44 protein-coding genes, 8 tRNA genes and 2 pseudogenes (1 of these 54 running past the window's edge) are annotated in these 57,671 nt (G+C 71.5%); 31 read left to right on the top strand and 23 right to left on the bottom strand.

From position 1 onward, the window contains the following. Positions 1-17: 17 nt before the first annotated feature. Together KGS77_RS18295 and KGS77_RS18300 are read right to left on the bottom strand one after the other, a co-directional pair. Positions 18-506 carry a MarR family transcriptional regulator gene (locus KGS77_RS18295; RefSeq protein ID WP_242583198.1) on the bottom strand — a complete coding sequence of 163 codons (489 nt, stop codon included), beginning with the start codon at positions 504-506 and terminating at the stop codon, positions 18-20. Continuing rightward, positions 503-1,183, bottom strand: a complete 681-nt coding sequence (locus tag KGS77_RS18300) for a DJ-1/PfpI family protein (protein ID WP_242583200.1) — start codon at positions 1,181-1,183, stop codon at positions 503-505. The genes KGS77_RS18295 and KGS77_RS18300 overlap by 4 nt, the downstream gene beginning before the upstream one ends. 181 nt (positions 1,184-1,364) lie before the next feature. On the opposite strand from KGS77_RS18300, the gene KGS77_RS18305 reads away from it, so the two are divergent. The 5 genes from KGS77_RS18305 to KGS77_RS18325 all read left to right on the top strand — a co-directional run bounded on the left by KGS77_RS18305 (position 1,365) and on the right by KGS77_RS18325 (position 6,282). Continuing rightward, positions 1,365-2,210 carry a polyphosphate polymerase domain-containing protein gene (locus tag KGS77_RS18305; RefSeq protein WP_242587541.1) on the top strand — a complete coding sequence of 282 codons (846 nt, stop codon included), beginning with the start codon at positions 1,365-1,367 and terminating at the stop codon, positions 2,208-2,210. Positions 2,211-2,378: 168 nt separating this feature from the next. Further along, positions 2,379-3,737 carry an aspartate aminotransferase family protein gene (locus KGS77_RS18310; RefSeq protein ID WP_242583203.1) on the top strand — a complete coding sequence of 453 codons (1,359 nt, stop codon included), beginning with the start codon at positions 2,379-2,381 and terminating at the stop codon, positions 3,735-3,737. A gap of 236 nt (positions 3,738-3,973) precedes the next feature. Next, positions 3,974-4,528 (top strand): hypothetical protein, encoded by a 555-nt coding sequence (locus KGS77_RS18315; protein WP_242583206.1) that lies wholly within the window; start codon positions 3,974-3,976, stop codon positions 4,526-4,528. A 338-nt stretch (positions 4,529-4,866) separates the two neighbouring features. Further along, entirely contained in the window at positions 4,867-5,544 is a 678-nt protein-coding gene (locus tag KGS77_RS18320; protein WP_242583209.1) for a GntR family transcriptional regulator, read from the top strand. 87 nt (positions 5,545-5,631) lie between these two features. After that, positions 5,632-6,282: a hypothetical protein gene (locus KGS77_RS18325; protein ID WP_242583212.1), complete on the top strand. Its 651-nt coding sequence runs from the start codon at positions 5,632-5,634 to the stop codon at positions 6,280-6,282. Positions 6,283-6,355: 73 nt separating this feature from the next. On the opposite strand, the pseudogene KGS77_RS18330 reads toward KGS77_RS18325, so the two are convergent. Beyond that, positions 6,356-7,122, bottom strand: a pseudogene (locus KGS77_RS18330) (SLATT domain-containing protein). A 470-nt stretch (positions 7,123-7,592) separates the two neighbouring features. On the opposite strand from KGS77_RS18330, the gene purD reads away from it, so the two are divergent. The 3 genes from purD to KGS77_RS18345 all read left to right on the top strand — a co-directional run bounded on the left by purD (position 7,593) and on the right by KGS77_RS18345 (position 13,355). Beyond that, positions 7,593-8,903 (top strand): phosphoribosylamine--glycine ligase, encoded by a 1,311-nt coding sequence (purD, locus tag KGS77_RS18335; protein WP_242583215.1) that lies wholly within the window; start codon positions 7,593-7,595, stop codon positions 8,901-8,903. Positions 8,904-9,302: 399 nt separating this feature from the next. Further along, positions 9,303-11,573: a hypothetical protein gene (locus KGS77_RS18340; protein ID WP_242583219.1), complete on the top strand. Its 2,271-nt coding sequence runs from the start codon at positions 9,303-9,305 to the stop codon at positions 11,571-11,573. Between the two features lie 303 nt (positions 11,574-11,876). After that, positions 11,877-13,355 (top strand): N,N-dimethylformamidase beta subunit family domain-containing protein, encoded by a 1,479-nt coding sequence (locus KGS77_RS18345; protein ID WP_242583222.1) that lies wholly within the window; start codon positions 11,877-11,879, stop codon positions 13,353-13,355. Positions 13,356-13,459: 104 nt separating this feature from the next. On the opposite strand, the gene KGS77_RS18350 is transcribed toward KGS77_RS18345, so the two are convergent. Further along, entirely contained in the window at positions 13,460-14,380 is a 921-nt protein-coding gene (locus KGS77_RS18350) for a LysR family transcriptional regulator (RefSeq protein ID WP_242583225.1), read from the bottom strand. A 101-nt stretch (positions 14,381-14,481) separates the two neighbouring features. Here KGS77_RS18350 and KGS77_RS18355 point away from each other — a divergent pair, with 101 nt between their 5' ends. Both KGS77_RS18355 and KGS77_RS18360 read left to right on the top strand, forming a co-directional pair. After that, a complete protein-coding gene (locus tag KGS77_RS18355) occupies positions 14,482-15,828 on the top strand; it encodes an MFS transporter (protein ID WP_242583229.1) in 1,347 nt (448 codons plus the stop codon). Positions 15,829-15,930: 102 nt separating this feature from the next. Next, a complete protein-coding gene (locus KGS77_RS18360) occupies positions 15,931-16,830 on the top strand; it encodes a phosphoribosylaminoimidazolesuccinocarboxamide synthase (protein WP_242583232.1) in 900 nt (299 codons plus the stop codon). A gap of 76 nt (positions 16,831-16,906) precedes the next feature. Here KGS77_RS18360 and KGS77_RS18365 read toward each other — a convergent pair. From KGS77_RS18365 to KGS77_RS18405, 8 genes are all read right to left on the bottom strand, one after another. Further along, positions 16,907-16,979, bottom strand: a tRNA-Gly gene (locus tag KGS77_RS18365). Between the two features lie 55 nt (positions 16,980-17,034). Further along, entirely contained in the window at positions 17,035-17,652 is a 618-nt protein-coding gene (locus KGS77_RS18370; protein WP_242583235.1) for a response regulator transcription factor, read from the bottom strand. Then, positions 17,649-19,100, bottom strand: a complete 1,452-nt coding sequence (locus tag KGS77_RS34655; protein WP_277994238.1) for a histidine kinase — start codon at positions 19,098-19,100, stop codon at positions 17,649-17,651. Before KGS77_RS34655 ends, KGS77_RS18370 begins: the two co-directional genes overlap by 4 nt. Positions 19,101-19,246: 146 nt before the next feature. Beyond that, complete coding sequence (locus KGS77_RS18385; RefSeq protein WP_242583238.1) at positions 19,247-20,053, bottom strand: ABC transporter permease; 807 nt, start codon at positions 20,051-20,053, stop codon at positions 19,247-19,249. After that, complete coding sequence (locus tag KGS77_RS18390) at positions 20,050-21,069, bottom strand: ABC transporter ATP-binding protein (protein WP_242583240.1); 1,020 nt, start codon at positions 21,067-21,069, stop codon at positions 20,050-20,052. Before KGS77_RS18390 ends, KGS77_RS18385 begins: the two co-directional genes overlap by 4 nt. 204 nt (positions 21,070-21,273) lie before the next feature. After that, positions 21,274-21,346: transfer RNA gene (locus tag KGS77_RS18395), tRNA-Gly, on the bottom strand. A 74-nt stretch (positions 21,347-21,420) separates the two neighbouring features. After that, a tRNA-Gly gene (locus KGS77_RS18400) sits at positions 21,421-21,492 on the bottom strand. 194 nt (positions 21,493-21,686) lie between these two features. After that, positions 21,687-22,007, bottom strand: coding sequence for an Lsr2 family protein (locus tag KGS77_RS18405; RefSeq protein ID WP_242587542.1), 321 nt, complete (start codon positions 22,005-22,007; stop codon positions 21,687-21,689). 301 nt (positions 22,008-22,308) lie between these two features. Here KGS77_RS18405 and purS point away from each other — a divergent pair, with 301 nt between their 5' ends. The 8 genes and pseudogenes from purS (at position 22,309) to purM (ending at position 31,405) form a co-directional block, all read left to right on the top strand. After that, positions 22,309-22,554: a phosphoribosylformylglycinamidine synthase subunit PurS gene (purS, locus tag KGS77_RS18410; protein ID WP_242583243.1), complete on the top strand. Its 246-nt coding sequence runs from the start codon at positions 22,309-22,311 to the stop codon at positions 22,552-22,554. Further along, a complete protein-coding gene (purQ, locus tag KGS77_RS18415; protein ID WP_242583247.1) occupies positions 22,551-23,285 on the top strand; it encodes a phosphoribosylformylglycinamidine synthase subunit PurQ in 735 nt (244 codons plus the stop codon). The genes purS and purQ overlap by 4 nt, the downstream gene beginning before the upstream one ends. After that, positions 23,282-25,531: a phosphoribosylformylglycinamidine synthase subunit PurL gene (gene purL / locus KGS77_RS18420; RefSeq protein ID WP_242583250.1), complete on the top strand. Its 2,250-nt coding sequence runs from the start codon at positions 23,282-23,284 to the stop codon at positions 25,529-25,531. The genes purQ and purL overlap by 4 nt, the downstream gene beginning before the upstream one ends. Positions 25,532-25,673: 142 nt before the next feature. Then, entirely contained in the window at positions 25,674-26,195 is a 522-nt protein-coding gene (locus KGS77_RS18425) for a winged helix-turn-helix domain-containing protein (RefSeq protein ID WP_242583253.1), read from the top strand. Positions 26,196-26,218: 23 nt separating this feature from the next. Beyond that, positions 26,219-27,157, top strand: a pseudogene (locus KGS77_RS18430) (M23 family metallopeptidase); the annotation flags it as partial. A gap of 126 nt (positions 27,158-27,283) precedes the next feature. After that, positions 27,284-28,081 carry a maleylpyruvate isomerase family mycothiol-dependent enzyme gene (locus tag KGS77_RS18435; RefSeq protein WP_242587543.1) on the top strand — a complete coding sequence of 266 codons (798 nt, stop codon included), beginning with the start codon at positions 27,284-27,286 and terminating at the stop codon, positions 28,079-28,081. 614 nt (positions 28,082-28,695) lie between these two features. Next, complete coding sequence (purF, locus tag KGS77_RS18440; RefSeq protein WP_242583255.1) at positions 28,696-30,255, top strand: amidophosphoribosyltransferase; 1,560 nt, start codon at positions 28,696-28,698, stop codon at positions 30,253-30,255. A 34-nt stretch (positions 30,256-30,289) separates the two neighbouring features. Continuing rightward, complete coding sequence (gene purM / locus KGS77_RS18445) at positions 30,290-31,405, top strand: phosphoribosylformylglycinamidine cyclo-ligase (RefSeq protein ID WP_242583257.1); 1,116 nt, start codon at positions 30,290-30,292, stop codon at positions 31,403-31,405. 180 nt (positions 31,406-31,585) lie between these two features. Here purM and KGS77_RS18450 read toward each other — a convergent pair whose 3' ends face one another. Both KGS77_RS18450 and KGS77_RS18455 read right to left on the bottom strand, forming a co-directional pair. Beyond that, the gene (locus KGS77_RS18450) at positions 31,586-31,843 is read right to left on the bottom strand and encodes a DUF3073 domain-containing protein (RefSeq protein ID WP_242583260.1); all 258 of its coding nucleotides are present in this window, start codon (positions 31,841-31,843) and stop codon (positions 31,586-31,588) included. Positions 31,844-32,222: 379 nt separating this feature from the next. Continuing rightward, a complete protein-coding gene (locus tag KGS77_RS18455; RefSeq protein ID WP_242583263.1) occupies positions 32,223-33,353 on the bottom strand; it encodes a Glu/Leu/Phe/Val dehydrogenase dimerization domain-containing protein in 1,131 nt (376 codons plus the stop codon). Positions 33,354-33,580: 227 nt separating this feature from the next. Here KGS77_RS18455 and KGS77_RS18460 point away from each other — a divergent pair, with 227 nt between their 5' ends. Both KGS77_RS18460 and bldC read left to right on the top strand, forming a co-directional pair. After that, on the top strand, positions 33,581-34,417 hold the full coding sequence (locus tag KGS77_RS18460; protein ID WP_242583265.1) for a hypothetical protein: 837 nt from the start codon (positions 33,581-33,583) through the stop codon (positions 34,415-34,417). Positions 34,418-34,883: 466 nt separating this feature from the next. After that, the gene (gene bldC / locus KGS77_RS18465; RefSeq protein WP_003949541.1) at positions 34,884-35,090 is read left to right on the top strand and encodes a developmental transcriptional regulator BldC; all 207 of its coding nucleotides are present in this window, start codon (positions 34,884-34,886) and stop codon (positions 35,088-35,090) included. A gap of 560 nt (positions 35,091-35,650) precedes the next feature. Here the strand turns inward: bldC and KGS77_RS18470 are convergent. The 3 genes from KGS77_RS18470 to hrpA form a co-directional block, all read right to left on the bottom strand. Next, positions 35,651-35,890 carry a DUF6274 family protein gene (locus KGS77_RS18470; protein WP_347404504.1) on the bottom strand — a complete coding sequence of 80 codons (240 nt, stop codon included), beginning with the start codon at positions 35,888-35,890 and terminating at the stop codon, positions 35,651-35,653. Positions 35,891-36,037: 147 nt separating this feature from the next. Beyond that, a tRNA-Asp gene (locus KGS77_RS18475) sits at positions 36,038-36,112 on the bottom strand. 142 nt (positions 36,113-36,254) lie between these two features. Next, the gene (gene hrpA, locus KGS77_RS18480; RefSeq protein WP_242583270.1) at positions 36,255-40,277 is read right to left on the bottom strand and encodes an ATP-dependent RNA helicase HrpA; all 4,023 of its coding nucleotides are present in this window, start codon (positions 40,275-40,277) and stop codon (positions 36,255-36,257) included. 273 nt (positions 40,278-40,550) lie between these two features. On the opposite strand from hrpA, the gene KGS77_RS18485 reads away from it, so the two are divergent. Next, positions 40,551-41,624 carry an ABC transporter permease gene (locus tag KGS77_RS18485; RefSeq protein ID WP_242583273.1) on the top strand — a complete coding sequence of 358 codons (1,074 nt, stop codon included), beginning with the start codon at positions 40,551-40,553 and terminating at the stop codon, positions 41,622-41,624. A gap of 164 nt (positions 41,625-41,788) precedes the next feature. Further along, the gene (locus KGS77_RS18490) at positions 41,789-42,049 is read left to right on the top strand and encodes a hypothetical protein (protein ID WP_242583275.1); all 261 of its coding nucleotides are present in this window, start codon (positions 41,789-41,791) and stop codon (positions 42,047-42,049) included. Between the two features lie 52 nt (positions 42,050-42,101). Here KGS77_RS18490 and KGS77_RS18495 read toward each other — a convergent pair. From KGS77_RS18495 to KGS77_RS18510, 4 genes are all read right to left on the bottom strand, one after another. Further along, positions 42,102-42,175 (bottom strand) — tRNA-Phe (locus tag KGS77_RS18495). A 4-nt stretch (positions 42,176-42,179) separates the two neighbouring features. Then, a tRNA-Asp gene (locus KGS77_RS18500) sits at positions 42,180-42,254 on the bottom strand. A 49-nt stretch (positions 42,255-42,303) separates the two neighbouring features. Beyond that, positions 42,304-42,376: transfer RNA gene (locus tag KGS77_RS18505), tRNA-Glu, on the bottom strand. Between the two features lie 118 nt (positions 42,377-42,494). Further along, complete coding sequence (locus KGS77_RS18510) at positions 42,495-44,258, bottom strand: metallophosphoesterase (protein WP_242583278.1); 1,764 nt, start codon at positions 44,256-44,258, stop codon at positions 42,495-42,497. A 289-nt stretch (positions 44,259-44,547) separates the two neighbouring features. Between KGS77_RS18510 and KGS77_RS18515 the strand changes: the two genes are divergently transcribed. Then, complete coding sequence (locus tag KGS77_RS18515; protein WP_242587544.1) at positions 44,548-44,898, top strand: metallopeptidase family protein; 351 nt, start codon at positions 44,548-44,550, stop codon at positions 44,896-44,898. Here the strand turns inward: KGS77_RS18515 and KGS77_RS18520 are convergent. Beyond that, positions 44,889-45,734 carry a hypothetical protein gene (locus KGS77_RS18520; protein WP_242583281.1) on the bottom strand — a complete coding sequence of 282 codons (846 nt, stop codon included), beginning with the start codon at positions 45,732-45,734 and terminating at the stop codon, positions 44,889-44,891. The two genes, KGS77_RS18515 and KGS77_RS18520, sit on opposite strands and share 10 nt — an antisense overlap. Positions 45,735-46,040: 306 nt before the next feature. On the opposite strand from KGS77_RS18520, the gene KGS77_RS18525 reads away from it, so the two are divergent. From KGS77_RS18525 to KGS77_RS18545, 5 genes are all read left to right on the top strand, one after another. Beyond that, complete coding sequence (locus KGS77_RS18525) at positions 46,041-48,437, top strand: DEAD/DEAH box helicase (RefSeq protein WP_242583283.1); 2,397 nt, start codon at positions 46,041-46,043, stop codon at positions 48,435-48,437. 255 nt (positions 48,438-48,692) lie between these two features. Next, positions 48,693-48,765, top strand: a tRNA-Lys gene (locus KGS77_RS18530). Positions 48,766-49,208: 443 nt separating this feature from the next. Continuing rightward, positions 49,209-50,435, top strand: a complete 1,227-nt coding sequence (locus KGS77_RS18535; RefSeq protein WP_242587545.1) for a serine hydrolase domain-containing protein — start codon at positions 49,209-49,211, stop codon at positions 50,433-50,435. Positions 50,436-50,534: 99 nt separating this feature from the next. Then, positions 50,535-51,272, top strand: a complete 738-nt coding sequence (locus tag KGS77_RS18540) for a hypothetical protein (protein ID WP_242583285.1) — start codon at positions 50,535-50,537, stop codon at positions 51,270-51,272. Positions 51,273-51,573: 301 nt separating this feature from the next. Continuing rightward, the gene (locus KGS77_RS18545; protein WP_242587546.1) at positions 51,574-52,653 is read left to right on the top strand and encodes a PP2C family protein-serine/threonine phosphatase; all 1,080 of its coding nucleotides are present in this window, start codon (positions 51,574-51,576) and stop codon (positions 52,651-52,653) included. Positions 52,654-52,810: 157 nt separating this feature from the next. On the opposite strand, the gene KGS77_RS18550 is transcribed toward KGS77_RS18545, so the two are convergent. Continuing rightward, positions 52,811-53,935 (bottom strand): DUF2332 domain-containing protein, encoded by a 1,125-nt coding sequence (locus KGS77_RS18550; protein ID WP_242583287.1) that lies wholly within the window; start codon positions 53,933-53,935, stop codon positions 52,811-52,813. Positions 53,936-54,429: 494 nt separating this feature from the next. Here KGS77_RS18550 and KGS77_RS18555 point away from each other — a divergent pair, with 494 nt between their 5' ends. The 3 genes from KGS77_RS18555 to KGS77_RS18565 all read left to right on the top strand — a co-directional run. Next, a complete protein-coding gene (locus KGS77_RS18555) occupies positions 54,430-55,737 on the top strand; it encodes a M23 family metallopeptidase (RefSeq protein WP_242583289.1) in 1,308 nt (435 codons plus the stop codon). A gap of 362 nt (positions 55,738-56,099) precedes the next feature. Then, entirely contained in the window at positions 56,100-57,470 is a 1,371-nt protein-coding gene (locus KGS77_RS18560) for an MFS transporter (protein WP_242587547.1), read from the top strand. Positions 57,471-57,549: 79 nt separating this feature from the next. Beyond that, positions 57,550-57,671 carry the start of an aldo/keto reductase gene (locus KGS77_RS18565; RefSeq protein ID WP_242583291.1) on the top strand. It continues 826 nt past the right edge of the window, so the window shows 122 of its 948 coding nt (coding positions 1-122); the start codon lies at positions 57,550-57,552; its stop codon lies beyond the right edge, outside the window.

Genomic DNA, 57,671 nt, shown 5'->3' on the forward strand with positions numbered 1-57,671 from the left:
TACCTGTCGAGAGGCGTTCAGACCCTGTCCGTCGACATCGCATCCATCGCTTCGGAGAGGGTTTCCAGGGCCGTCATGACCTGGGCGAACCGCTCCGGGCCGCCGAGTTGTTCGCTCAGGCGGCGGGCGAGGTCGCTGTGGGCGGGGCGGATGCGCCGTACCGCCGCCAGGCCCTCGTCGGTCGCCGCGACCAGTTTCGCGCGGCGGTGCGCGGGGTTGGGGCGGTACTCGGCCAGGCCGCGTTCCACCAGCAGGTCCGCGATGCGCTGCACGCTCTGCCGGGTGATGCCCATCTCCCGCGCGATGCCGGACACCGGCAGCGGCGTGCGCAGTACGGCGCCCAGCACCTGCCACCAGGCGGCGGTCAGCCCGGCCGGGCGCGCCAACTGCTCGGAGACGGCGAGGAACTGACCGTTGAGGCGGAAGGCGGCCAGGGCGGTACGGCTGAGCAGGTCGGGGACAGGGGGAGCCGTATGCGCGCGGGGTGTTCGTGGAGTGCGGGTCATCGGGCGGTGGTCGCGTTCATCAGGACGGGGAACGCGGTCGCGTCCGAGTGGCGGTGCAGGCGGAACCAGGCGTCCAGTACGGGCGGTTCCATCACGTCCAGCTCCGCGAAGATCTCGCGGGCGAAGGCGACCGGTTCGGTCGGGCCGGCGGTAATCAGTCCGCGGTCGCGTACGGCGTCCGTATCGCGGTAGCGGTCGGCGCCCTGGTAGCCGGGCTGGGCGGCGAGGTAGTCCAGGACGGCGCTGGTGTGCGTACGGTCATCGAGCAGGCCCTCGCGAGCCAGGCCGGCCGTCGCACCGCAGATGGCCGCGACCGGCACGCCCGCCTCCAGGAACTCCCGGGCCTTGCGGGCGAAGGGGGCCAGTTCCTCGCCGCTGTCCCAGAGGGAGGCGCCGGGGAGGATCAGCAGCGCGCTGTCCTGGGGGCGCAGGGCGTCCAGGGCGAGGTCGGGGAGGACGCGTATGCCTCCCATCGTGGTCACGGGGGCGGATCCGGTGGTGGTGGCGGCGACGGTGGCGATGCGGAAGCCGTCGCCCGGGGTGGTGTGGAAGTACGTGCCCTGGCGCAGCACTGTGGCGGCGTGGCCGAACTCCCAGTCGGCGGCGGTGTCGTAAAGGGCGAGGTGTACGGCCTTGGGGGACGGCGTCGGTGCTGCTGCCGGTGTCGTGGAAGTCATGACAGCATGCTGTCGTAAAGGCAGTGTGCTGTCAATGCTTTGCGAATACTTGGAACTTCTCGGCCTGCCCGTGCGTACACATGTCAGCACGCTCTGTTCCCGCTGTTCCCGCTGTTCCCGCTGTTCCCGCCTCTCCGCTGTTCCTCCCGTCCCTCCGGCGCAAGGAGACCGAGTGACTCCCGTGATTCCCGCCGTACGGGCCATCGGGCGGGCCGCCATGGCCGCGCGTCCCGTCACCCTCGCCGAATTACAGGCGCGCGCCGAGCTGTTGACCCGCTTCGAACGCAGCTACCTCGTGCCGGTCGAGGTCTTCGCGGAGTTCGCGGCGCGGCTGACCGACCCGCGCCGGCCCGGCGGGCCGCTGCGCAGCCTGTGTGTCAACGGCCGCCGCTGGTTCGCGTACCAGTCCCTCTCCTACGACACCCCTGACCTGCGGTCCTTCTACGACGACCGGCAGCGGCGACGGTGCCGCTTCAAGATCCGCGAGCGGCTGTACGCGGACACCGGCGAGCGGCAGTTCGAGATCAAGCTCAGGGGGCGGCGGGGCGAGACGGTCAAGCGGCGGCAGCAACTCCTGCCGGAGGACGCGGCGCTGGGGCACGGCCCGCGCCGCTTCCTCGCCTCCGTACTGCATCGCGCGTACGGCATGGCGGCGCCCGAGGAGCTGGCGCCCTCCCTGTGCACGGAGTACCAGCGGGCCACGTTCGTGGGGAACGGGCAGCGGATCACCTGTGACGCGGGCCTGATCTGCCGGGACCTTGCGACCGGGCGCGCCATACGGGCCGACGGCGGGCTCGTCCTCGTACAGACCAAGCGAGGGGCCGGAGGGGTGGGGCGGACGGAGTCAGCCGCTCCGCCGGTCGACGCGGAGGCCGACGCCGATGTGGACCGGATGCTGCGGGAGTACGGGATATCCGCCTCGGGGTTCACCAAATACTGCGGCGCGCTGTCGGCGCTGCGGCCGGACCTGGTCTCGCCGTGCTGGCGGGCGACGGTGCGTACGGCCTTCCCGCGGGCGGCGGCGTAGCGGGCGCGCGCCTCGGCCGCCTGCCCGGGCTCGGTGCCGACAGTCTGTCCGGGGTCGTGGCGAGGGCCGTACAGACTGTCGGTACCGGCGGCCGGGGCGTGATCCCTAGGGTGGGGGCGTCCGCCATCCCTGAGCCCCGGCGGGCCCGAGCGATCCGAGGTAGTGACCGTGACCACGACGCAACCCGACCCGGCAGCCGGCGCGGCCGTACGCGCCGCCGACCGCGCGCACGTCTTCCACTCCTGGTCCGCCCAGGGCCTCATCGACCCGCTGGCCGTGGCGGGCGCCGAGGGCGCGTACTTCTGGGACTACGACGGCAACCGCTACCTGGACTTCTCCTCCCAACTGGTCAACACCAACATCGGGCACCAGCACCCGAAGGTCGTCGCCGCCATCCAGGAGCAGGCGGCCGAGCTGTGCACGCTCGCCCCGGGCTTCGCCGTGGACGTACGGTCCGAGGCGGCCCGGCTGATCGCCGGGCGTACCCCCGGCGACCTCGACAAGATCTTCTTCACCAACGGCGGCGCGGAGGCGGTGGAGAACGCCGTCCGGATGGCGCGGCTGCACACCGGCCGCCCCAAGGTGCTCTCCGCCTACCGCTCGTACCACGGCGCCACCGCCGCCGCGATCAACCTCACCGGAGACCCGCGCCGTTGGGCCTCGGACACCGCCTCCGCCGGGGTCGTCCACTTCTGGGGTCCGTTCCTGTACCGCTCGGCCTTCCATGCCGGGACCGAGGAGCAGGAGTGCTCCCGCGCGCTGCGGCACCTGGAGGACATCATCACCTTCGAGGGGCCGCAGACGATCGCCGCGATCATCCTGGAGACCGTCCCCGGCACGGCCGGGATCATGGTCCCGCCGCCCGGTTACCTGTCCGGCGTCCGCGAGATCTGCGACCGCTACGGCATCGTCTACATCCTGGACGAGGTCATGGCGGGATTCGGGCGTACGGGACGCTGGTTCGCCGCCGACCACTTCGGCGTCACCCCCGACCTGCTGACCTTCGCCAAGGGCGTCAACTCCGGCTACGTACCGATGGGCGGTGTCGCCATCAGCGCGGAGATCGCCGCCACCTTCGACCAGCGGCCCTACCCGGGCGGTCTGACGTACTCCGGTCACCCGCTGGCCTGCGCCTCCGCCGTCGCCACGATCAACGCGATGGCCGAGGAGCGGATCGTGGAGAACGCCGCCGAGATCGGCGAGAAGGTGCTCGGGCCGGGGCTGCGCGAGCTGGCCGAGCGGCACCCGAGTGTCGGCGAGGTCCGTGGCATGGGCGTCTTCTGGGCCCTGGAACTGGTCAGGAACAAGGAGACCCGCGAGCCGCTGGTGCCGTACAACGCGGCGGGCGCGGCGAACGCGCCGATGGCCGAGTTCGCGGCGGCCTGCAAGCGCGGCGGCCTGTGGCCCTTCGTCAACATGAACCGGACGCACGCCGTCCCGGCCTGCACGATCACCGAGGCGGAGGCGAAGGAGGGCCTGGCCGTCCTGGACGAGGCGCTGTCGGCGGCGGACGCGCACACGGTGTGAGACGTGCACACGGTGTGAGGCGCGCACACGGTGTGAGGGGTAGGCGCTCAGTCGGCTTCAGGCATCCCGTTTACCCGCTTATCGGCTCATATATGGAGTGGGTATCGGCCACCCACTCGCGTTGCCCGCTGTCACACACAGTCACTCGTTCGGGTTAGTCGTCAACGCTGCGTAAGTACGTCACTCACTCCCGGGCATGCCCATGGCGTTCTGTCCCCGCCAAAAGGATGTGCAGCATGAATCGCTCCACCCGACGCCGTCTCGCCGTCGCCGCCGTCGCGGCAACGGCCTTGGCCGTCCCGGCCGTTCCCGCCGTCGCGGCCCCCGCCGCGGCCACCGGCAGCTCCCAGGAAGTGCGCAGCGTCGAGCTCTACCGTGGCACCGAGCAGGAAGCCGCACAGATGCGCGTGGCGCTGTGCGTCAAGAGGACCGGCGCGCTGACGCTGACGGTGACCGCCCGGGCCCTGGCTCCGGGGCAGGACGCGCAGGGAGCGTGCATGACCGTCCAGCCGCCGCAGCCGCCCGGCTTCCCGAGCGACGACGCCCGTACGGTCCCCACCCGTACGGACGCCACTCGTGCGGCCGTCGCCCGGGTCGCTCCGTACGACTACAACGCCGGTGAGCAGGACATCCTGGTCGGCACCAGCGCCGCCGCCCTCGAAAGGGTGCAGATCCCCCTCTGCACCGTTCTGGGCTCCGACCCCAGCATCGTCTCGATCGTGGTAAGTCCCCTGTCTCCCGACAGCAACTGTGCCACCGCGCAGGGTTCGGACCTCTCCCGCCTCCTGTGAGCCCGGCGGCCTGCCGCGTGTGAGGCCGATGGTCCCCCGCGTGTGAGGCAGATGGTCCACCCTCTCTGAGAGCGGTGGCCGCGCGCCCCCGTCGAGTCCCGCGCCCGGGACCCGGCGGGGGCGCGTCGTGTTCCCCGCGCGTCTCTTCCGTACCGGTTCGCTACCGGTTCCGTACCGGATTCTGTCGCTTCCGTACCGATGCGTACAGATTTCCCGCAGTCCCGCCCGGCGCGTTACCTATGCGACGCACGGGCCGGAGCGGCCCTCGCCTATCGTGTGGCGAGGGCCGCTTCCCTGCCGTGCGGTCATGAGGACGGACGTCTAAGGAGACGGACACGATGCCCGCCGGCACAGTCAGCGGAGTCATACGTCGCAGCACGCTGCGCCAGCAGATCGCCGACGCGCTGCGCGACGAGGTCCTGGCCGGCCGGCTGCCGTCGGGCCACCAGTTCACGGTCAAGGAGATCGCCGAGCAGTACGGGGTCTCCGCGACCCCCGTACGCGAGGCGCTGCTCGACCTGTGTGCCCAGGGCCTCCTGGACGTCGAACAGCACCGCGGCTTCAGCGTCCACGCCTTCACGGCCGAGGACTTCCGGGCGATGGTCGACGCCCGCACACTCATCATCGAGGGGATCTTCCGCAGCAGCGCGGAGCGGGCGGTGCGGGCCCTGTCGGACGAGGCGCTGGCGTCCATCCGGCGCCGGGCGGAGGAGGCCGAGCGTGCCGCGCGCGCCGGTGACCTGGACGTACTGATCGGGTACGACCTGCGGTTCTGGCGCGAGCTGGGCAGCATCGTAGGGAACCCGTACATCTCGGACTTCCTGGACCGGGTCCGCGTACAGACGTGGATGTTCGCGGTGCCGCTGCTGCGGCGCCGGGCCGATCTGCGCGGACACCTGTGGCACGGCCACCGGGAGCTGGTCGCCGCCGTCGTCGGCCGCGATCTGGCCGAGGCGCAGCGGCTCGTGCGGGAGTACAACGAGCACTCCCTCACCCTCGTCGGGGACCTCGCCTAGCACTACGCTGTCCCGACCGTACCGACGCGTACACCGGCCCCACCCACCGCCCCGGAACGGGGCGTCCCCGACCGGAAGCGAGCACTCGTGGCCTGTGACCTGTGGCTGGTCCCCCTTGTCGACGTGCTGTGCCACAGCCCCGACAACCCCTTCTCCGAAGAGATCGCGGCCTACGACGCGGCCCTGACGGAAGCGGGCCTGCCGCCCGTACCGGTCTTCAGCTACATGCCCGGCCTGTCCGGAGACGTGGCGCCGGTCGCCGGCTTCGACTACGACGCGCTGCACTTCCTGCGCCGGGCCTACCTGCTCCAGATCTGCGGCCTGGAAGTGACGCCGGTGGACGAACTGGGCGGGGACTACGAACAGTTGCTGGAGATGTTCGAGACCACGGCCCAGCAGTCGCATCTGGTGTGGCACTACGACTACGCGGGGGCGTACGTCCCCGTCGACTTCCCCTTCCCGCTCGCCAACGACGAACTCCTGGAGCGCGGCGGGCCGTTGGGCTCCGCACACGGATTGCTGCGCGATCTGGGGCTGGTCGCGCCGGCCATCGGGATCGACCCGGCCAACCCGCCGGCCGCGCCCGCGCCGCCCGTACGGCCCACGTCCCTGGAGGAGCGGGCGAGCGTGGAGCCCGCCGAGGCCGGGCCGTTCGCGCGGGAACGGCATGTCTGGCTCGGACTGCACGCGGCGGCTACCCGCAGTCTCGGGCAGGGCTCGATGATCGTGTTCAGTTAGGTGGTGCGCGAGGGGCATCGGTGGTGCCGGGCTCCGGTGGCCGGGTTCAGCGCGGGGATTCCGGTGGTCGGGTTCAGCGCGGGGATTCCGGTGGCCGCTGGCGGGGCATGTTCGGGCGCGTCCCCGGGGGAGCGTGATGCGGCCCGGTGGCGGGCCGCCCTCCGGGCGCTGCCCCAAGGAGACCGTCGCCTGGGCGACCGACGGCATGGGTCCGGACCGGAACTGCGCCATCCAGTCGGCCGTTTCGGACCGTACGAGTTCCGCGACGTCCTCGTTGAAGCGCCGCAGCACGCCCAGGCAGCGCTCGGTGGCCTCGCTCGCCGTGCCCTCCGTCGGGCCGAGCATCTCGCGTACGCACTCGGACGCCCACTCGAACTGCAGCGCCTCCAGGCGGCGCTGCACCGCCTGGGCGGTGGCCATGTCCCGCATCCAGCCGGCCGTCACTCCGATGAACCGGTCGCAGCCGACGCAGACGGCGGCGGTCAGCAGCGCCAGATAACCCCACTTCGCGCCGCCGGCCACCGCTCCGGCCAGTTGGAGCAGCGGCATCGCGCCGCCCACGCCGACGCCCGCCACGGTCCCGATCCGCAGGGCGCGCGCGGCCCGCCGCTTGGCCACCCGGTCGGTCAGGTACCAGTCGGTGACGCGCAGCGCGCCCGCCTCGGCCCAGCGGTACAGCTCGTCCAGGCGCTCGGCCGGCTCGCCCCAGTCCCCGAGCGGGAAGACGCGGCCCGCCAGGTCGTCCTGGTCCCGGTGACGGCCACGGTCACGGTCGCGGCGCCGTGCCCACCCGCCCTCCTCCCGAGGGGGGCCCTCGGGCTGCATCTCCGGCTGACTCACCCGTGCGCTCCCTCATGCAGATACGTGCGATGCGCGCAGTACGTACGAGACGACGGGACGACGAGAGACGGCCGGGGCGACGAGATGGTCGAGACGGCCGAGACGGTCAATAGGGTCGTTTACGTACGAGACGGTCGATGTGCGCGCCACCTTCCTACCGCCGAACGGTGGGTGTCGCCCCCAAGATCGCTGGGATTCCGCCCGGAAGTGGGGACAGATCAGGTATAAGCCCGACACCTTTCTCACTCGAAAGAGTTGCCCGCGCCGTAAACGTCCCGCACATACTCCCGGATGACCGTGGCGTCGCGGGGCGCCGCGGGGCGTCGCGGTCATCCGGGGCGTTACGGCAGTGGCGTGAAGGCGTCGGCCGGCCGCGGGCGGCGGCCGGCGAGGGCAGAGGAGAGGCCGTACGGCGCGCAGGGGCGGCCCCGCGCCCGCGCCCGCCCGCGCCGGACGACTAGGCTGCACGCGTGAAGGTCCTCGTCATCGGCGGCGGCGCCCGCGAACACGCCCTGTGCCGCTCTCTGTCCCTCGACCCCGACGTCACCGCACTGCACTGCGCCCCCGGCAACGCCGGCATCGCCGAGGTGGCCGAACTGCACCGCGTCGACGTCCTCGACGGCGCGGCCGTGGCCGAGCTGGCCACCGGGCTCCAGGCGGACCTGGTCGTCGTCGGCCCCGAAGCGCCGCTGGTCGCCGGGGTGGCGGACGCGGTGCGCGAGCGCGGCGTCCCGGTCTTCGGCCCCTCCGCCGAAGCGGCGCGGCTGGAAGGCTCCAAGGCGTTCGCGAAGGACGTGATGGCCGCCGCCGGGGTGCCCACGGCCCGTTCGTACGTCTGCGCGACGCCCGCCGAGATCGACGCGGCCCTGGACGCCTTCGGGGCCCCGTACGTCGTCAAGGACGACGGGCTGGCGGCCGGCAAGGGCGTCGTGGTCACCGAGGACCTCGAAACCGCCCGCGCGCACGCGCTCGCCTGCGGCCAGGTCGTCATCGAGGAGTTCCTCGACGGCCCGGAGGTCTCGCTGTTCGCCGTCACCGACGGCCGTACGGTCCTGCCCCTCCAGCCCGCCCAGGACTTCAAGCGCGCCTACGACGGCGACGCGGGCCCCAACACCGGCGGCATGGGCGCGTACAGCCCGCTGCCGTGGGCCGATCCGAAGCTGGTCGACGAGGTCCACGAGACGGTTCTGCAGCCCACGGTGGACGAACTGCGCCGCCGCGGCACGCCCTTCTCCGGCCTCCTGTACGCGGGCCTGGCGATCACCTCGCGCGGCGTACGCGTCATCGAGTTCAACGCGCGCTTCGGCGACCCGGAGACGCAGGTCGTCCTCGCCCGCCTGAAGTCGCCGCTCTCCCGGCTGCTGCACGCCGCCGCGACCGGGACCCTGGCCGATCTCCAGCCGCTGCGCTGGAGCGAGGACGCGGCCGTCACGGTCGTCATCGCCTCGCACAACTACCCGGACAGCCCGCGCACCGGCGACCCCATCGGGGGCCTGGAGGAGGTCGCGGAGCAGGACGCGCCCGCGGCGTACGTCCTGCATGCGGGGACGAAGGCAGTTGAGAGGGATGGGAAGGGCGAGGGCGACGAAGGCGGCGCGGGCGCCGGGCGCGGGACCGTGGTCAGCGCGGGCGGGCGGGTGCTGTCCGTCACCGCCACGGGCGCCGACCTCACCACGGCGCGGGAGCGCGCCTACCGCGCGGTCGACCGGATCACCCTGGATGGTTCGCACCACCGCCGGGACATCGCGGAGCGGGCGGCCCGGGACGCCGATAAGAGCTGACGGCTAAGCGCTGACGGCCTGAGCGCTGACGGAAGAGCTGACGGGAGAGCTGTCGGCGCGCGTGGACCATGATCCGGCCGGGGCAGACGGTGTGCGCCCCGGCTGGGTTCCCGGCTTTGCCCAAAGCCATTCCATCGAGTGACCGCGCCCCTATCCGGCTGACGTGAGCCGTACCCCCCAACTAGGGTTCCCGGGAAGCGTCCTGCGGTGACGGCCGAGAAATCGGGGCCGTTCCCGCGGGGACGTGCGGCAAGTGGCTCACCGACATTGCGATGTCAGTGCCCGGTGCCACAGTGGTGGGGGAGCGAGCAACGCCGCCGACGGCCGTCCGCGTCCGCCGGCGTGGTGACCCGCTCTCCCGATTCGTGTTCTCAAGGGCAGCAGGGGGTGTGAAGGCCGGTGGCTGGACCGGAAGCAGGTGCCCTGGCGGCGCGCGCCCGCGCTCTGAAGGTGCTCCGGGTGCGCGGCGCGGCGCTGGCCGTCGCGCTGCTGCCCGCGGCGGTGGCCGTGGTGCTGCACGTCGGCGGCGCCACCGGCCGTCTCGGCGGGCCGGGCGGCGGCTGGGCCGTGGCGCGCTGGGCGGTGAGCGGCGTCGCCGTGATCGTGCTGCTGCTGGCGGCACTCGTGACGGCCGTGGTCGTACGGGCCCGGCCCGCGCTGAGCCCGTCCGTACCGGTCGCCGAGGAGTCCGCGCCCGATCTGTACCGTCTCGTCCGGGATCTCGCCGAGCGTTTGGATGTCCCGGCGCCGTCCGCGATAGCCCTGACCCCGGACTGCGACAGTTGGCTGGAGGACCGTACGCACCGCGCGCACGGGCCGCCGCCCGCCCGCACCGCGCCGTCCGCGGCCGGTAGGCGCAGAGGACGCGGGGCCGACGGGACCGACGGGGACCGCGCGGCCGGTGAAGGGCGCGGAGGCCGCGAGGGCCGTGATGGCTCGGCGGGTGCCGGAGGGGGCGAAGAGGGCCGGGGTTCGCGGGCGCCTGTTCTGGTCATCGGTTCGCCGTTCCTGTGGTGGATGCGCGTCGCCGAACTGCGGGCCCTGCTCGCCCCCGTGGTCGCCGGCACCGGCCCGTCCGCCAACCCCGACATAGCCGCCGCCCGCCGCTTCGTACGCGGCCTGGACGCCGCGGTGGCGGTCACCTCCCGGGCCCGCGGGCCACTGAGCCGCCTGGCACCGGCCTTCGTCGGCGGGACGGCGCGGCTGCTGCTGCGGGCCTGCCGGGACCACGCCATGGAGATGGAGCGCGGCGTCGCGGCAGCCGCCTCCGAGCGGGCCCAGGCCGTCGACTACGGCCTGCGGATCGTGGCCCAGGAACAGGTGGGACTGGCCTACGCCGGCTGGGACCGCCTGCTGACCCGGGTGGCGCTGCCCGCCTGGCGGATGGGGCGCTGGCCCTCCCGGCTGGACGCCGGGGTGGTCTCCGCCCTCACCGAGCTCTCCCGCCGCGACCGGCTCGCCGAGGGCTTCGCCTCCCGCCTGGGCGAGCGGCCCGCCTGCGACCTCCTGGAGGAGCCGGGCGCCATCGACCGTGCCGCGTCCCTCCTGGCCGCCCGTCTCTTCCACGGCGGGCCGGCCGAGCCGGGGCCGGACTGGTCGCCGGTCAACTGGCAGCAGTATCCGGAGGAGGTCGTGGACCGGAAGTGGCGTCTGGAGGCCGCCCGCCTCCACCGGGTGCTGGACGGGCTGCCCCCGGCCGAGGAACCCGCGCACACGACGGCGGCAACGGCGCCCGCCGCCCCGCTCGCGCCCCCGGTCACCACGGCCGAGTCCGCCACCGCTGCCGACGCCACCACGGTGGAGTCCGGGACCACGGCCGAGTCCGCCACCGCCGAGCCCGCCGCCACCGCGGTCGAGGTCGCGTCCGCGCCCGTGGCCCGTACGGAGCCGTCGCGCCCGGCGGACCCCATACCGGCGGGCGGGACAGCGGGTTCCCGTACGCACGGTGTGCCGGGAGCGCATGGCAAGCCCGAGGCGAACAGGATGTCTGAGGTGTCTGGGGCAAGCGGGATGTCTGAGGTATCTGGGGTGTCTGGAGTGAACGGTGCGCTCGGGGTGAACGGGTTGCCCGAGTCGAACGGGCTTCTCGGGGCACCGGCACCGGGGATGGCCGGGGCACCTGAGTCGGCCGGGACACCCGGGATACCCGGAACCTCTGCCTCCGACCCCGGTCCGCAGGACTGCGGGCCGACGCTGGGCCGGGTCATCGAGCGGCTGACCCGGGACGTCCGGGCCGCCGAGCTGGTCGCCGCGCGCCTCGGCGCCGAGCTGGAGCGCGAGGAGCGGGAGGAGGCGGCGCGGCGGGAGGCACGCCGGGCGGCGCGGCAGGAAGCACGCGGCCGGTCCGCGCGCGGTGGTCCCGGGGCCGACTGCGGCGACGGGCTGCCGGACGACGGCGTACCGCTCTTCCCGCTGCAACCGCCACGTACGGGACGGGAGTTGCTCGCTGACCACGTCACGGCCATGGTGTGCTGCGCGGCCATAGACACCGCGGGGGCGGCCCCCGGCCTGGACTGGCTGGACGGCCCCGCCCTGCTCGTCGGCGGCGAGCGCCGGGCGGACCTGGGCCGGCCGGTGCGCAGTCTCGTGGACGACGGCGACGCGGACCCGCTGCGCGGCTGGCTCAGTACGGTCGGGGTGCGCCCCGAAAAGCCGGTCCGGCTTGTCTGAAGGCACCGCGCGCGGCACCGTCCGCGGCGCCGTCGGACGCCGGACCCGGTTACCGCCCGTGTTCGAAGCCGGGGACGCGGCGGGCGGTCCGGGCCCGCCCGAACACCCCATGGGCAACCCGGAGCTGAATGTTTCCCTCCAGTTCGTGGCCTGCGGCAGACCGGTCCGTTAATTCACGACGAAGGGTGACGGAGCGAGTGCGCAATGTGATGTGCTGGGGTAGGTCACCGTTGTTCAACCGAACACAGAGATGAGTGGAGAAGCGGCCCACTCAGTCGTTGGGGACGCGGGAGGGGAGCGTAGATGGGGACGGAACAGATCCGGCGCTGGGAGTCGGGAGCACTGGCCCACGCCGTCTCGGACCCGTTCGGCCAAGGTCCGCTGCCCTGGCTGCGGGGAAGCGAGAACTACTTCGAGTCCGGGCGGGTCGTGCCCTGGTACGTCGATCCGTCGGTCACCCGCGGCGAGGTGCTCGTGCCGCCTCCGCGGTCCGCCGCGGGACCCCGTACAGCCGATGACGTACACCGTCAGGTCAAGGGCTTCGCGTCGACCGGTGCGGTTGCCCCGGGCGAGGCGATCGACTTCCGCGTATCCGTCGACCCGCCGCAGGCGTTCAGCATCGACATCTACCGCATCGGCCATTACGGCGGCACCGGCGCCTGCAAGATCACCACCAGTCCGCGGCTGGCCGGCATCGTCCAGCCGCCGCCGCTCACCGCCGGCCGCACGGTCTCCTGCCACCACTGGTGGCTGTCCTGGCGCCTCCAGGTCCCGGAGTACTGGCGCCTGGGCGCGTACGTCGCCGTGCTGACCACCGCCGACGGCTACCGCAGCCACATCCCCTTCACCGTCCGGGACGACCACCCCGCCGACCTCCTCCTGCTCCTGCCCGACATCACCTGGCAGGCGTACAACCTCTACCCGGAGGACGGGCACACGGGCGCCAGCCTCTACCACGCCTGGGACGACAAAGGCGCGCTGCTCGGCGAGCAGGACGCCGCCACCACCGTCTCCTTCGACCGCCCGTACGCGGGCGCCGGTCTGCCCCTGCACGTCGGCCACGCCTACGACTTCATCCGCTGGGCCGAGCGCTACGGCTACGACCTCGCGTACGCCGACGCCCGCGACCTGCACGCCGGCCGGGTCGACCCGTCCCGCTACCGGGGCCTGGTCTTCCCCGGGCACGACGAGTACTGGTCGGTGCCGATGCGCCGCACGATCGAGGACGCCCGCGACCGCGGTACCTCCCTGGTCTTCCTCTCCGCCAACACCATGTACTGGCAGGTCGAACTGCCCCGGTCGCCCTCGGGAGCCGCGTCCCTGCTGAACTGCCGCAAACGCCAGGGCCCCGGCCGGGCCGCGCTCTGGCGCGAACTGGGCGAGCCCGAGCAGCAGTTGCTCGGCATCCAGTACGCGGGCCGGGTGCCCGAACCGGCACCGCTGATCGTCCGCAACGGCGACCACTGGCTGTGGGACGCAACCGGCGCCCATGAGAACGACGAACTGCCGGGCCTGGTCGCGGGCGAGGCCGACCGGTACTTCCCGCGTACGAACCTGCCCGAGCACACCCACCGCATCCTGCTCGCCCACTCCCCGTACGAGGACAGCGAGGGCGCCCGCCGCCACCAGGAGACCTCGCTGTACCGGGCACCGAGCGGCGCCCTGGTTTTCTCCTCCGGGACCTTCGCCTGGTCACCGGCCCTGGACCGCCCCGGCCACGTCGACGAACGTGTCCAGCGCGCCACCGCCAACCTCCTGGACCGGATCTGCAAACGCGACTGAGGCCCGGCGTACTTGAAGCCGGCGTACTTGAAGTCGGCGTTGCGCAGGCCGGTGAGCAGGGGACCAGCGGTCCGGGCGCCAGTGATTCCGGGGACCCGCGCCGGTCAGCGTGCCACGGCCGGGCCCAACTCCCGGGCCAGCGCCACCGTCAGCGCCCGGAAGATCCGTACCTCCGGGTTGGGGTCCCCGGAGCGGGTGGCCAGCACGCTGTGCGCGTGGGGCGCGTCCAGGACCGGTACGTACACCGTGCCCGGCCAGGGGTAGTAGCGGGCGAAGGACTTCAGCCCCGATCCGGCGCCGCGGCCCGCCGAGACGCTGGTCAGCACGTCGTGCGGGTTCATCGCACAGTCCAGGCCGCGCCGTTCGCCCTCGCCGAAGTACAGGTACTCGCTGAAGGGCCGGGGCGTGTGCCGGGGGAGCCGCAGATAGGGCAGGTCGATGATGTCCGCGACGCGCAGCCCCTCCCGTGCCGCGTCCGCGAGCGGTGAGCGGGCCGAGACGGCCACGATGCGCTGCTCGGTGGTCAGGATGTCCACCTCGATGCCCTCCCGCTGGATCGCCGGCCGTACGAACGCCACGTCCACCCGGTCCTCGCGCAGTGCGCTGCAGTGTTCCGTGAAGTTCAACTCGACCAGGCGCAGCGGGACGTCGGGCCGGGCGCGGCGGAAGGCGTTGACGGCCGCCGGGGTCACCTCGGCCGAGCCGTGGCCCATCACGCCGACCCGCAGCCCGCGTGCCGCCGTGGCCGGTGCCGCCGACGCTTCCAGGGCGGCCTCCGCCACGTCCTGTGCGGCGGCGTTCGCGGCGGCCAGCAGCGTACGGGCGTGGGAGACCAGCCGCCGCCCGGCCGCGGTCGGCCGCACCGGCCCGTGACCACGGTCCAGCAGCCGCGCGCCCAGCTCACGTTCGAGTTGCTGTACGTGCTGGGTGACCGCGGCCGGTGACAGGAAGAGCCGGGTCGCGGCCCTGCCGAAATGTTCCTCCTCGACCACCGCCAGGAAGGAGGACAGCCGTCGCAGATCCATACGGTCCACGATAGGTGCAGGTCACGACGGTTCCGCCGGGTCGTTCACGTTTTGTGAACGGCTGCGGCGCCGGCGCCCGTACGGCTCGTACAACAGCCGTCATGAGTACGACGCCCGCGCCCTGCCCCTCCAGGACACCGAACCCCGCACCGGCCGCCCCGCCGCCGTCCTCGTCCCCGTCCGGAGCCCGGCCCCGTCCCGTAGCGCCGCCGTCCCAGGCCCCGTCCCCGGCGCCGCGTCGTCACTGGCTGCGCGCGGGCTGGCTGATGACGGCCTCCGGCTGGGGCGCCAACCAGTTCTCGGCCCTCCTGGGCGCCTACCGCACCGAACTGGGCCTGACCACCGCCACCACCACCGCCCTGTTCGCGGTCTACGTGCTCGGCCTGATCCCGGGCATCCTCATGGGCGGCCCGCTCGCCGACCGCCGGGGCCGCCGACCGGTCGTCTTCGCCGCCCTGGCCCTCTCCGTCCTGGCCACCTGCCTCCTGATGGCGGGAGCCGCCGCGGCCTGGCTGCTGTGGCCCGGCCGCTTCCTCACCGGCCTGGGCGCGGGCGCCCTGCTGACCGCGGGCAGCGCCTGGATCAAGGAGCTGTCCTGCGAGCCGTACGGTTCGGCGCGCACCCCCGGCGCCGCGGCCCGCCGCTCCGGCCTCTTCCTCTCCGCGGGCTTCGCCACCGGCGGCCTGGCCGCCGCGCTGATCGCCCGGTGGGCGCCGTACCCGATGATCACCGCGTACCTCCCGCACCTGGTCCTGACCGTGACGGCCGCCCTCGGCGCCGCCGGCGCCCCGGACACCTCCCCGAACCGGGACCGGGACCGGGTCCGGGTCCGGGACCGGGTCCGGGTCCGCGCCCGACCCCGGGCTTCCGGCTCCCCGGCCACCCCGGCCCCCTTCCGCCGTCTCGTCGTCCCCGTGGCTCCCTGGGTGTTCGCCGCCCCCACCATCGCCTTCGCCACCCTCCCCGGACTCGTCGGCGCCGGATTCCCCGGCGGGCAGACCGTGTACGCGGGCGTCGCCACCGCCGTCACCCCCGGCGCCGGCATCCTCGTGGCACCGCTCGCCCGCCGGCTCGCCGCCCGGCACCGTACGGCGGGCGCCGCCACCGGCCTGGCCGCCGTCGTCCTCGGACTGCTCCTGGCCGCCCTCGCCGTCGCCCGTGCCCAGCCCGCCGTCGGCCTGGCCGCGGGCGCCGTGCTCGGCGCCGGATACGGCCTGTGCGTCGCCTACGGCCTGACGGAGGTCGCCGCCCTGGCCGCGCCGCACCGCCTGGCCGGACTCACCGCCCGCTTCTGGAGCCTGTGCTACCTCGGCTTCTTCACCCCGTACGTCGTCAACGTGCTCACCACCACCCTGTCCCTCCCGCCGGTCACCGTCCTCCTCGGCGTCGCGGGCCTGGCCGTCCTGACCCTCGCCCTGGTGGTCCACAGGTCCCGCGCCGACCGATGAGGGCACCCGGTGAGGTGCGCCGCCGCGACCCTGCGGCGCCGTTCCCGGGGCAGGTGCGGGAGAATCGGGGCGGAGCCCTGGATCAACCTACGCGGAGGCAGCGTGTCCGGTTTCGTAGAAAAACCCGAACCTGTGGAGGTGCCGGGTCTCACTCACCTTCACACGGGCAAGGTGCGTGATCTCTACCAGAACGCCGACGGCGACCTGGTCATGGTCGCCAGCGACCGCATGTCCGCCTATGACTGGGTGCTGCCCACCGAGATCCCCGACAAGGGCCGGGTGCTGACCCAGCTCTCGCTGTGGTGGTTCGAGCAGCTCGCGGACCTGGTGTCCCACCACGTGCTGTCCACCGAGGTGCCGCCCGGTGCCCCGGCGGACTGGTCGGGGCGGACCACGGTCTGCCGGTCGCTGGCCATGGTCCCGGTGGAGTGTGTGGCCCGCGGGTACCTGACGGGCTCCGGCCTGGCGGAGTACCGGCAGTCCCGTACGGTCTGCGGGCTGGCGCTCCCCGAGGGCTTGGAGGACGGTTCCGAACTGCCCGCGCCGATCTTCACCCCGGCCACCAAGGCAGCGGTCGGCGAGCACGACGAGAACGTCCCCTACGAGGAGGTCGCCCGGAAGGTCGGCGCCGATGTCGCCGCCCAGCTCCGGCAGACCACCCTCGCGGTCTACAGCCGGGCCCGCGACATCGCCCGCGAGCGCGGCATCATCCTGGCGGACACCAAGTTCGAGTTCGGGCTGGCGGACGAGGCACTGGTGCTGGCCGACGAGGTGCTGACCCCGGACTCCTCGCGCTTCTGGCCGGCCGACACCTGGCAGCCGGGCCGGGCCCAGCCGTCGTACGACAAGCAGTACGTCCGCGACTGGCTGACCTCCGCGGAAGCCAACTGGGACCGCCACGGCGAGCAGCCGCCGCCCGCCCTGCCGCAGGAGGTCGTGGACCGGACGCGCGCCAAGTACATCGAGGCGTACGAGCGGCTGACGGGGCTGGCCTGGTCCTAGGGCCGGGCGCCTGTACGCGACAGCGAAGGAACATGAAGAAGGCCCCGGTCGCCAGGACCGGGGCCTTCTTTCACGGAGCGGACGACGAGGCTCGAACTCGCGACCTCAACCTTGGCAAGGTTGCGCTCTACCAACTGAGCTACGTCCGCATGCGCCGCATGTCACCCCCGCCGCTCGGGCTGCGGAGGCGCGGTGCGCAGTCCACTATAGCCAACCGCGAGCGCGTGCGATGCGGGCCGCCGCGTGACGGTTCTCCGCGCCGACCTTCGCGGCGGCCGACGAGAGGTAGTTGCGCACCGTCCCCGGCGACAGCGAGGCCCGCTCCGCGATCTCCGCTATCGGGGCCCCTTCCTCCGCGAGTTCCAGTACCTCCGCCTCCCGGGCGGTCAGCGGGGAGTCGCCGGAGCTGATCGCGTCGGCGGCCAACTCCGGGTCCACATAGCGGTTTCCGGCCCGTACCGTACGGATGATCTCGGCGAGCTGCCGTGCCGAGACCGTCTTGGGCAGGAAGCCGCGCACCCCGGCCTCCAGGGCCCGCTTGAGGTGTCCGGGGCGGGCGTGACTGGTGACGATCATCGTCCGGCACCCCGGCAGTTCGTGGCGCAGCGATGTGGCCACCGCCACACCGTCCGCTCCCGGCATCTGGAAGTCCAGCACCGCCACGTCCGGCTCGTGCGCCCGCGCCATCGCCAGCGCCTCGGGCCCGGACGCGGCCTCGGCGACGACCAGCAGGTCGTCCTCCAGGGACAGCAGCGCGGCCAGGGCGCCCCGGATCAGGTGCTCGTCGTCGGCGAGCAGTACGCGGATCGGTCCGTCAGTCACGCCGCGCCCGCTTCCGTGCCGCCGCTGTCATCACTGCTGCCGAGGCCACTTCTTCCGCCACCGTTCCTGTTTCCGTCGGTGCTCGCGCCACTGATGCTGTTCTTGTTGCTGCTGCTCTTGCTGTCGTGCGTGCTGCTGTTCTCGCTGTCGTACGTGGTGCCGTTCCCGTCACCGTGGACCGGAAGCTCGACGGTCAGGCGGTAGGACCCGCCGGGCCGCGACGACGGCTCCACGGTCCCGCCCAGGGGCAGCAGCCGCTCCCGCAGCCCCTTCAGGCCGCTGCCCGCACCGGCCGTCCGCACCCCACCGTTTCCGGACCGGTTCCCCGGGCCGCCGCTCGCTCCGCCCGCGCCGCCTGCGTCCGTACGCTCCCGTACGCCGTCGTTGTCCATGACCAGCACCACCCGGTCCGCCCCGATCCGGGTCCGTATCGCGCAGTGCCGGGCGTCCGTGGCGTGCCGCAGCACGTTCGTGGTGCCTTCCCGTACGGCCCAGCCCAGTGCCGACCGTACCGCCGCCGGCAGCTCCGTACCGTCGTCACCGGTGATCCGGCAGTCGATGCCCGCGGCCCGCAGTACGGACCGCGCGCCCGCCAGCTCCACCGTCAGGTCGGCCTCCCGGTACCCGCGCACCACGTCCCGCATCTCCCGCTGGGACTCCTGCGCGATCCGCTGGACCTCCACCACCTGCTCGACCGCCTCCGGCCGTCCGCGCCGGGCCAACTGCACCGCCAGCTCGCTCTTGAGAGCGATCACCGCGAGGTTGCGGCCCAGTACGTCGTGCAGGTCCCGCCCAAAACGCAGCCGCTCCTCGGCGACCGCCAGCCGGGCCTGCACCTCGCGGGCGCCGTCCAGCTCCCACATCACGGACAGGCTCCAGGCGGAGGGCCGCATCACGATCAGGTTGAAGCAGCCCGCGGCCACCATCGCCACCAGCACCCCGATCAGCGTGCCGTCGGTGAATCCGGCCACCGCGAACGCCGCGGTCACCGTCACCGTGAGCCCGGCGGAGAAGGCGGCGAAGGACCGCAGGGGCACCAGCAGGCAGTACGGTGCGCCGAACGGCATGCTGATGAACACCAGCGTCAGCGCCACCAGCGAGATCTCCAGGCCGTGCGTTGCCGCCAGGGCCGCGAGGGCGATGAACGAGGCGGCCATCAGTACGGCGGACGGCACGAGCTGCCGCCGCCGCATCCGCTCCTTGCCCAGGTAGTGGCTGATCGACTGCTGGATCGTCCGCATGGACAGCGCGCACTGCGCCACGGACAGCGCGATGACCACCGCGGCCAGGGTCAGCGGCACCGGCTTGTGGACGACGCCCGCCATCGGCATCGCGACCCAGCCCAGCATGAGGAACCAGGGCAGCACGTAGAGCATGCCGCGCGAGTACAGATCGACCTGCGCGATCCTGCTCCGGCCCCGCCACCTGCGTACCCGCCGCTTGATCACGCGCTTGCCCGCCGTCTTCCTTCGTCGTTCTCATCCGCGTCCACGTAAACGGAACCTCGTACGCGGGATCTCGTACGTCGACTGCCGTTCCCGGCCTACCGACGCGACACCTCCGCCGTACGCCCCGCGTGCCTGGCCCCGCGTACTTAGCGCCGCGGCTCCCAGCGGAACCGCCGCCTGACAGCCAACACCGTCAGACCGGTCCACACCAACCCGATGGCCAGTTGCTTCAGGACGTCGCCGGCGCCCGCGCCGCCGGTCCAGCCCTCCCGTACCAGGGCGATCACCGGCGACATCGGCAGCAGCTCCAGGACGCGCGCCACTTGGTCCGGCATGATGTCCAGCGGCACGATCATGCCGGAACCGCCGCAGGAGAGCATCATCAGCGGCATGACCGTGAGCTGTGCCGAGTCGGTGGTCTTGGCGAAGGAGGCGGACGCGGCGGCCAGCCCGACCGCCAGCACCATGCCGATGACCACGCCCGCCAGGAGCAGGTGCGGGGCGTGCGGCGGGTCCGCGTCCAGCAGCAGTCCGCCGCAGGCCGCCAGCAGTACGCACTGCGCCAGCCCGATGGCCACCGTGGGCAGCGCGGTTCCGGCCAGGATCTCCGGGTCGGTCAGTTCGCCGCAGCGCAGCCGCTTCAGTACGAGTTCCTCGCGCCGCGCCACGAACGTGCCGGTCAGGCCCGAGTAGACGCCGAAGATCAGCACGAAGCCGATGGTTGCGGGCAGCAGTACGGTGCCGACCGTCAGCCCGGTGTCCGTCAGGGGCATCTGGCGGACGGCCTGCCGCATCGCGAAGGCCATGCCGATGGGCATCGCCAGCGCCATGAACATCACGGTCTTGTTCCGGGCCAGCAGGGTCAACTCCGCGCGCCCCAGCGCGGCCAGCCGCGCCACCGCTCCGGTACGGGTACGGGTGCCGGCTTTGGCGTCCATCACCTCGGCGCTCATTCGCCGTCCTCCAGTCCCTTCGCGATCTGCAAGAACGCTTCTTCCAGTGACGCCGAGCGCACGTCCAGCCCGCGCAGCTCGATCCCCTTGTCCCGTGCCCACACCAGCAGCCCGGTCGCGGCCCGCTGGAGCTCCTGCGTACGCAGCCGTACGGTCCCCCCGGGGCCGCTCTCGTGGCCGGTGACGCCCAGCTCCGCCAGCGGCGGCAGGTCGCCCACCATGAAGCCCGGCGGCAGCTCGAAGGAGATCTGGGAGGGGTGGGCGGCCACGACGTCCGCGACCCGCCCCGACGTCGCGATCCGTCCCCGGTGCATGATCGCCAGCCGGTCCGCCAGCTCCTCGGCCTCTTCGAGGTAGTGGGTGGTCAGCACCACCGTCGTGCCGCCGTCACGCAGCTCGCGCACCAACTCCCAGGTGTCGCGGCGCGCTTCGGTGTCCAGGCCGGTCGTCGGCTCGTCGAGGAAGAGCACCTCGGGCCGGCCCAGCAGCGCCAGCGCCAGGTCCAGCCGCCGCCGTTCGCCGCCGGAGAGCTGCTTGACCCGTACGTCCCGGCGCCCGGCCAGTTTGACCAGGCCCAGCGCCTCGTCCACGGGGCGCGCTCCGCTCGTACAGCCGGCCCACATCTGTACGGTCTCCGCGACCGTCAGCTCCGAGGGGAAGCCGCCCTCCTGGAGCATCACGCCGATGCGGGAGCGGACCTTGGAGCGCTCGGCGTACGGGTCGTGGCCCAGCACACGGACCTGACCGCCGGTCGGCGCCGCCAGGCCCTCCAGGAGTTCCACGGTGGAGGTCTTGCCCGCACCGTTGGTGCCCAGCAGGGCGAACAACTCGCCGCGGACCACGGAGAAGTCGATGCCGCGTACGGCTTCAAAACCCTGCTTGGCCTGCTTACCCGCCCTGCCGCTCCGTTCGCCGGCCGGAATGCCTGGTTTGCTGGTCCTGCCGGCGGCCGGCCCGTAGCGCCTGCGCAGCCCGGTGACCTGAATCACACTGTCGCTGGAGTCCCCGAAGTTCATGTCTCAAGACTTCCGCCGGTCCGGGCGTGCGGGCAGTGCGCCCTGTCATGACCCCGAATGACAAATGTCAGAAGACCCGGAAGGCGAAGACATGGACCGGGGCCGTCCGCCGCCCGCCCCATTGCGTCGCGGCGACGGGTTCTGGCTGTTGTGGCCGAAAACGCGGAGAACCCCGGCCGAAACGACCGGGGTTCTCCATCCCTGAGCGGACGACGAGGCTCGAACTCGCGACCTCAACCTTGGCAAGGTTGCGCTCTACCAACTGAGCTACGTCCGCATGCATCCACCCGGCTTTCACCGAGCGGCGCGACAGCTACTCTACCTGATCCATTCGGTTCGGTGAGCAGTCAGAGCGGGTGACAGGGATCGCACACTGCGCCTCCCTCTTGGAAAGAGGGCGCTCTACTACTGAGCTACACCCGCGTGACTCCGTGAGGTCCGGCCTTTCGGCCTCGCCCCTCGGCGTGTTCCAGACTCTAGCTGATCAGTGGGGGTGCAGCGCAAGTCGCCGGTGGGCGGCGGCCCGACGGAGGCCGGCGGGGGCGCGAGGGCCCGCCGCCGGGGTCCGCTCCGGTGGTTCCCTCCGGCGATTCACTCCGGCGGTCCGCCGTCGTCCGCTAGTGGTTGGCGGCGTTGAACGCCTCGTAGACCTTCTTCGGGATCCGGCCGCGCGGCGGCACGTCCATCTGGTGGGAACGGGCCCAGGCCCGTACGGCGGCGGGGTCGGGGTTCACGGAGGTGTGGTGGTACGCCTTGCCGGACTTCGACCGCTTGCGGCCCGCCTCCACGAAGGGGGCGAGGACGCCGCGCAGTTTCTTCGCATTGGCGGGATTGAGGTCGATCTCGTACGAGTTCCCGTCCAATCCGAAGGTGACCGTCTCTGCGGCTTCTCCGCCGTCGATGTCGTCGGAGATCGTGACTACTACGCGCTGCGCCACGGATATCGGTCCTTTCATGCAGCAACCCCGTGTTGACGTGGGGAGATGCCGCAGATCCGGCTGATTGGAATCAATGCTTTTTCATTTGTACAGCGACGGGCATTGCATTGTGAAGCCCAGTTAATTTCTTCAGCGTGTCCTGCCGCAATCGGGACCCTAGATCTTTTCGAGGATTTTCCACAGCGCTTAGCGGTGGCCGGTACCGGAACGTGACCGGGCCCCCGGTATATCTACTCGCGTAGATTTTCGAACACGGTACTGTGAGGTCACCGCCTTACGCACCACACCACCGGGAGTGCCAGTGGCACGCGTCGTAGTCGACGTCATGCTCAAGCCGGAGATCCTCGACCCGCAGGGGCAGGCGGTGCAGCGCGCACTGCCACGCCTGGGATTCGAGGGGATCGCCGACGTCCGTCAGGGCAAGCGCTTCGAACTGGAAGTGGAGGGGCCGGTCGACGACGCCGCCCTCGCCCGCATCCGTGAGATGGCCCAGACGTTCCTCGCCAACACCGTCATCGAAGACTTCACCGTGCGGGTCGACTCATGACTGCCCACCCGTCACCCACCACCACCCGTCACGGAGGCCCTTTGGGCCGCAGCAATATCCGGATCGGGGTCATCACCTTCCCCGGCACCTTGGACGACCGTGACAGCCTGCGGGCCGTCCGGCTGGCCGGGGCCGAGGCGGTGCCGCTGTGGCACCGCGACAAGGACCTCAAGCAGGTCGACGCCGTGGTCCTGCCCGGCGGCTTCTCCTACGGCGACTACCTGCGGGCCGGTGCCATCTCCCGCTTCTCGCCGGTGATGGAGACCGTTATCGAGCAGGCCAGGGCCGGAATGCCGGTCCTGGGCATCTGCAACGGCTTCCAGGTGCTCACCGAGACCCACCTGCTGCCCGGCGCCATGCTGCGCAACAACCACCTCCACTTCGTCTGCCGCGACCAGAAGCTGCGGGTGGAGAACGCGGACACCGCCTGGACCAGCGACTACACGGCCGGCCAGGAGATCAGCGTCCCGCTGAAGAACATCGACGGCCGGTACGTCGCCGACGAGCGCACCCTGGACGAACTGGAGGCCGAGGGCCGCGTCGCCTTCCGCTACCTGGACGTCAACCCCAACGGGTCGCTGCGCGACATCGCCGGCATCACCAACGCGGCCGGCAACGTCGTCGGCCTGATGCCGCACCCCGAGCACGCCGTCGAGCCGCTGGTCGGCACGGGCCGCACCGACGGCCTGGGATTCTTCACCTCGATCCTGAAGAAGTTGGTCAACGCATGACGCTGGACACCGTCAAGCACGCCGCCGGGACCCCGGACACCGATCAGCCGTGGGCCGAACTGGGCCTCAAGGCGGACGAGTACGCCCGCATCCGGGAGATCCTGGGCCGCCGTCCCACCGGCGCCGAGCTGGCCATGTATTCGGTCATGTGGTCCGAGCACTGCTCGTACAAGAGCAGCAAGGTCCACCTGCGGCAGTTCGGCGAGAAGGCCCCGGCGAGCGACGCGCTGCTGGTGGGCATCGGCGAGAACGCCGGTGTGGTCGACGTCGGCCAGGGCTACGCGGTCACCTTCAAGGTCGAGTCGCACAACCACCCGTCCTACATCGAGCCCTATCAGGGCGCGGCCACCGGCGTGGGCGGCATCGTCCGCGACATCCTCGCCATGGGCGCCCGCCCCGTCGCCGTCATGGACCCGCTGCGCTTCGGCGCCGCCGATCACCCCGACACCAAGCGGGTGCTGCCCGGTGTCGTCGCGGGCATCGGCGGCTACGGCAACTGCCTGGGCCTGGCCAACATCGGCGGCGAGGTCGTCTTCGACCCCTGCTACCAGGGCAACCCGCTGGTCAACGCGCTGTGCGTGGGGGTGATGAAGCACCAGGACATCCACCTGGCCAAGGCGTCCGGCGCCGGCAACAAGGTCATCCTCTACGGCGCCCGCACCGGCGGCGACGGCATCGGCGGCGTGTCGGTGCTGGCCTCGGAGACCTTCGACGCCACCGGCCCCACCAAGCGCCCCGCCGTCCAGGTCGGCGACCCCTTCCAGGAGAAGCTGCTCATCGAGTGCACCCTGGAGATCTTCCGCGAGGACCTGGTCACGGGCATCCAGGACCTGGGCGGTGCCGGACTGTCCTGCGCCACCAGCGAACTGGCCTCGGCCGGCTCCGGCGGCATGCGGGTGGAGCTGGACACCGTGCCGCTGCGCGACTCCTCGCTCTCGCCGGAGGAGATCCTCATGAGCGAGTCGCAGGAGCGGATGTGCGCGATCGTCGAGCCGGGCAAGGTCGACCGGTTCCTGGAGATCTGCGAGAAGTGGGACGTGATCGCCACCGTCATCGGTGAGGTCACCGACGGCGAGCGGCTGGAGATCTTCTGGCACGGCGAGCAGATCGTGGACGTACCGCCGCGCACCGTCGCCCACGAAGGCCCGGTCTACGAGCGCCCTTACGCCCGCCCCGAGTGGCAGGACGCACTCCAGGCCGACGACGCGAACGCGCTGCCCCGGCCCGCCTCGGCCGACGAGCTGCGCGCGCAGGTCCTGAAGCTGGTCGCCTCGCCCAACCAGGCGTCCAAGTCCTGGATCACCGACCAGTACGACCGGTTCGTCCAGGGCAACACCGTCCTGGCGCAGCCGGAGGACTCCGGCATGGTCCGTATCGACGAGGAGACCGGCCTGGGGGTCGCGCTCGCCACGGACGGCAACGGCCGCTACGCCAAGCTGGACCCGTACGCCGGCGCGCAGCTCGCGCTCGCCGAGTCCTACCGCAACGTCGCCGCGACCGGCGCCACGCCGCTGGCCATCTCCAACTGCCTCAACTTCGGCTCCCCCGAGGACCCGGCGGTCATGTGGCAGTTCGCCGAGGCCACCCGTGGCCTGGCCGACGCCTGCCAGGAGCTGGGCACCCCGGTCACCGGCGGCAACGTCTCGCTCTACAACCAGACCGGCGAGGCCGCCATCCACCCCACTCCGGTGGTCGCGGTCCTCGGTGTCATCGACGACGTCAGCCGCCGTACGCCCCTGGCCTTCACGCAGGAAGGCCAGCTCCTCTACCTCCTGGGCGAGACCAAGGAGGAGCTGGGCGGCTCCGCCTGGTCCCAGGTGATCCACGACCACCTGGGCGGCCTGCCGCCGAAGGTGGACCTGGCCCGCGAGAGGCTGCTGGCCGAGATCCTGATCTCGGCCTCCCGCGACGGCATGGCCGACGCGGCGCACGACCTGTCCGACGGCGGTCTGATCCAGGCGCTGACCGAGTCCTGCCTGCGCGGTGGCAAGGGTGCCCGCATCGTGCTGCCCGACGGCGCGGACCCGTTCGTGTTCCTCTTCTCGGAGTCGGCCGGCCGCGCGGTCGTCGCCGTCCCCCGCAGCGAGGAACTGCGCTTCACCGACATGTGCGGCGCCCGTGGTCTCCCGGCCACCCGCATCGGCGTCATCGACGGCGATTCCCTGGAGGTCCAGGGCCAGTTCGCCATCCCGCTGGACGAACTGCGTACGGCGCACGAGGCCACGCTGCCGGACCTGTTCGCCTGACGCCGGACGCCGCCCGGCCCGGCCTGCGCGCCACCACACGGCGGCCCGTTCCCTCCCGGGGAGCGGGCCGCCGTCTTTTGCGCCGCCGCTCGATTCCCGCTCCGCTCTTGCCAGGAATTACGTAATTACGTAACTTCATATCGTGGATCTCGAAGAGCGGGTGGCCGAGCTGGAACGACGACTCGCGGCCCTGGAGGAACGGCGCGCGGACGGAGCGGGGGACAAGAGCCCCGCCCCGGGCCAGGAGGGCGACGAGCTATGGGCGCTTACCGGCCTGAAGGCCCAGTTCGCCCAGGCCGGCACCGCGGACGGCGGCGTTCTGTTCACCGGCTCCGTCCGCCTCCCGCAGGGGCAGCACTACGAATGGCAGTACGGCCTGACCACGCAGACGCTGCTCGGGCAGGACTGGACCCCGGCCGCCGACGCGTTCGCCGCCCTCGGCCAGCCCGTACGGCTCCGTCTGCTGCACGAGATCCTCGGCGGACGTGCCACGGCCGCCGAACTGTCCACGCTGGAAGAGGTCGGCACCACCGGCCAGATCTACCACCACCTGCGGCAACTGACCGCCGCCGGCTGGCTGCACACCGTTTCGAGGGGCCACTACGAGGTCCCGGCGAGCCGCGTGGTCCCACTGCTGGTGATGCTGACCGCCACCCGGCACTGACCACGCCGATACCTGGGGGAACGATGTCCTTGCGCGCCGTCTGCAGGCTCTCCGGCCGGTTACTCCTGGCCGTCTACCTGGCCATGGTCGTCTCATGGCACTTCCTCGACTTCCCCTTGTCGTGGTCATGGATCCCCCTCGCGCTCGCCCTCCTCCTGATGTACATGCCAGGCGCCTCCCGCGACACCGCCCCGCCCGCCGCAGCCGCGCCCACAGCCGCTACCGGCGCCGGCCCGTCCGCAGGCGGTGAACCGCCGGCCGCTCCCGCGTCCGCCGCCCCACGCCCGTACTTCCCGGGCGCCATCGAGGTCGGCCCGCCCGTCACCGGACGGTGGTCCGCCGCCAACAGCCCTGCCGACAAGGTCCCCAGCCACGGCACCCGCGCCTACGGCCAGACCTTCGCCATCGACATCGTGGCCGAACCCGACCACCCGTCCCCGGACCGTCCGGGCGCCGACGACCGTGCCCGTCAGCAGTCCGAGGACGGTGCGGGCCCCGCCACCCGGCCCGGCTTCGGGTGGTGGCCGGTGATGCGCCGCAACGAGGACTTCCCCGCCTTCGGCGCGCCGGTCCTGGCGGTCGCCGACGCCACGGTCGTACGCGCCCGGGACCGTCAGCGCGACCACCTCAGCCGCAACTCCTACCCAGCGCTCCTGTACATCCTCTTCGAGTCGATGCTCCGGGAGATCGGCGGACCGGGCCGGATCGTCGGCAACCACCTCGTCCTCGACCTCGGCGGCGGCACCTACGCCCTGTACGCCCATCTCCGCCGCGGCTCCCTGCTCGTCCGTGAGGGCGACCGGGTACGGGCGGGCCAACCGCTGGCCCGCTGCGGGAACTCCGGCAACTCCACCGAGCCCCACGTCCACTTCCAACTGATGGACTCCCCGGACCTGAACACCGCCCGCGGCCTCCCCTTCCTCTGGCGTGGCATCGGCGTCCCGCGCACCGGCGAGACCTTCACCGCCGACCCCATAGACCCCATCGACCCGATTGACTCCGCCGAGCCCGCCGCCGAGCCCGCCGTCGTGGCCCCCCCCGCGGTCCGGGCGGCCATGCGGCCCGGCCCGCGCAGTAACCTTCTTTCCATGCCTCCTGCCAGCCGGAAGCCGCGGGCCCGCAGCTACGACCCCGCCAGGACCCGCGCCGCCGTCACGGCGCAGCTCGCGCACGTACTGGACGCCGTACACGCCCTGGACCCCGGCCAGTTGAAGCTGCCCACCAGGCTGGGGGACTGGACGGTCGGCGACCTCGTCGCGCACTTCTCGATGGCCGTCGCGCATGTGAGCCGCACCCTTGAGCAGCCCGCGGCGCCCGCCCAGGACCTGACGCTCGTTCAGTGGCCGTTCGCCGCTGCGCCGCTGGCCGAGCAGGTCGACCAGACCGTACGGAGCATGGCTGCCGCCGCCGACCCCGTCGACCTCCTGGACCGTGCCGCCGCTCAGTACGCCGAAGTCGTCCCCGCGGCCCCCGACGACCGGATCGTGGCGACCCGTGTCGGCGCGATGCGGCTGGATGACCTTCTGGTCACCCGCTGCCTGGAACTGGTGGTCCACAGTGACGATCTGGCCGCCGCCACCGGCCAGGAGATCCCGTACGACCGGCAGGCGCTGGCCGCCACGGTCCGGCTCCTGGCCGACGCGCTCGCCGTCAAGGCCCCCGGCGGCTCGGTCGAGGTCCGCATCCCGCCCTTCGCGGTCGTCCAGTGCGTCGCCGGACCCAAGCACACCCGTGGCACCCCGCCCAACGTGGTCGAGACCGACCCGCTGACCTGGATCCGCCTGGCCACGGGCCGTACGACCTGGGCGGAGGCGCGGGAATCCGCGGCGGTCGGCGCCAGTGGCGAGCGCGCGGACCTCGGCCCGTACCTGCCGGTCCTGAGCTGACCTCACCCGGACCCGTCCCGCGACCACGACCGCCGGAACAAACGACCGACCGTGCAAGGTGGTGCATCTCACCCGGCGTACGCCGAGCGGCTCGCCGACCCGCCGCGGAAGGGTGCCCGGCACCCCGGGCCGGATCGCGCGGTATGCACGGAATTGACGGGAGTGCGCGGCCGGATTGACGGTGCCCGCGACGGCACACGCGCGGCGGCTCGCGCCATGGAAAGCGCGGCGGGGAGCGCGCGCCGGACGTGCCCCGCCCAGCGGCGTTCGGCATGGGCGCCCCCACTCCGGCCGACCTGGCGCCATCCCGCTGCAAGCCATCTGACCTGCGAAAACCGCGAGAAGTACGGGGTTTGGCACCGTCGGACCACGGACCCGGCCCCGTACGGTGCACCACCGGACACCCGCGCCGCACCCGCCCTCACGGGGCCGCGCGGCCCCCACTTCACCCCGGCGACACCCCGCCGACACCCCGGCCCCACCCCGGTCCGCGCCCCGGACCCGTTCCCGTACGCCAAGTGGATCAACTCCGGCCGGGCTTCCGGCCGTCGCGACACCCCCTGGGTTCGATCCCCGGTTCGGATGAATCCGCGACCTGCCCTAGACTCACTGATGTGCCTCGTGGTGACGGACGACTCAACCACGACCTGCTCCCCGGCGAGAAGGGCCCCCAGGACGCGTGCGGCGTCTTCGGTGTCTGGGCTCCGGGCGAAGAGGTCGCCAAACTCACCTATTTCGGGCTGTATGCGCTGCAGCACCGTGGACAGGAGTCCGCGGGCATCGCGGTGAGCAACGGCTCCCAGATACTCGTGTTCAAGGACATGGGACTGGTCTCCCAGGTCTTCGACGAAACCTCCCTCGGCTCCCTTCAGGGACACATCGCCGTGGGCCATGCCCGTTACTCCACCACCGGCGCGTCCGTGTGGGAGAACGCCCAGCCGACCTTCCGGGCCACCGCGAGCGGCTCGATAGCGCTGGGCCACAACGGCAACCTGGTCAACACCGCCGAGCTGGCCGAGCTGGTCGCGGCCCTGCCCCGCCAGAACGGCCGGGCCACCCAGGTCGCGGCCACCAACGACACCGACCTGGTCACGGCGCTGCTCGCCGGCCAGGTCGACGAGGACGGCGAGCCGCTGACCGTCGAAGAGGCCGCCTCGCGCGTCCTGCCGAAGGTCCGGGGCGCCTTCTCCCTGGTCTTCATGGACGAGCACACCCTGTATGCCGCCCGTGACCCCCAGGGCATCCGCCCGCTGGTCCTGGGCCGCCTGGAGCGCGGCTGGGTGGTGGCCTCCGAGACCGCCGCCCTGGACATTTGCGGTGCGAGCTTCATCCGGGAGATAGAGCCCGGTGAGCTGGTCGCCATAGACGAGAACGGGCTGCGCAGCTCGCGCTTCGCCGAGTCCAGGCCCAAGGGCTGCGTCTTCGAGTACGTCTACCTCGCCCGCCCCGACACCGACATCGCCGGCCGCAACGTGTACCTCTCCCGCGTGGAGATGGGCCGCAAGCTGGCCGCCGAGGCGCCCGCCGACGCGGACCTGGTCATACCGACCCCCGAGTCGGGCACCCCGGCCGCGGTCGGCTACGCCGAGGCGAGCGGCATCCCCTACGGCTCCGGCCTGGTCAAGAACTCCTACGTGGGCCGGACCTTCATCCAGCCCTCGCAGACCATCCGCCAGCTCGGCATCCGCCTCAAGCTCAACCCGCTCAAGGAAGTCATCCGCGGCAAGCGCCTGGTCGTCGTGGACGACTCGATAGTGCGCGGCAACACCCAGCGCGCCCTGGTGCGGATGCTGCGCGAGGCCGGCGCCGCCGAGGTGCACGTACGGATCTCCTCGCCGCCGATCAAGTGGCCGTGCTTCTTCGGCATCGACTTCGCCACCCGCGCCGAGCTGATCGCCAACGGTCTGAGCGTGGAGGAGATCGGCAAGTCGCTGGGCGCGGACTCGCTGGCGTACATCTCCATCGACGGCATGATCGAGGCGACCACCATCGCCAAGCCGAACCTGTGCCGCGCCTGTTTCGACGGCGAGTACCCGATGGAGCTGCCCGAGCCGGAGCTGCTGGGCAAGCACCTCCTGGAGGCGGAGGCCGCCGGTGAGACCAAGCCGGACCTGGACGGCGTGCAGACGCTGACGGCCGGGGTCGGCGGCGCCGACGCGCTGCGTCGCCCGTAGATCCCGTATTCACCCGAACGAAAGATCTCCACGCATGTCTGCTGAGTCCTCCGCGCGTGCCGCGCACGCGGCCACCGGCGCCGACCACGTGACCACCGGTGCCAGCTACGCGGCTGCGGGCGTCGACATCGAGGCCGGAGACCGCGCCGTCGAACTGATGAAGGAGTGGGTGAAGAAGGCCACCCGCCCCGAGGTCGTCGGCGGTCTCGGCGGCTTCGCCGGTCTCTTCGACGCCTCCGCCCTCAAGCGGTACGAGCGCCCGCTACTGGCCTCGGCCACCGACGGCGTCGGCACGAAGGTCGACATCGCGCGCCGTATGGGTGTGTACGACACCATCGGCCACGACCTCGTCGGCATGGTCGTGGACGACCTGGTCGTCTGCGGCGCCGAGCCGCTGTTCATGACCGACTACATCTGTGTCGGCAAGGTCGTCCCGGACCGGGTCGCCGCGATCGTCAAGGGCATCGCCGAGGGCTGTGTCCTGGCGGGCTGTGCGCTGGTCGGCGGGGAGACCGCCGAGCACCCCGGCCTGCTGGGGCCCGACGAGTTCGACGTGGCGGGCGCCGGCACCGGTGTCGTCGAGGCCGACCGGGTGCTGGGCGCCGATCGCATCCGTACGGGTGACGTGGTGATCGCCATGGCGTCGTCCGGACTTCACTCGAACGGGTACTCGCTGGTCCGTCATGTTCTGTTCGACCGGGCGGGGATGGCGCTGGACCGGGACGTGGCGGAGTTCGGCCGCACCCTCGGCGAGGAACTGCTGGAGCCGACCAGGATCTACTCGCTGGACTGCCTGGCCCTGACCCGGACGACCGAGGTGCACGCCTTCTCGCACATCACCGGCGGTGGGCTGGCCAACAACCTGGCCCGGGTCATCCCCGACGGGCTGCACGCCACCGTCGACCGCTCGACCTGGACCCCGGACCCGGTCTTCGAGCTGGTCGGCAAGACCGGCGCGGTGGAGCGGCCGGAGCTGGAGAAGACGCTGAACATGGGCGTCGGCATGATCGCCGTCGTTCCGCAGGAGTCGGTGGACGTGGCGCTGACCACGCTCGCGGACCGGGGCGTGGAGTCCTGGGTCGCCGGCGGGATCGTCGAGCGCGGCGACCACAGGGAAGCGGTGACGCTGACCGGTGACTACGGCGTCTGAGCCGGCCGCCGCCAGGGCAGCAGCCGTGAGGGCAGCAGCCGTCAAGGCAGCACAGAACCCGGTCCGAGGTCAGGGCCCCGGACCGGGTCGGTGGTCGTGCTGTGCACGCCGTGAACGCGTTGGAACTTTCCGGTTCGCGTGGGCGCCGCGGGTGGAGTCCGCGGAAGCGAAAGCGGTGCGTCAGGCGCGGCGACGGTGCTGGGACGAGTTGCCCTCGTCCTCGTCATCGTCGTCGTTGTTGTACAGGTCGGCGTACCGCGCGTACGGGTCGTCGTCCTCGTCCTCGAACGGCTCACCGTTCGGCGGCTGCTGCTGTGCCGGCTGTTGCGGCGTTGCACCCAGCTCTTCGGCCAGGCGTGAGAGATCAGTCCCACCGCTGTTGTACTTCAGCTGGCGGGCGACCTTCGTCTGCTTGGCCTTGGCCCGGCCGCGCCCCATGGCTCGACCCCCTCAACGACGGGGCTCGACGGCCCCAGAGTCTTGACACGCGTTCATGGTTCAGAGCGGACTCTCGATGGAGAGACCGGCCCGTAGGGCTTTAACGGTACCTGCTTCTGCGGCCATACGGTACGTCGCCCGCATCACCGACCGCTCGGCGCGACCCTCGGGACGCCCCGTCCCCGCTGGTCAGACTGCGATTTTAGCTTGTCCCGCACGGCGACCCGCCGACGGATGGCGAGGGATGTGTCCTTCGCCACCCGTCGGGCGGACACCGTCCGGATTGGAGCGGTAACGATCAGTTTGTGATTGGACGTCCTTCGGTCGATGACCGAGAGGTGTCCGGTTGTGCTCACTTGCTGAGGGCGCCCTTGTTTAACTATTCCCGGGCGCCCTTGTTCCGGGCGTCGGCCATGCGCTGCTCCGCCAGGCGGTCCGCCGCCGCGGCCGGCGGAATGCCGTCCTCCTTCGCACGAGCGAATATCGCCAGCGTGGTGTCGAAGATCTTGGCGGCCTTGGTCTTGCAGCGGTCGAAGTCGAAGCCGTGCAGCTCGTCGGCGACCTGGATGACACCGCCGGCGTTCACGACGTAGTCCGGCGCGTAGAGGATGCCGCGGTCGGCGAGATCCTTCTCCACACCCGGGTGCGCGAGCTGGTTGTTGGCCGCGCCGCACACCACCTTCGCCGTCAGCACCGGCACGCTGGCGTCGTTCAGGGCACCGCCCAGCGCACACGGCGCGTACACGTCCAGGCCCTCCGTACGGATCAGCGCGTCGGTGTCCGCGACGGCGGTGACCTGGGAGTGCTTGGCCAGGACACGGTCCACCGACTCGGCCCGTACGTCGGTGATCACGACCTCGGCGCCGTCCTGGAGGAGGTGCTCGACCAGGTGGTGACCCACCTTGCCCACGCCCGCGACACCGACCTTGCGGCCACGGAGCGTCGGGTCGCCCCACAGGTGCTGGGCCGAGGCGCGCATGCCCTGGAAGACGCCGTAGGCGGTCAGGACGGAGGAGTCGCCGGCGCCGCCGTTCTCGGGGGAGCGGCCGGTCGTCCACCGGTTCGTACGGGCGACGACGTCCATGTCGGCGACGTACGTGCCGACGTCGCACGCGGTCACGTAGCGGCCCCCGAGGGAAGCCACGAACCGGCCATATGCGAGCAGGAGTTCATCCGACTTGATCAGTTCGGGGTCACCGATGATCACGGCCTTGCCGCCGCCGTGGTCGAGACCGGCGAGGGCGTTCTTGTACGACATGCCGCGGGAGAGGTTCAGGGCGTCCAGCACCGCCTCCTCCTCGGAGGCGTACGCGTGGAAGCGGGTACCGCCCAGGGCGGGGCCCAGGGCGGTGCTGTGGATCGCGATCACGGCCTTGAGGCCGCTGGCGCGGTCCTGGCACAGGACGACCTGCTCATGGCCCCCCTGCTCCGACCGGAACAGGGTGTGCAGAACACTGCCGTCGGCGCTGACGGCAGAAGGACGTACGTCGGTCACGGTGGTGACTCCCATAGTCGCGGAGGACGCCCTCCCGACGTCCCCCGCTTGTGGCGGAGTGGGCCGGAGGGCCGGTCGGGAAGAGAGTATGACCTCTGGCGGCCACTGATCGGTCCAGTGCGGAGGATCACCCTCTCCCGGGGGACGGGCATGGGACGATTTGCCGTACCCCGGGCCGGGCGGGCGCAGGCAACTCCCGGTGGTGCTCTTCTCTTTGCGGACTCCCCACTGAAGGAGCGGGTGTGGCCTTGGCGTCGTCGGTGACGGTCCCGTATGCGGCGTATCTACGGGTCTACGAGCCGCTGGCAGCATTCCCCGAGCCGGAGCGCTCCTACTGGGCGCGCTACGCCAGACGCAAGGAGATCCCGACAGCACAGGACGAACTGCGGCGGTCGCTGGCCGACTTGCTGCCCACCCCGCCGGTGCCGGTGCCGGTCCACGAGAGCGGGGACGCCTTCGTGGCCGTCCTGGACGGCGTCACGTGCGTGTGCCCCTGGCGGACGCGGCTGCGCGGCTGGCAGGCCCTTGAGGAGCTCTCCGAGGTGCTTCCCGCGCCCGTCCTGGACGCGGCGCTGCCGCCGGTGGTGCGCCGCCAGGCCGCCGCGGACTACGCGGACTGGCTGGAGCGCAACCCGGACGCCCGGCCCTGGATCCGCAGCGCGACCTGGCACGTACCCGTGCGCTGGTTCGTCCTCTTCGGTGACTCCGAGCGGGAGTACACCAAGAGTGAGCACGGATGGGTGCTGCGTTACCGGACGCCCATGGTGCAGGCGCGGCGCCGGGTGGCGCGGGGGCTGCGGACGCTGCGCGACGCCCTGGAGGAGGGGCCGCTGATCGACGGCCTGGTGGACGTGGGGCGCTGGCTGGAGGAGTTCCACCCGCGCGCGCTGGTGGAGCTGGACTACGGGGGGCTGGTGCACGCCGTACCGGAGGGGCAGCTCGCCGACGACCATTCGGCGGCGGAGGTGGCGCGGGGGCTGGCGGCGCTGCGCGAGGGGGACGGTGAGCGGGCCGGCGAGGCGTACGAGAAGCTGTCGGAGCGGTGGCGGGAGGTGCGCGAGCGCCAGTTCGCGAGCTGAGCCCGGCGTGCGGGGGCGCGCGGGACGTTGGTCCTGATCCGGGCGATTGCCTCAAGCGTGACCTAAAGCACTGACTTCGGGCCTTGCGGCCAAGCTATACCCTCGTGCCAAAATAGGACAAGGAGCCCGACAAGGGCCCCTTCCGTCCCACTAGGGGCGGATAGTTCGGTATTGCACTCCTTGGTGGGTCTGGTGACGCCTGATCACCCTGTGACTGATCGTCACGGTGGCGTGACTGTCCGTTATGGCATGGTCCATCGGCTTCCGCCGAGGTTGAACACCTGAGAGGGCAATTCCATCGGTTTGGCCGACGTGGCTGGACAGATGGTGTAGTTGTAGTGCCGAGGACAAGCCGTTCGTCCTATAACCGACTCGGCCCGCGTCCGCCATTTCGGGCAACGTGGGTCAAGGTGCAGAATTTAGAGGAAAGAACCGTGATGGTTCGGTTCTCCCGAGGAGGCCGCTCATGACCGCTCGCACCCCTGACGCCGAGCCGCTGCTTACCCCCGCCGAGGTTGCCACGATGTTCCGCGTGGACCCGAAGACGGTGACCCGCTGGGCCAAAGCAGGCAAGCTCACGTCCATCCGCACGCTCGGAGGACACCGGCGCTACCGCGAGGCCGAGGTCCGCGCACTGCTCGCGGGTATCCCGCAGCAGCGCAGCGAGGCCTGAATAACCGCATGACCGGGCTGTTTCGGGCCCCCCAACCCGAACCCCGCCCGTAGCACCACCCAGCACCACTTGGCTCCATCAAGCACCACGCAGCAGCACACAGCTCCATACGACGCGGCGCCTGCCCCAACAGGCCCACACCCGCAGCACATGGGTACGTCATTGATCGCGCTGGACTCCGCCGGGTCCAGCGCGATTTTCTTTGCCCGGGCGCCCGTACGGAGCCGGTCGCGGCCCCCGCTCCGGCCCTTGTGCGGGCCTCCGCCGTCCGGTCCGGCGCCGGTCCCGGCGGCCGGCCGACGGGACCGGGAGGGCGCCGCGGGGGCATCCGGGGGGCCTCCAGGACGCTTCAGGGGCTGTCGGGCCGGGCAGTGCAATTGCACATATTAAATTGGCTTGTTGTATGCCGGGTGTAAGTTCCCCGCGGTACGGAAGACTTTCGGTGACACCCGTCACAGGCCGTGGTTCTTGTCCCCCGCGCGACTGCTGCGGTAGTGGGCGTCTTCCGCCGCTCTCTCAACAGCCTCCCACCGCGCGGGCGCTGACAGGGCCGCCGTTGGTCACCGGCCGCGGGGACTTTCGTCCTCCGTGGGGCTCGCTGTACGCGTCGTACCCGCCGGACCGGCCGGCACGCCCGGCGCGCGCCGCGGCTCCATGGCGAGCCGCAGGAGCTGATGACAGACGGGGCAGTGGCGGGTGAGATGGCGGTAGCCGGAGACGGCCGACAGGTGGGCCCGTAGAAGCGCTCTCGTCTCATGCCTGGCGCCTGTCGTCATCGAACGCTCCTCCCGGCCCCGCATCTTCTTTCGTGAGTACCGGTGGTACGTGCCGCCGTCAAGACACCGGAAGGCCCGGAACCTGGGGATCCGGGCCTTCCAGCGATGCGCGTCCGCACGCGCACCAACGCAATACGGCCCGCATCTGATCGATGCGGGCCGTACATGATGCGGTCCTGACGGGATTTGAACCCGCGGCCTCCACCTTGACAGGGTGGCGAGCACTCCAAACTGCTCCACAGGACCTTGCTGTCGCCTCCCGCTTGCGGCGGGCTGCGAAGCAAGACTCTACAGCAGGTCAGGGGGTGCGGTCGAACCCGGTACCGATCCCGGTGCCGATCCCTGTGGCGGCCCCGGTGCCGACGGAGGCCGGACCACCCGTACGCCCCTAGGGTGCGGCGGCGTCCACGGCCTTGACGATGCGCTTGTCGGAGACCGGGTAGGCCGTACCGAGGGCATGGGCGAAGTAACTCACCCGCAGCTCCTCGATCATCCAGCGGATCTCCAGCGCCTCGGCCGGCACCGGGCGCCCCTTGGGGAACTGCTCCAGCAGCCAGGCGTACTCATCCTGCATCTCCTTGACCTTCGCCATCCGGGCGCGGTCCCGCTCGGCGTGGCTGGGGAGCTGCTGGAGCCGCCGGTCCACGGCCACCAGGTACCGCATGAGGTCCGGCAGCCGCTTGGCGCCGTGCGCGGTCACGAAGCCCGGCTTGATCAGCGCCGCGAGCTGCTCCTTGACGTCCGCCAGGGAGGGCAGGAGCGAGGGGAAGGTGGTCGCCTTCAGGCGGCGCTCGCACGCCTGCCAGGCGGCCAGCACCTCCTGCGTCTGCTGGATCGTGCGCATCGTGGCGTCCACCAGGTCGGCCCGTACCGCGTCGAAGAGCTTGCGGAAGGACTCCTCGTCCCAGGAGGGCCCGCCGTGGGCCGCGATGAGGCGGTCGGCGGCGGCCGTCACACAGTCCTCGAAAAGGGCCTGGATGGAGCCGTGCGGGTTCCGGGACAGCGCCAGCTTCTGCTGGTTGGACAGCTTGTCCTGGGCGAACTTGGCGGGGTTGGCGGGAACGTTGAGGAGGATGAGGCGGCGGGTGCCCTTCCACATCGCCGCGAGCTGCTCCGCCTCGGTGTCGAAGAGGCGTACGGCGACGCTGCTGCCCTCGTCGACCAGCGCCGGGTACGCCTTGAGCGGCTGGCCCGCGCGCCGGGTCTCGAAGGTGCGCGGCAGCGTGCCGATCGTCCAGGACGTCAGGCCCGTACGCTGCTCGGGCCCCGCCGCCGGGACGGTGCCCTCACCGCCCCGGGCGGGCCGCTCGGCGGCCTGCTCGAACGCCTTGGTGATGGCGGCCCGGGTCTTGGGCTTGAGAGCCAGCCGCAGCGCTTCGAGGTCCTTGTCCTCGGCGAGCTTGCGCCGCCGCTCGTCCACCACCCGGAACGTGATCTTCAAGTGCCCCGGCACCTTGGTCAGGTCGAAGTCCGCCGGGTCCACGGGCACTCCCACCATCCGCTGGAGGCCGGCGGCCAGCGCGCTGGTCAGCGGGCCCTGAAGGGGCACGGTGGTGTCCAGGAAGCGGGCGGCGAAGTTCGGCGCCGGGACGTAGTTGCGGCGGACCGGCTTGGGCAGCGAGCGGATCAGCTCCGTGACCAGTTGCTCGCGCAGCCCCGGGATCTGCCAGTCGAAGCCCTCGGAGGAGACCTGGTTGAGGACCTGGAGCGGGATGTGGACGGTCACGCCGTCCGCGTCCGTGCCCGGCTCGAACTGATAGGTGACCTTGAACTTGAGCTTGCCCTGCCGCCAGGAGTCCGGATAGTCGTCCTTGGTGACGGCCTCGGCGGATTCGTTGATGAGCATCGAGTGCTCGAAATTGAGGAGTTCCGGCTCCTCGCGGCGCTTGTTCTTCCACCAGGAGTCGAAGTGCGCCCCGGACACGACGTGTTCGGGAATCCGCTGGTCGTAGAAGTCGAAGAGCGTCTCGTCGTCCACGAGAATGTCGCGGCGCCGGGCGCGGTGCTCCAACTCCTCGACCTCGCCGAGCAGTTTACGGTTGTCGTGGAAGAACTGGTGGTGGGTGCGCCAGTCGCCCTCCACCAGGGCATTGCGGATGAACAGGTCCCGCGAGGTCTCCGGGTCGATACGGCCGTAGTTGACCTTGCGCTGCGCGACGATCGGCACGCCGTACAGCGTCACCCGTTCGTACGCCATCACCGCGGCCATCTTCTGTTCCCAGTGCGGCTCGCTGTAGGTTCGCTTGACCAGGTGCTGCGCCAGCGGCTCGACCCACTCCGGCTCGATCTTCGCGTTCACCCGCGCCCACAGGCGGGAGGTCTCCACCAGCTCCGCGGACATCACCCAGCGCGGCGGCTTCTTGAAGAGCGCCGAACCGGGGAAGACCGCGAATTTCGCGCTGCGGGCCCCCAGGTATTCGTTCTTCGCGTCCGTGTCCTTCAATCCGATATGCGAAAGCAAACCGGAAAGCAGGGCGGTGTGAATGTGGTCGGGCGCCGCGTCCTGCTCGCTGAGGTGAATGCCCATGGTTTTGGCGACCGAGCGGAGCTGCGAGTAGATGTCCTGCCACTCACGTATCCGCAGATAGTTCAGGAACTCGCTGCGGCACATGCGCCGGAAGGCCGAGGACGACAGTTCCTTCTGCTGTTCCCGGATATAGCGCCACAGATTCAAGAACGCCAGGAAGTCGCTGGATTCGTCCTTGAAGCGGGCGTGCTGCTGGTCGGCCTGCTGCTGCTTGTCCGCGGGCCGCTCGCGCGGGTCCTGGATCGACAGCGCCGAGGCGATCACCATCACCTCGCGTACGCAGCCGTTGCGCTCCGCTTCCAGCACCATCCGCGCCAGCCGCGGGTCCACCGGCAACTGGGAGAGCTTGCGGCCCATCTGGGTGAGCCGCTTCTTCGGATCCTTCTGCTTGGGGTCGATCGCCCCCAGCTCGTGCAGCAGATCGACGCCGTCCTTGATGTTGCGGCGGTCCGGCGGGTCGATGAAGGGGAACTTCTCGATGTCACCGAGGCCGGCCGCGGTCATCTGGAGGATGACGGAGGCCAGGTTCGTACGAAGGATCTCCGCGTCGGTGAACTCCGGGCGGGAGAGGAAGTCCTCCTCGGAGTACAGCCGGATGCAGATGCCGTCACTCGTACGGCCGCAGCGGCCCTTGCGCTGATTCGCGCTGGCCTGCGAGACCGGCTCGATCGGCAGCCGCTGCACCTTCGTGCGGTAGCTGTAGCGGGAGATCCGGGCCATGCCCGGGTCGATGACGTACCGGATGCCCGGGACGGTCAGCGAGGTCTCCGCGACATTGGTGGCGAGCACGATCCGGCGGCCCGTGTGGCGCTGGAAGACGCGGTGCTGCTCGGCGTGCGAGAGCCGCGCGTACAGCGGCAGCACCTCGGTGGCGCGCAGGTTCTTCTTGTTCAGCGCGTCCGCGGTGTCCCGGATCTCGCGCTCACCGGAGAGGAAGACCAGGATGTCGCCGTCGCCCTCGGCCTGGAGCTCGTCCACGGCGTCGCAGATGGCGGTGATCTGGTCGCGGTCACCGTCCTCCCCGCCCTCCTCCAGCAGGGGGCGGTAGCGGACCTCGACCGGGTACGTACGGCCGGAGACCTCGATGACCGGGGCGGCCGGCCGCTCTTCGCCGGCCGTACCGGTCCCCGAGGACCCGTCGCCGACGGTGGCGAAGTTGCCGAAATGCCGGGCGAACCGCTCCGGGTCGATGGTCGCGGAGGTGATCACGACCTTCAGGTCCGGGCGCCTGGGCAGCAACTGCGCCAGGTACCCGAGCAGGAAGTCGATGTTCAGGCTGCGCTCGTGTGCCTCGTCGATGATGATCGTGTCGTACTGGCGCAGCTCGCGGTCCGTCTGGATCTCCGCGAGCAGGATGCCGTCCGTCATCAGCTTGACCAGCGTCTGACCGCCGACCTGGTCGGTGAAGCGGACCTTCCAGCCGACCGCCTCGCCCAGCGGGCTCTTCAGCTCCTCGGCCACCCGCTCGGCGACCGTACGGGCCGCGATCCGCCGTGGCTGCGTATGGCCGATCAGCCCGCGTATGCCCCGGCCCAGCTCCAGACAGATCTTGGGGATCTGGGTCGTCTTGCCGGAGCCGGTCTCACCGGCGACGATCACGACCTGGTGGTCCCGGATCGCCTCAAGGATCTCGTCCTTCTTCTGGCTGACCGGGAGCTGTTCGGGGTAGGTGATCGCGGGTACGGCGGCGCGCCGCCGCTCGACACGCAGCTCCGCCTCCTCGATGCCTTCGGCGATCTCGGCGAGCACGGCCGCGCGGGCCTCGGGTTTACGGATCCGGCGCGCGCCGTCGAGTCGGCGCCCCAGCCGCTGCTGGTCGCGCAGCATCAGCTCGGGCAGTCGCTCCAGCAGGGCGGGCAGGGCGGGGGCAGGCTGACTGGACATACGTCCCCAAGGATCTCACCTCACCGAAACGACTGGCGAACCATTTGCCGTGGGGGCGCGGGTCGGTGGGCAGGTGACGGCGGGTGACGGTGGGTGAGGGAGCGGGAGGGTGGGACGAGGGGGAGGCGAGAGCAGAGCGGGGGCTGTGGGCCGGCGCCGTGCGACGAAGGTCGTGGGCCGCGGCTGTGGGGCGGGGGCTGTCGGCTCCGTCTTCCCCGTCCGCTTCGCCCCGCTCCGGAAGAATGTCCGGGACAGGTGCTTTAGCGTGGCCATATGTCCGATCAGCACGGCCCCCCACCTCCGCACGGCGCGCACGGCCGGCCCCTGACCGGGGCCGAGAAGTGGGCGGCCTTCAAGAAGTCGCCGTTCTTCCCGGCGACCGTGCTGGTCTTCATCCTCGCCGTCGCCGCCGGCCTCTTCGCCGGCTCGTACACGTACACCATGGCGAACCCGACCCCGCGCCACATCCCGACCGCCGTGGTCGGCGCCCAGGACGCCCGGCACGGGAAGGCGTTCGTCGACGGGATGGAGCAGGCCCTGAACGCCTCCCTGCGGCTGCGCGAGTACAAGACGTACAAGGAGGCCAGGGACGCCGTCGACGAGCAGGAGATGTTCGCGGTCCTCAACGTCCGGGAGCCCGGTGTGGAACTGGACGTATCCGGGGCCTCGGGCGCCTCGGTCGCACAGGTGCTCGCCGAGACCGCTCCGAAGGTCGGCCGGGCGGTCCACGTACCGGTGCAGGTCAAGGACATCAAGCCGCTCCAGAAGGGCGACCCGCGCGGCCTGGCGCTCTTCTACATCTCGCTCGCCGCGGTGATCATCGGATTCGTGGGCGCGATCCAGTTGAGCGTGCACGCCCGCGCCCTCAACCCGGCCGAGCGCATCGCCTTCACCGTCGCCTACGCCCTCCTCGGCGGCTTCGCCATCGCCGCGGTCGTGGACTGGCTGATGGGCGCGCTGCGGCTGCCGTTCGTGGAGTCCTGGCTGATCCTGGCGCTGACGATGTTCACCTCCGGGATGGTCTTCACGATGTTCAACACCCTCATGGGGCGCTGGGCGATGATCCCCACCTGGGGACTGATGGTGCTGCTCGGCAACCCGTCCTCGGGCGGCGCGGTCTCCTGGCCGCTGCTGCCGTCGCTGCTCGGACACATCGGGCAGTGGCTGCCCCCGGGCGCCTCGGTCAACGCCCAGCACACCGCGGTCTACTTCGGCGGGCACCAGCACGCCTTCCCGTTCCTGGTGCTGGGCGGCTGGGCGGTGCTGTCGTGCACGGTCTTCTGGGTGTGGCGGCACCGCCACCCGGGCGGCCGGGGCGCGAAGCCGGCGCATGCCGTGGGGTCCTGAGGAACGGGCTGCCCGGCGTACGGGCCGATCAGGGGCGTACGGGGGCGTACGGGGGCGTACGGGGCGTGGCCGGGCCGTCGGGCCCCGTCGTGGCAGCGCAGCGCAGGCCGCATCCGCCGCGCCCTGCCGCCGCCGTACGAGAATCCGTAAGAGAAGATCTCCTCATGAACAGAGCATTACGACGGATGGGTGGGGTCGCCGTGATGGTGGCCGGGCTCGCGTTCGCGGCCTGGCTGGTCTTCGGCCCGGTGCACTACTGGGAGGGCGGCGCACGACTGGACCGTATGGCGATGGGACTGGCGGCGATGGGAGCGATCAGCGGCGGAGCCTGGCTGATCTTCTGGGAGCCGGAGTCCGACCGTGCCGCGGAAGAGGCGTCGGAAGAGGCGTCGGAAGAGACGACGGGGGAGAAGCTGAGCGTATGAGACACGCAGAAGGCCCCGATCCGAGAGGATCGGGGCCTTCTTGCCACGAGTGTGGCTGGGGCCGGGGTCGAACCGGCGACCTATCGCTTTTCAGGCGATCGCTCGTACCAACTGAGCTACCCAGCCGCAGCGGTCCTGACGGGATTTGAACCCGCGGCCTCCACCTTGACAGGGTGGCGAGCACTCCAAACTGCTCCACAGGACCTTGCATTGTGCGAGACGAGGCGTGAACCAGTCTCGCACACGGTGATGCGTGCCCCCAACGGGATTCGAACCCGTGCTACCGCCTTGAAAGGGCGGCGTCCTGGGCCACTAGACGATGAGGGCTGATGGCCCACCTTGGCGCTTTGTCGGCGCCGTCGGGGACGTGAGAAGCATATGGGATGCGGGGACGGTTCGCCAAAACGGTTTCCGCGGGACCGGGGGCGGGACCGGAGGCCGGGCGTCAGCGGGCAGTTTCCGAAGGGCTGGTCGAGGGGGTCGCCGATGGGGTGTTCGAGGGCGTGGTGACCGAGGGGGAAGCGGCCGTCCGACCGGGGGACGGGGGCGGCGTGGTGCCGGGAGGCGTGGGACCGGACGGCGTGGCACTGGACGGTGCGGTGCCGGACGGCGTGGCGCCCGGCAGGTTCTCCCGGGGGAGGTGCCGGCTGACCTCCGCCCTGGAGAGCCCCAGCCCGCCGAGCGTGATCTCGTCCCACGCCTGGAGCCGCCGGGTCCTGCGGTCCAGATACAGCACCGACGCCTGCACCGGAGCGGGTTTCCTGCCCTGCACCGCGCGCAGCCCCCCGCCCCCCGTGGAGCCCTCGATCATCAGCCGGGTCCCCTGGGGGAGCGTCCGGTTCTCGCGGTGGTGGATGTGCCCCGCCAGCGCGAGCGGGGCCAGCCCGTCGGCCTCGGCCACGGCGACGGGGTTGTGGGCGAGGGCCAGGTCCACAGGGGTGCCGGCGAGCCGCTGCGTACGGAGGGAGTCGGCCAGGCGCCCGCCCGCGGTGCGCTCGGCGGGGTCCCCGGCGGCCACCACGGAGCGGTCCGGGGTGAACTGGGGGTCTCCCACGCCGGCGATGCGCAGCCCGGCGACGCGTACGACCCGGCCGTCGTCCAGGACCGTGACGTTTCTGCGGGCCGCGAGGTACTTCTGCGTGGTGCGGGAGTCGTGATTCCCGCGTACCCATACGTACGGGGCGCCGAGCCCGCCGACCGGGTCCAGGAAGGCGTTCTCGGCCGCCGAGCCGTGATCCATCGTGTCGCCGGTGTCGACAATCACATCGATCTTGTACTGGCCGACGAGCGACCTGATGATCTGCCACGCGCCGGGATTGAGGTGGATGTCCGAGACGTGCAGCACCCGGATCGTGGTGGGGTCCGGCTCATAGGCGGGCAGGGTCGAGGTGGCCTCGTACAGCTTGGTCACATTGGTGACCAGGCGCGCCAACTCCTTCTGGTAGACGTTGAACTCGCTGACGATGTTGCGCGCGGTGCCGACCACCGAGGGCGCCGAGGACAGCAGCCCGGAGAACTTCGGCTCCAGGACGGAACGGGGGTTCCAGGTGGCGTACGCGGCGGCGCCGGAGGACGCCAGCAGGGCCAGGGCGAGACCGCCGGCCGCCAGCGCGCGGCGCGGCCTGCGGTAGACGGCCAAGCCCAGCGCGGTGGCCCCGGAGACGACCGCGACGCAGGAACGGAAGGCGAGCGTGCCGGTGCCGCGGGTGACGTCGCGGGTGACCTCGGCCTGGAGCCCGGAGAAGCGCTCGGGATGGTCGAGCAGGGCCCGGGACCGTACGGGGTTGAGCCGGTCGACGTCGACGTCCAGGCGTATCGGGGCGTAGTGACTGCGCAGCTCCAGCGCCCCCAGCGGCGAGACGTTGATCTTGGTGCCGCCGGTCAGGGAGGGCCGCAGCGTCATCCTGGTGTCCATCGGACCTACGGGCACATGGATGCTGCCGACGATCAGCAGCCCCAGCCACGCGCCGAGAAGGGTCACGGCCAGCAGGCCCAGGGCCCGGGCGTACGGGTGCGGGGTGTGGACAAGGGTGCTGGTGGGGGCGGTGTGGTGGGAACGGTAGTCGCGCAGGACGGCCCCGGGGGCGTCCCGTACGCGGACGAGCGCCGCACGGACCGCCCGCAGAAACCGGGCCGGCCGGCACGCCCCGCGTGTGATCTCGACCTGGTCGCCGGGACGGGTGTCTCCGGAAGGCGCGGCACGGGCCATTGGTCCCATATGCCCGCGCGCCGCGACCGGTATGCGGATCGCGAGAAGGCCCACCGGGATCCGGCGTGAAGCGAAACGAGGAGAAGCGATGCGAAGCGACGAGAGGTGACGAGAAGTGGCGCGGCGCGACGAGAAGTGGCGCGGAGTGGCGTGACGCGGGCCGACGCGGGGCGAAGAACCGTGAAGCGTCGCAAATCACCTGAGGATTCGCTGGAACACCCCTCGGAAAGCCCTCCTGTCACGCTCGCCGAGATCTTGTCCTCGTGGTGGCGTGACGGAGAATGGGACCGTGCTGGAGATGACGCGCGAGGAGTTCGAGGAACTGGTCGCCGAGGCCCTGGACCGGATCCCGCCGGAGCTGACACGGCTGATGGACAACGTGGCGGTATTCGTCGAGGACGAGCCCCCCGCGACCGACCCCGAGCTGCTCGGGCTGTACGAAGGTACGCCCCTGACCGACCGCGGGGAGTGGTACGCGGGCGTGCTGCCGGACCGGATCACGGTCTATCGGGGACCGACGCTGCGTATGTGCGCCAACCGCGAGGACGTGGTCGCGGAAACCGAGGTGACGGTCGTCCATGAGATCGCCCACCATTTCGGCATCGACGACGAACGGCTGCACGCGCTCGGTTACGGGTGAGGGCCGGTGCCGGGGCCGTACGAGCCGAGGCCGGAGCCGTACGAGCCGGTGCCTGGAGGGGCGCTCGGGTGGGGGCGTGAGACGGGCGCGGGCCGGGGCGCGTATGCGATCGGGTGGCCGTGGCGCGTGTCCTCGGGTGGACAACAGGAGTTGGGCAGGGCGTCTGCTCCGCCGCCCCGCAGCGCTCCGGATCCGGAGGTCCCGCCCGTGCGCCCGCTCGCCCCTCCCGCCTCTTCTTCCGCCCCCTCGTCGCCCTCCTCCGCCTCCCCCGTACCTCCCTTGCGCCGCGCGGCCGACCACTCCCCCTGTTCGACCACCGGCGGTGCCTCCCGCGCCACCGGTGCCTCTTCCCGTCCCGCCGGCTCGTCCCCGCTGAACCGGCTCGGCGCGGCCCTGGCCGCGGCCACGGCACTCGCCGCGTCGCTGAGCGGCTGCATGAGCGTGAGCGACCCCGAGCCCCTCAAGCCCTCGGGCAGCACCACGCGGCAGGGCAGCGGGACCACGCCGGACGGCGGGACGGCGGACGGGCGGGGAATCGGGCCCCGCCGGGTGGGGAGCGCGGACGGCGCGCGGCGTACGGACCGCGAAAAGGTGGCGCGTCCCACAGGGAAGAAGGCGAGGCCCTCGGGAGCCGAGCCGCGGCCGGCATCGGGAGCGGCGCCCGGCCGGGGGCCGACGTCCGGCGGGGACGGGAAGGCCGGAGCCGGAACGGACGGGGGGCAGTCTTCCGGCCGTACGCCGTCGCGGCCGAGCGGCAGGCCGTCACCGCCCGCCACCTCGCCGCGCCCCAGCCCGTCCGCCCGGCCCACGCCGCCCCCGAGCCCGGACCCGTCCACGCCGCCGCCCTCTGCCTCCCCGACGTCCGCCCCGCCCGGTCCGGCGCAGATGGACCGGGAGGAGTGAGGCAAGAGCCGACGGGCGGCGGGAGGCTCTGAGGGGGTTCATGGGGGTGCCATTTGCGTTCCTGGGGGAGGAGTGCGTATGGTGGTAGATCGTTTGATCCCATTTGCCCGGCGCCGAATCCGAAGCGCGCCGTGTGGCGCGTTCTCTCCTTGCCGTGGCTGACCGCATAGAGGCGGTCGTTTGTGAAGTCTCACGGAGTATGGGCGCGTGCCGAGACTCCGGAAGGTTTCGCATTTCGCATGTCTGTTTCCACTGATCAGTCCGTCATGCCCGTAAGCGACGAGCAGACGGCGCCCGAGTCGAACGAGGCCGTCGCGGCCGTCGTCGAGTCCACCGAGACCGCCGAGGCTGTCGAAGCCGTCGCCGGGACCGGGTCCGCCGAGCCGGCCGAGGCCGCCGTGGACGTGACCGAGGACACCGCCGACGAGGCCGCCGCTGACGACGAGGCCGCCTCCGACGAGGCCCCGCAGATCACCTTCGCCGACCTCGGCCTCGACGAGAAGATCGTCCGCAAGCTGGCCCAGAACGGCGTCACCACCCCGTTCCCGATCCAGGCGGCGACCATCCCCGACGCCCTGGCCGGCCGGGACATCCTGGGCCGCGGCCGTACGGGCTCCGGCAAGACCCTCTCCTTCGGCCTGCCGCTGCTGGGCCGGCTCGCCGGCGGCTTCACCGAGAAGAAGCGCCCCCGCGGCATCATCCTCACCCCCACCCGTGAGCTCGCCATGCAGGTGAGCGACGCGCTCCAGCCGTACGGCGACGTCCTGGGCCTCAAGCTGAAGGTCGTCTGCGGCGGTACGTCCATGGGCAACCAGATCTACGCGCTGGAGCGCGGTGTCGACGTGCTCGTCGCCACCCCCGGCCGGCTGCGCGACATCATCAACCGCGGCGCCTGCTCCCTGGACAAGGTCGAGGTCGCGGTCCTGGACGAGGCCGACCAGATGGCCGACCTGGGCTTCCTGCCCGAGGTCACCGAGCTGCTCGACCTGGTGCCGACCGGCGGCCAGCGCATGCTGTTCTCCGCCACGATGGAGAACGAGATCGGCACCCTCGTCAAGCGCTACCTGACCAACCCGGTCAGCCACGAGGTCGACGCGGCGCAGGGCGCGGTCACCACCATGACCCACCACGTCCTGGTCGTGAAGCCGAAGGACAAGGCGCCGGTCACCGCCGCCATCGCCGCCCGCAAGGGCCGTACGATCATCTTCGTCCGCACCCAGCTCGGTGCCGACCGGGTCGCCGAGCAACTGCGCGAGGCGGGCGTACGGGCCGACGCGCTGCACGGCGGCATGACCCAGGGCGCGCGCACCCGCACCCTGGCGGACTTCAAGGACGGCTACGTCAACGTCCTGGTCGCCACCGACGTCGCCGCCCGCGGCATCCACGTCGACGGCATCGACCTGGTCCTGAACGTGGACCCGGCCGGTGACCACAAGGACTACCTGCACCGCTCGGGCCGTACGGCGCGGGCCGGCCGCTCCGGCACCGTCGTCTCCCTCTCGCTGCCGCACCAGCGCCGCCAGATCTTCCGCCTCATGGAGGACGCGGGCGTGGACGCCTCGCGTCACATCGTCGGCGGTGCCGGCGCGTTCGACGAGGACGTGGCCCGTATCACCGGCGCCCGTTCGCTCACCGAGGTGCAGGCCGAGTCGGCGTCGAACTCCGCCAAGCAGGCCGAGCGCGAGGTACGGGAGCTGTCCCGCGAGCTGGAGCGGGTGCAGCGCCGCGCGGCCGAGCTGCGCGAAGAGGCGAACCGTCTGACGGCCCGCGCCGCGCGTGAGCGGGGCGAGGACCCGGAGGCGGCGGTGGCCGCCGCCACCGCGGCGGCCGAGGCCGCTGCGCCCGCCGACGCCGACGCCGCCGAGACCTCCGTGCCGGCCCAGCCGCGTGCGACCGAGGACGACGAGGCGCCGCGCCGCTCCTCGTACGAGCGTCGCGACGAGCGCCGTGACGAGCGGGGCGGCTACGACCGCCGTGAGGACCGCGGTGGTTACGAGCGTCGCGAGGACCGTGGTGGCTACGACCGCCGCGACGAGCGGGGCAACTTCGAGCGCCGTGACCGTCGTGACAGTGACCGTGGTGGCTTCGGCCGCGACCGTCGTGACGACCGTCCGGGCCGTCCGTTCAACCGTGACGACCGCTCGGGCGGTGGCTTCGGCCGTGACCGTCGCGATGACCGTCCGGGCCGTCCGTTCAACCGTGACGACCGCTCGGGTGGCGGTTTCAGCCGTGACCGTCGTGACAGCGACCGTGGTGGCTTCGGCCGTGACCGTCGTGACGAGCGTCCGGGCCGTCCGTTCAACCGTGACGACCGCTCGGGTGGCGGTTTCAGCCGTGACCGTCGTGACAGCGACCGTGGTGGCTTCGGCCGCGACCGCCGTGACGACCGTCCGGGCCGTCCGTTCAACCGCGACGACCGTTCCGGCGGCCGTCCCTCCTCCGGTGGCTACCGCTCCGGCGGCGGCGACCGTCCGTTCAACCGCGACGACCGTTCCGGTGGCCGCCCGTCCACCGGTGGCTACCGCTCCGGCGGCGACCGCCCGTACGGCCGTCGTGACGACCACCGCGGCACCGGCACCGGCACCGGCTCCTTCGGCCGCCGCGACGACAAGCCGCGCTGGAAGCGCAACGGCTGACCGGCCGAGCGGCTGACCGGCCGAGCGCCCGTTGAACGGCCGTTGAGCGGCCCGCCGCCCGGCTGACCAACCGGCCTTCCTCAAGGGCCCGTACGACACCTCCCGTGCCGTACGGGCCCTTACGCATGCACCCCGTCCAACACCCCCGCCCACCCCGCCAAACCCCCGCGAACACCCCCTCCCCGGGCAACAAGAAGATCACTCCCCCGAATACCTTCGGGATGTGAGGCGGACGCGGGCTATGCTGCTGGGTGCGGGCCATTAGCTCAATTGGCAGAGCAGTGGACTTTTAATCCATTGGTTCAGGGTTCGAGCCCCTGATGGCCCACCGAAGGCGCCCGGGTGAGATGACCTCTCACCCGGGCGCCGCGTCGTTTCCCGCCCCTCCGAGGACGCCGGCCGGCCCGCTGCCGGCCCGAGAGTCCGGCATCCGCAACAGGAGCCGCCCGCGGCCCTGTCCGAGCGCGCGTCGCCTCCACAGCGCTCCGCTACTGCCCCGGCCCTGCGCGAGAGCGATCCAGCGGCCTCGGGTCCCCGCCTCGTCCCCGCCTCTCGTACGCGATCGTGCCGTCGCCGCCGACCCAGGTACTCGGTCATGGCGCTGCTCCTGGCATCACACCGCACACACCGCACGCCGTACGCCATTGCGCACACCGTTCCGTCATGCGTACAGTGTTCGCATGCGCCGCGGCGGCAGCAGGGCCCGAGTGGCGCAAGGAGGAGGGGACCGTGTCGAATTACCCGGATTACCTGAGCTGGGGATGGCAGCGCATGCCGGAGAAGGGGCTGTCCAAGGAGGGGCTGCGCAGGATGCACGACATTCTGGCCGGGCACATCGAGTCCGGGGCCGCTCCCGGACTGGTCGCCATGGTCACGCGGGGCGGTGACACGCACGTCGAGATCATGGGGACGCTGCGCGAGGGCGGCGGTGCGCCGGTGCGCCGGGACACGATCTTCCGGCTCGCGTCGGTGACCAAGCCCGTGACGGCCGCGGCGACGATGATCCTGGTGGACGAGTGCCGGCTGCGGCTGGACGACCCGGTCGATGACTGGCTGCCCGAACTCGCCGGCCGGCGGGTGCTCAAGCGGTTCGACGGGCCGCTGGAGGAGACGGTGCCGGCGCGGCGTTCGATCACCGTACGGGATCTGCTGACCTTCACCTTCGGCTTCGGCATGACGGTGGCGCCGGGCGGCGCGGCGGTGGCGCCCATCATGGAGGCGATGAGCACACTGGGCAGCGGCTCCGGCGGACCGGACCCCAAGCCCGACCCCGACACATGGATGCGCCGGCTGGGTGAACTGCCGCTGATGTACCAGCCGGGGGAACGATGGCTCTACCACACCGGGTCCGACGTGCTCGGCGTGCTGGTGGCGCGGGTCTCGGGCCGGCCGTTCGAAGCGTTCCTGCGGGAGCGCGTCTTCGAGCCGCTGGGCATGAAGGACACCGGCTTCCACGTTCCCGAGCACAAGATCCACCGACTGCCGACGAGCTACGCGCACGACCAGCAGACCGGGGACCTCGTGGTGTACGACGAGCCCACCGGCGGCAGTTGGAGCCGGCCGCCCGCCTTCCCGGCCGGCGGCGACGGGCTGGCCTCGACGGCCGACGACTACACCGCCTTCCAGCAGATGCTGCTGAACAAGGGCACGTACGGAAAGGAACGCATCCTGTCCAGGGCCGCGGTGGAGCTGATGACCAGCGACCAACTGACGCCGCGACAGCGCGCCGGAAAGGACGCGTTCTTCGGCAGCGAGGGCGGTGCCGGGTTCGGAGGGCAGGGCGGTTTCGGCTTCGGGATGGCGGTGCGCACCCACCGCTGCGACTACCCGTCCGTGGGCCAGTTCGGCTGGGACGGCGGCCTGGGCACCTCGGCGTACGCCGACCCCGCCCAGGGCCTCACCGGCATCCTGCTCACCCAGGCGGCCATGGACGCCCCCACGTCCCTGCACCTGAACCAGGACTTCTGGACGACCGCCTACCAGGCGATCGAGGATTGAGCGGTGCCGGTGCCGGTGCCGGTGCCGCCGGCGGTGGCGCCAACCACGTGGGCGGGAAGGTCGACGACGCTGGTGGCAGGCACCCGAAGGAACAGGGAAGTGGCGACGACGGACACACGGCGGGCGGAACGGAAGCGGGCGGGACGGAAGCGGGCGGGTGATCTGAAGTACCCGCGCCGCCCGATACTGACCGGATTGTCGGTCCCGGTGGCCGCCCTGCTGTTGTTCGCCGGCGGGGCCCTGGGGTCGTTCAGTTGGATGCTGGTGCCCTCGGTCGTGCTGTGTCTGGTCGGCGGCGTGTGGCTGCTGTGGGCGGTGATGTCGCTGTCGCCTTCCGTCGTGCTACGGGTGGTGGCCATGGTGCTGATGCTCATTCCGATGATCTCCGCGCCGCTGAGTGCCATGAAGGCGTCGCAGGCACTGGCCCTACAGGCACGGGGCGTCTCGCGGCCGGCCGTCATCACGCGGATCGCGGTGCACCACGGGAAGACAACCACGTACGGCTGCACGGTCCACTACGACCGTCCCGCCGAGCCCGCCGCCGATGCCGCTACCGAGCCCGACGCCGACGCCGCCGCCACCACCGACGTCATCTCCTGCGGCTGGTACGACCGGGTCGGCGATCGCGTACAGGTGGTGCGGGACCCTGGGGGCCTGGTCGGTCCGGAATTCGACGGGGAGGTGCGTGCCGCCCGGAGCGCTGCCGTGCTCGCCGCCGGCTGGGAGACCGCCCTGCTGGCCGTCTCGGTCTCGGCCGTCGCCGTCGGCGGCGTCATGCACACCGTCGGCTGTCGACGCGTACGGCGTACGCGTACGGATTCCGCGTACGCCCCATGAGATGACGTCAGCCCCGTGAGGCCCTGTCAAGGGCAACGCATCCGTGCGCCTCCCCCCGCTCTCCGTACGCCCTTTCCCGCACCTGTTTGCGTAACCCGTCCGGCCCAATCTGATTCGCCGCGGGACCCGCCACCCGTAACCCTTGGGACGGCGATGGTGACGGCTACGGCGATGGCGATGACGACGGTGACGGTGACGGCACGGGTGCCGGGCGCGCGGGAGGGGAACGAGGCCGGTGCGGATGCTTCGAGGCGGTAGGGGCCGTACGGGTGACCACGAGCGGCGGGCGCGCCGCGCCCAGATGTCGCCGTTCGGCCGCCGGCTGGCCTGCTGGCTGCCCGCGCTGCTCCTGACCGCCGGCCTGATCTTCGACATGGCCACGCCCGCCCAGTACACGGCCGCCCCCTTCTTCTCCGCCGCGCCCCTCGTGGCGGCCCCGCTCTACTCGCTGCGGGTCACCGCCGTCACGGCCGCCGTCGCCGTCGCCGCCGAGCTGTGGGTCGCCACCTACCACGGGGACCGCGACACCAATCAGTCCTTGACCGAACTCGTCACCGTCCTGGTCGTCGCTGCCCTGGCGCTCGGCATCAACCGGGTCGTCCGTATGAGCGACGCCCGGCTGGCCTCCGTACGGGATGTCGCCGAGGCCGCCCAGCGGGCCGTACTTCCCACGCCCGCGCAGCGCATCGGCGGGCTGGCGGTCGCGGCGCGCTATGTGGCGGCGCAAGCGGACGCCCGGATCGGCGGTGATCTGTACGCGGTCCAGGACACCCCGCACGGCGTACGGCTGATCGTCGGCGACGTACGGGGGAAGGGGCTGGAGGCGGTGGAGGCCGCCGTGATCGTCATCGGGGCCTTCAGGGAGGCCGCGGAGCAGGAGGCGAGTCTGGAGGCGGTGGCGGGGCGGCTGGAGCGGGCGCTCCAGCGGGAGGGCAGCCGGCGCGAGGGTCTCGATCAGTTCGAGGGCTTCACCACGGCCGTACTGGCGGAGATCCCCCCGGACGAACACGCTCCGCTGCGCGTCCTGAACCGCGGCCATCCGCCGCCGGTGCTCTTCTCCCCGGACGGCGCGCTGCGCGAGCTGGTCCCGAGGGTGCCGGCGCTGCCGCTGGGCATGAGCGAGGTGGCCGGGTGGCCGGACCGGGCGGATGAGACGTCCTTCCCGGCGGGGTCGATCCTGCTGCTGTTCACGGACGGGGTGACCGAGGCGCGCAACGTACGGAACGAGTTCTACGAGCCGGTGCTGCGGCTGCGCGGCCGGCACTTTCCCGGCCCGGACGCGCTGCTGGACGCGCTGGTCGCGGACGTGGCGGAGCACACGGGCGGGGATACGGCGGATGACATGGCGCTGCTGGCGGTGCGGCGGCCGGTGGGCGGGTGAGGGGGAGGCTGACAGGCAGGCACGGGGAGGCGAGGCGAGGGGAGGCGAGGGACGGGCGGAGCGTGAAGGGGAGTGCGTAGGGGATTGTGGAAGCGGGAAGGGGCGTACGGGCTTGTTGAGGGCGCGCCGCCCCGCTCCTGAGGCGATGTGGCGACGGCTACAGCCAGTGCACGCTCTGGCCGTGCTGTCCCGTCAGAGCGACCGGCCGTTCGTCGAGCGCGAGGGTCAGCAGGTGCTCGCCGTCCGGCCGGGGCCGGGGCGCTGCCCGGGGCCCGGCTCGATGGCTCGTTTGAGACCCTGCTTGATGCCCGGCTCGATGGCCCGTTTGAGGCCCTGCTTGGCGCTCCGCGCGATGCGTTGCGGGAGTGGGGATCCACGGCAGCACGCTGTGGTGCTCGTTGGACACCCAGTGCCCGGGCCGTGCCCGCCCCGCCAGGACGTTCCGTACGACCTCCGCGAAGCGCTCCCGGCGTTCGAGCGGGAGGTAGGTCAGTACGGCGGTGTGGAAGACGACGAGCGTCGCCTCGGGTGGCGCCTGGGCGGCCAGCGCGGGCAGCTCGTCCACCAGGTCACCGCGGACGACTTTGGCCCGCGGCGCGGTCCGTACCGCTTCCACGGCCGCCAACTGGCGCCGCGCCCGCTCATCGGTGGCGGCCGGCCAGATGAGGGCCTGGAGCCAGCGGATGTCCTCGGGATCGGCCGGGTCGAGGGGGTTGAGGTCGACGCCTGCACGCCAGGCGATGTCGGGGAGCCGGTCCGGGACGGGGGTGCCCGGATTCGTACGGCAGGGGAAGACCGCGGCGCTGTCCGGCGCGCCGAACTCCGTACGGTCGTCGTAGCGGTAGCGGTAGCGGTCGGGATACAGGCACAGGCCCGCCGACGCGCCGACCTCGATCAGCGCCAGCGGCTGCGGCAGCCGGAGGAGGAGCGGGAGGAGGGTCGCGCAGCGGGCCGGCTCGTTGGTCTGGGTGGAGCGCCGCATCACCACGTCGCGGACCTCGTCCCAGTGGCGGAGGGTCCATTCGCGCCAGCCCCGGTAGGCCGCGTCGCCGCGCGGGCCCTGCTCGGCGTACGGACCGTCGAGGTAGCGCACGGCGGCGAGGAGGAGATTGGGCTGCTGCTTGTTGCCGGCGGGCAGGGAGCGGGAGAGGTGATCGCAGAAGTCCGCGTCCTGGCTGATCCGCGCCGTCAGTTCCTCATACGCATCGGACTGCCCCCGCGCCTGCTGCCAGGAGAACGTCCGGTACCGGTCCGCCACTGCCTGTTCGCTGTTGACGAGCATGATCAGACGTTACTGCGGCGGGGCGGGACGGCTGCCGGGCGCCCTTGATTCTCGGCGTCGGCGACACCGCCGTACATAACGACTGGTGCACAATCATGGCGAGTTGGTTTCGCGAGCGCGTTCCGATTCGTCGGCTTCGTTGCTGTGCGAGCGGTTAAGTCCAGGCCCAAGATGGGGTGAATTTAGGGGAACGCTTGGTATCCGACGTCGGATCCTATTACTGTTCGATAACGCAGCACGGTCGTCCCAGCCGTCGCAAGAGGCGGCACCGTGCGCCGACGTCGAATCCCGTACGCGCAGTTCGCACCCGTAACAGACGCGGCGATGGCCTGGTCTCCACTCGCCCCGCTTCGTCTCTTTCGTCCCGTCCTGTCCCGTCCCCGCCCTGTGCCCCAACTGAATAGCCACCCTCCCTCAGCGTGGTAACGGCTTGAGGGTGCTCCCGCCGGTGCCGCTGACCGGTAGGCGAGAAGGAAGGAAAGGAGTGCGCCCTCGTGGCGTCCAACAGGCCCGTCTCCGAGGCTCCGTCCGCGTACGACACCGGTGAGTACGGCGCGGGTTCGGCCGGTCCCGCCGCCCTTCCTGGTCTCGGCGTCGGTGTTGGTGTCGGCATGATCGTGGGCACAGGCGTAGGGGCAGGGTCAGAGGCAGGCGCGGGTGTAGGCACCGAGGGCCCCGCCGACGGCTCCTGGGAAGAGCCGGCCTCCGCCGAGGAGGCTGTTTTTTCCGCTTCTCCTGACTCTTCCGCTTCTTCCACTTCTCTGCGCGGCAAGCACCGCGTCGCACAGCGGCGCGGCGGGCTCACCCGCGGCGGTACGGTCCTGGGCGCCGGCGTCATCGCGGCGGTCGGCGCGAGCGGTGTGGCCGCGGCCGGGGGACGGCCGCCGGCCCCGATCTCCCAGCCCGATGCCGACGAGGCATCCATATCCGGCATATCTGGCGCGACTGTCTCTTCAGGTGCGCTTGCAGACGGCACGGCCTCGCCGGACGCGCAGGCCGTGGGCATGTCGAGTGCGGGCCCGTCGGCCGCGGCGACCGGCGCCCTTTCCCCGCACGACGCGGGCGAAACCCTGCTCACCCGCATCCTCCAGCAGGTCGATCAGCCGGAGCAGCAGCAGACGCGGCAGGAAGCGGCCCCGGCGCCGGGGACCGTCACCCCTGAGGCCGTACCGGAAGCCGCGCCCGGGGAGCCGGTGGCCGAGGAGCCGGTGGTCGGCGAAGAACCGGCCGCCGAGCAGCCCACGGCAACATCAGCCGCCGCCGAACCGACCGCCGTCGAACCACCTGCCGTCGAACCGGCCACCGGCAAACCCACCGCCGCCGAACCGGCCACCCCCGAACCGGCCACCCCCGAACCCAAGCAGGCGAAAGCCGCGCACCGCTCCACCCCCCGCGCCGTCAACATCACCGACTGCGCCGCGCCGCTCTTCTCCTACACCCTCACCACGGGCTTCGGGCAGGCCGGTGACAGGTGGGCCGCCCACCACACCGGCCAGGACCTCACCGCCCCGGCCGGCACCCCCGTCAAGGCGATCCGCTCCGGCACCATCACGGAATCGGGCTGGTCGGGAGCGTACGGCTACCGCATCGTCCTGACCCTCGACGACGGGACGGAACTGTGGTTCTGCCACCTCTCCTCAATGGTGAGGTCCTCGGGACGGGTCGCCACCGGCGAGGTGATAGGCCGCGTCGGAGCCACCGGCAACACCGCCACACCGCATCTGCACCTGGAGGTACGGCCGGGCGGTGACGCGCCGGTCGACCCGCTCCCGTGGCTGCGCGACCACGGTGCTGTCATCTGAGCAATCAGCACCGCAGCACCCTGACGGCCATGACCGCTGATTGGCACATCTTTTACGTGGGCACCCGCACAGCGCGGCGCCGGGGCGCAGGCACCCCGGCTTGTGTTCAGGAGCGTGCGATGCCACCGATCGAAGTCCCCGGCCAGGCTGCCGGCCACAGCAACGCCTCGTCCTCGCCCTCATCGTCCTCCTCCACCACCGGCACCACTCCCACCGCAAGCCGCACCGGCCCCACGGCCCCCACCGACACCACAGCCACCCACACCGGCGTCCCCACCGACGCCACCACCCCCGACCTCGCCCCCGTCACCACGGCCGTCCCCGCCCGCCTGGACCGTCTCCCCTGGTCACGCTTCCACTGGATGGTGGTGATCGGCCTCGGCACCGTCTGGATCCTCGACGGCCTGGAGGTCACGGTCGTCGGCAACATCGCCGGCCGCCTCTCCGAGCACGGCAGCGGCCTGCCCATCACCTCCGCCCAGGTCACCGGCATCGCCGCGGCGCTCTATGTCGCCGGCGCCTGCCTCGGAGCCCTGTTCTTCGGCCGGATGACCGACCGCTTCGGTCGGAAGAAGCTCTTCCTGGTCACCCTCGCGGTCTACCTCACCGCGACCGCCCTGACCGCCATCTCCTTCTCCTCCTGGTGGTTCTTCCTCTTCCGCTTCCTGACGGGCTTCGGCATCGGCGGGGAGTACGCGGCCATCAACTCGGCCATCGACGAGCTGATCCCCTCCCAGTACCGCGGCCGGGTCGACCTCGTCATCAACGGCAGCTTCTGGCTCGGCGCGATCGGTGGCTCGCTGCTGTCCATCCTGATGCTGGACACCGACATCTTCGCCGCGAACGTCGGCTGGCGGCTGACCTTCGCCCTCGGCGTCGTCCTCGGGCTGGTCATCCTCCTCGTACGCCGTCATGTCCCCGAAAGCCCACGCTGGCTCTTCATCCACGGCCGCGGCGAGGAGGCCGAAGAACTCGTCTCCTCGATCGAGGAGCGCGTCACTTCGGAAAAGGGACAGGAACTCCCGCCCGCTGAGGGCGAGATCACCATCCACCCGCGCCGGAGCATCGGCTTCCTGGACATCGCCCGTACCGTCTTCTCCACCTACCGCCGACGCGCCATCCTGGGACTCGCCCTCTTCATAGGGCAGGCATTCCTCTACAACGCGATCACCTTCGGCTTCGGCGCCATCCTCACCACGTTCTTCGACGTCCCGACGTCCGGCACCGGCTACTACTTCGCCGTCATGGCCGCCGGGAACTTCCTCGGCCCGCTCGTCCTGGGCAAACTCTTCGACACGGTAGGCCGCCGCGTCATGATCTCCAGCACCTATCTCCTCTCCGGCCTCCTCCTCTTCGGCACCGCCTGGCTGTTCGCCGGCGGCCACCTCTCCGCCACGACCCTGACCGCCTGCTGGTGCGTCGTCCTCTTCTTCGCCTCGACCGGCGCGAGCAGCGCGTACCTGACCGTCTCCGAGGTCTTCCCGATGGAGACGCGCGCGATGGCGATCGCCTTCTTCTACGCGGTCGGTACGGCGGCGGGCGGTATCAGCGGCCCGCTCCTGTTCGCCGAACTCACCAAGTCCGGCGTCGTCGCCGACACCACCCTGGCCTTCTGCATCGGTGCCACGCTGATGTGCCTGGCCGGCCTGACCGCCGCTTTCCTGGCCGTACGGGCCGAGCGCCGCTCCCTGGAATCCATCGCCACCCCCTTGTCCACCACCCCCGCACCCTGACCCACCTCCCCCGGAACGGCTCCCCCAGCAACCCCGCGAGGAACGGGAACACCCCTCGCCCCCCTCCCGTTGAAACGGCATGACCATGAGTCCGACGCAGAAGACCCTCGGTTCCCTGTCCGTCTCCTCTCTCTGCCTGGGCGGCAACGTCTTCGGGTGGACCGCCGACGAAGCGGAGTCCTTCGCCGTCCTGGACGCGTA

Origin of the sequence: Streptomyces sp. MST-110588 (assembly GCF_022695595.1) — a bacterium.
Classification (GTDB): Bacteria; Actinomycetota; Actinomycetes; order Streptomycetales; family Streptomycetaceae; genus Streptomyces.

Coding starts and splice junctions, on each gene's coding strand:
- KGS77_RS18550 (WP_242583287.1), bottom strand. CDS start 53,935: ATGCTCGTCAACAGCGAACAGGCAGTGGCGGACCGGTACCGGACGTTC.
- KGS77_RS18320 (WP_242583209.1), top strand. CDS start 4,867: ATGCCCGCCGGCACAGTCAGCGGAGTCATACGTCGCAGCACGCTGCGC.
- purL (WP_242583250.1), top strand. CDS start 23,282: ATGACGCTGGACACCGTCAAGCACGCCGCCGGGACCCCGGACACCGAT.
- KGS77_RS18300 (WP_242583200.1), bottom strand. CDS start 1,183: ATGACTTCCACGACACCGGCAGCAGCACCGACGCCGTCCCCCAAGGCC.
- KGS77_RS18560 (WP_242587547.1), top strand. CDS start 56,100: ATGGTGGTGATCGGCCTCGGCACCGTCTGGATCCTCGACGGCCTGGAG.
- hrpA (WP_242583270.1), bottom strand. CDS start 40,277: ATGTCCAGTCAGCCTGCCCCCGCCCTGCCCGCCCTGCTGGAGCGACTG.
- KGS77_RS18435 (WP_242587543.1), top strand. CDS start 27,284: ATGCCTCCTGCCAGCCGGAAGCCGCGGGCCCGCAGCTACGACCCCGCC.
- purM (WP_242583257.1), top strand. CDS start 30,290: ATGTCTGCTGAGTCCTCCGCGCGTGCCGCGCACGCGGCCACCGGCGCC.
- KGS77_RS18350 (WP_242583225.1), bottom strand. CDS start 14,380: ATGGATCTGCGACGGCTGTCCTCCTTCCTGGCGGTGGTCGAGGAGGAA.
- KGS77_RS18385 (WP_242583238.1), bottom strand. CDS start 20,053: ATGAGCGCCGAGGTGATGGACGCCAAAGCCGGCACCCGTACCCGTACC.
- purQ (WP_242583247.1), top strand. CDS start 22,551: ATGACTGCCCACCCGTCACCCACCACCACCCGTCACGGAGGCCCTTTG.
- KGS77_RS18390 (WP_242583240.1), bottom strand. CDS start 21,069: ATGAACTTCGGGGACTCCAGCGACAGTGTGATTCAGGTCACCGGGCTG.
- bldC (WP_003949541.1), top strand. CDS start 34,884: ATGACCGCTCGCACCCCTGACGCCGAGCCGCTGCTTACCCCCGCCGAG.
- KGS77_RS18485 (WP_242583273.1), top strand. CDS start 40,551: ATGTCCGATCAGCACGGCCCCCCACCTCCGCACGGCGCGCACGGCCGG.
- KGS77_RS18470 (WP_347404504.1), bottom strand. CDS start 35,890: ATGCGGGGCCGGGAGGAGCGTTCGATGACGACAGGCGCCAGGCATGAG.
- KGS77_RS18535 (WP_242587545.1), top strand. CDS start 49,209: ATGCCGGAGAAGGGGCTGTCCAAGGAGGGGCTGCGCAGGATGCACGAC.
- KGS77_RS18525 (WP_242583283.1), top strand. CDS start 46,041: ATGTCTGTTTCCACTGATCAGTCCGTCATGCCCGTAAGCGACGAGCAG.
- KGS77_RS18455 (WP_242583263.1), bottom strand. CDS start 33,353: ATGGGAGTCACCACCGTGACCGACGTACGTCCTTCTGCCGTCAGCGCC.
- KGS77_RS18490 (WP_242583275.1), top strand. CDS start 41,789: ATGAACAGAGCATTACGACGGATGGGTGGGGTCGCCGTGATGGTGGCC.
- KGS77_RS18315 (WP_242583206.1), top strand. CDS start 3,974: ATGAATCGCTCCACCCGACGCCGTCTCGCCGTCGCCGCCGTCGCGGCA.
- KGS77_RS18345 (WP_242583222.1), top strand. CDS start 11,877: ATGGGGACGGAACAGATCCGGCGCTGGGAGTCGGGAGCACTGGCCCAC.
- KGS77_RS18450 (WP_242583260.1), bottom strand. CDS start 31,843: ATGGGGCGCGGCCGGGCCAAGGCCAAGCAGACGAAGGTCGCCCGCCAG.
- KGS77_RS18295 (WP_242583198.1), bottom strand. CDS start 506: ATGACCCGCACTCCACGAACACCCCGCGCGCATACGGCTCCCCCTGTC.
- KGS77_RS18545 (WP_242587546.1), top strand. CDS start 51,574: ATGTCGCCGTTCGGCCGCCGGCTGGCCTGCTGGCTGCCCGCGCTGCTC.
- KGS77_RS18510 (WP_242583278.1), bottom strand. CDS start 44,258: ATGGCCCGTGCCGCGCCTTCCGGAGACACCCGTCCCGGCGACCAGGTC.
- KGS77_RS18355 (WP_242583229.1), top strand. CDS start 14,482: ATGAGTACGACGCCCGCGCCCTGCCCCTCCAGGACACCGAACCCCGCA.